At 66.4% G+C, this 57,671-nt stretch carries 53 protein-coding genes; 25 read left to right on the forward strand and 28 right to left on the reverse strand.

The genetic code is table 11. The features are described from left to right. Position 1 precedes the first annotated feature (1 nt). The 3 genes from R8G01_09030 to R8G01_09040 are packed head-to-tail and all read right to left on the reverse strand — an operon-like array spanning position 2 to position 2,246. Positions 2-589, reverse strand: coding sequence for an SAM-dependent methyltransferase (locus R8G01_09030; protein MDW3214125.1), 588 nt, complete (start codon positions 587-589; stop codon positions 2-4). Beyond that, a complete protein-coding gene (locus tag R8G01_09035) occupies positions 586-1,518 on the reverse strand; it encodes a hypothetical protein (protein MDW3214126.1) in 933 nt (310 codons plus the stop codon). The genes R8G01_09030 and R8G01_09035 overlap by 4 nt, the downstream gene beginning before the upstream one ends. After that, complete coding sequence (locus tag R8G01_09040; protein MDW3214127.1) at positions 1,515-2,246, reverse strand: PIG-L family deacetylase; 732 nt, start codon at positions 2,244-2,246, stop codon at positions 1,515-1,517. The genes R8G01_09035 and R8G01_09040 overlap by 4 nt, the downstream gene beginning before the upstream one ends. A 73-nt stretch (positions 2,247-2,319) precedes the next feature. Here R8G01_09040 and R8G01_09045 point away from each other — a divergent pair, with 73 nt between their 5' ends. Together R8G01_09045 and R8G01_09050 are read left to right on the forward strand one after the other, a co-directional pair. Further along, positions 2,320-3,105, forward strand: a complete 786-nt coding sequence (locus R8G01_09045) for a glycosyltransferase (GenBank protein ID MDW3214128.1) — start codon at positions 2,320-2,322, stop codon at positions 3,103-3,105. A gap of 79 nt (positions 3,106-3,184) precedes the next feature. Next, positions 3,185-3,841 carry a sigma-70 family RNA polymerase sigma factor gene (locus R8G01_09050; GenBank protein ID MDW3214129.1) on the forward strand — a complete coding sequence of 219 codons (657 nt, stop codon included), beginning with the start codon at positions 3,185-3,187 and terminating at the stop codon, positions 3,839-3,841. 1 nt (position 3,842) lies between these two features. Here the strand turns inward: R8G01_09050 and R8G01_09055 are convergent, their stop codons facing one another. Beyond that, positions 3,843-4,133 carry a hypothetical protein gene (locus tag R8G01_09055; protein MDW3214130.1) on the reverse strand — a complete coding sequence of 97 codons (291 nt, stop codon included), beginning with the start codon at positions 4,131-4,133 and terminating at the stop codon, positions 3,843-3,845. A gap of 228 nt (positions 4,134-4,361) precedes the next feature. Here R8G01_09055 and R8G01_09060 point away from each other — a divergent pair, with 228 nt between their 5' ends. From R8G01_09060 to R8G01_09070, 3 genes are all read left to right on the forward strand, one after another. Then, positions 4,362-5,261 carry a glucose 1-dehydrogenase gene (locus R8G01_09060; protein ID MDW3214131.1) on the forward strand — a complete coding sequence of 300 codons (900 nt, stop codon included), beginning with the start codon at positions 4,362-4,364 and terminating at the stop codon, positions 5,259-5,261. A 421-nt stretch (positions 5,262-5,682) separates the two neighbouring features. After that, on the forward strand, positions 5,683-6,318 hold the full coding sequence (locus R8G01_09065) for a GDSL-type esterase/lipase family protein (GenBank protein MDW3214132.1): 636 nt from the start codon (positions 5,683-5,685) through the stop codon (positions 6,316-6,318). A 62-nt stretch (positions 6,319-6,380) separates the two neighbouring features. Continuing rightward, the gene (locus tag R8G01_09070) at positions 6,381-8,606 is read left to right on the forward strand and encodes a hypothetical protein (protein ID MDW3214133.1); all 2,226 of its coding nucleotides are present in this window, start codon (positions 6,381-6,383) and stop codon (positions 8,604-8,606) included. A gap of 550 nt (positions 8,607-9,156) precedes the next feature. Here R8G01_09070 and R8G01_09075 read toward each other — a convergent pair. The 4 genes from R8G01_09075 to R8G01_09090 all read right to left on the reverse strand — a co-directional run bounded on the left by R8G01_09075 (position 9,157) and on the right by R8G01_09090 (position 14,940). After that, positions 9,157-10,140, reverse strand: coding sequence for a UDP-glucuronic acid decarboxylase family protein (locus tag R8G01_09075; GenBank protein MDW3214134.1), 984 nt, complete (start codon positions 10,138-10,140; stop codon positions 9,157-9,159). Then, entirely contained in the window at positions 10,137-11,480 is a 1,344-nt protein-coding gene (locus R8G01_09080) for a UDP-glucose/GDP-mannose dehydrogenase family protein (GenBank protein MDW3214135.1), read from the reverse strand. Before R8G01_09080 ends, R8G01_09075 begins: the two co-directional genes overlap by 4 nt. Then, entirely contained in the window at positions 11,480-12,856 is a 1,377-nt protein-coding gene (locus R8G01_09085) for a sugar transferase (GenBank protein MDW3214136.1), read from the reverse strand. The genes R8G01_09080 and R8G01_09085 overlap by 1 nt, the downstream gene beginning before the upstream one ends. A 329-nt stretch (positions 12,857-13,185) precedes the next feature. Then, complete coding sequence (locus R8G01_09090) at positions 13,186-14,940, reverse strand: hypothetical protein (protein ID MDW3214137.1); 1,755 nt, start codon at positions 14,938-14,940, stop codon at positions 13,186-13,188. A gap of 299 nt (positions 14,941-15,239) precedes the next feature. Between R8G01_09090 and R8G01_09095 the strand changes: the two genes are divergently transcribed. Continuing rightward, on the forward strand, positions 15,240-16,373 hold the full coding sequence (locus R8G01_09095) for a glycosyltransferase family 4 protein (GenBank protein MDW3214138.1): 1,134 nt from the start codon (positions 15,240-15,242) through the stop codon (positions 16,371-16,373). A gap of 151 nt (positions 16,374-16,524) precedes the next feature. Beyond that, a complete protein-coding gene (locus R8G01_09100) occupies positions 16,525-16,941 on the forward strand; it encodes a DapH/DapD/GlmU-related protein (GenBank protein MDW3214139.1) in 417 nt (138 codons plus the stop codon). A gap of 31 nt (positions 16,942-16,972) precedes the next feature. Here the strand turns inward: R8G01_09100 and R8G01_09105 are convergent, their stop codons facing one another. Beyond that, positions 16,973-18,475, reverse strand: coding sequence for an oligosaccharide flippase family protein (locus R8G01_09105; protein ID MDW3214140.1), 1,503 nt, complete (start codon positions 18,473-18,475; stop codon positions 16,973-16,975). Between the two features lie 129 nt (positions 18,476-18,604). After that, on the reverse strand, positions 18,605-19,516 hold the full coding sequence (locus tag R8G01_09110; GenBank protein MDW3214141.1) for a glycosyltransferase family A protein: 912 nt from the start codon (positions 19,514-19,516) through the stop codon (positions 18,605-18,607). On the opposite strand from R8G01_09110, the gene R8G01_09115 reads away from it, so the two are divergent. The 4 genes from R8G01_09115 (at position 19,515) to R8G01_09130 (ending at position 23,512) form a co-directional block, all read left to right on the forward strand. Then, a complete protein-coding gene (locus tag R8G01_09115; protein ID MDW3214142.1) occupies positions 19,515-20,609 on the forward strand; it encodes a glycosyltransferase family 2 protein in 1,095 nt (364 codons plus the stop codon). The two genes, R8G01_09110 and R8G01_09115, sit on opposite strands and share 2 nt — an antisense overlap. A 99-nt stretch (positions 20,610-20,708) precedes the next feature. After that, positions 20,709-21,713 carry a GNAT family N-acetyltransferase gene (locus R8G01_09120; GenBank protein MDW3214143.1) on the forward strand — a complete coding sequence of 335 codons (1,005 nt, stop codon included), beginning with the start codon at positions 20,709-20,711 and terminating at the stop codon, positions 21,711-21,713. 70 nt (positions 21,714-21,783) lie between these two features. Further along, on the forward strand, positions 21,784-22,434 hold the full coding sequence (locus tag R8G01_09125) for a GNAT family protein (GenBank protein ID MDW3214144.1): 651 nt from the start codon (positions 21,784-21,786) through the stop codon (positions 22,432-22,434). A 76-nt stretch (positions 22,435-22,510) separates the two neighbouring features. Then, positions 22,511-23,512: a glycosyltransferase family 2 protein gene (locus R8G01_09130; protein ID MDW3214145.1), complete on the forward strand. Its 1,002-nt coding sequence runs from the start codon at positions 22,511-22,513 to the stop codon at positions 23,510-23,512. A 3-nt stretch (positions 23,513-23,515) separates the two neighbouring features. Here the strand turns inward: R8G01_09130 and R8G01_09135 are convergent, their stop codons facing one another. Beyond that, the gene (locus R8G01_09135) at positions 23,516-24,598 is read right to left on the reverse strand and encodes a glycosyltransferase family 4 protein (GenBank protein MDW3214146.1); all 1,083 of its coding nucleotides are present in this window, start codon (positions 24,596-24,598) and stop codon (positions 23,516-23,518) included. A gap of 157 nt (positions 24,599-24,755) precedes the next feature. Between R8G01_09135 and R8G01_09140 the strand changes: the two genes are divergently transcribed. Next, the gene (locus R8G01_09140; GenBank protein ID MDW3214147.1) at positions 24,756-25,655 is read left to right on the forward strand and encodes a glycosyltransferase family A protein; all 900 of its coding nucleotides are present in this window, start codon (positions 24,756-24,758) and stop codon (positions 25,653-25,655) included. 10 nt (positions 25,656-25,665) lie between these two features. Here R8G01_09140 and R8G01_09145 read toward each other — a convergent pair whose 3' ends face one another. From R8G01_09145 to R8G01_09155, 3 genes are all read right to left on the reverse strand, one after another. Beyond that, positions 25,666-26,367: a PIG-L family deacetylase gene (locus R8G01_09145; protein MDW3214148.1), complete on the reverse strand. Its 702-nt coding sequence runs from the start codon at positions 26,365-26,367 to the stop codon at positions 25,666-25,668. A 49-nt stretch (positions 26,368-26,416) separates the two neighbouring features. Beyond that, positions 26,417-27,520 (reverse strand): acyltransferase, encoded by a 1,104-nt coding sequence (locus R8G01_09150; GenBank protein MDW3214149.1) that lies wholly within the window; start codon positions 27,518-27,520, stop codon positions 26,417-26,419. An 86-nt stretch (positions 27,521-27,606) separates the two neighbouring features. Further along, positions 27,607-28,317, reverse strand: a complete 711-nt coding sequence (locus R8G01_09155) for a hypothetical protein (GenBank protein MDW3214150.1) — start codon at positions 28,315-28,317, stop codon at positions 27,607-27,609. 170 nt (positions 28,318-28,487) lie between these two features. Between R8G01_09155 and R8G01_09160 the strand changes: the two genes are divergently transcribed. Continuing rightward, positions 28,488-29,291: a phytanoyl-CoA dioxygenase family protein gene (locus R8G01_09160; GenBank protein ID MDW3214151.1), complete on the forward strand. Its 804-nt coding sequence runs from the start codon at positions 28,488-28,490 to the stop codon at positions 29,289-29,291. A 53-nt stretch (positions 29,292-29,344) separates the two neighbouring features. Here R8G01_09160 and R8G01_09165 read toward each other — a convergent pair whose 3' ends face one another. From R8G01_09165 to R8G01_09180, 4 genes are read right to left on the reverse strand one after another with little or no spacing between them, the layout of a single operon-like run. Next, positions 29,345-30,652: a type III PLP-dependent enzyme gene (locus R8G01_09165; GenBank protein ID MDW3214152.1), complete on the reverse strand. Its 1,308-nt coding sequence runs from the start codon at positions 30,650-30,652 to the stop codon at positions 29,345-29,347. Beyond that, positions 30,649-32,226, reverse strand: coding sequence for an acyl-CoA ligase (AMP-forming), exosortase A system-associated (locus R8G01_09170; GenBank protein MDW3214153.1), 1,578 nt, complete (start codon positions 32,224-32,226; stop codon positions 30,649-30,651). Before R8G01_09170 ends, R8G01_09165 begins: the two co-directional genes overlap by 4 nt. Positions 32,227-32,243: 17 nt before the next feature. Next, complete coding sequence (locus tag R8G01_09175; protein MDW3214154.1) at positions 32,244-32,537, reverse strand: acyl carrier protein; 294 nt, start codon at positions 32,535-32,537, stop codon at positions 32,244-32,246. Further along, positions 32,534-33,505, reverse strand: coding sequence for a hypothetical protein (locus tag R8G01_09180; protein ID MDW3214155.1), 972 nt, complete (start codon positions 33,503-33,505; stop codon positions 32,534-32,536). The genes R8G01_09175 and R8G01_09180 overlap by 4 nt, the downstream gene beginning before the upstream one ends. Before the next feature lie 212 nt (positions 33,506-33,717). On the opposite strand from R8G01_09180, the gene R8G01_09185 reads away from it, so the two are divergent. Next, positions 33,718-34,698: a glycosyltransferase family 2 protein gene (locus R8G01_09185; protein MDW3214156.1), complete on the forward strand. Its 981-nt coding sequence runs from the start codon at positions 33,718-33,720 to the stop codon at positions 34,696-34,698. Between the two features lie 9 nt (positions 34,699-34,707). Here the strand turns inward: R8G01_09185 and R8G01_09190 are convergent, their stop codons facing one another. The 8 genes from R8G01_09190 to R8G01_09225 form a co-directional block, all read right to left on the reverse strand. Further along, positions 34,708-35,496 (reverse strand): polysaccharide deacetylase family protein, encoded by a 789-nt coding sequence (locus R8G01_09190; GenBank protein ID MDW3214157.1) that lies wholly within the window; start codon positions 35,494-35,496, stop codon positions 34,708-34,710. Between the two features lie 43 nt (positions 35,497-35,539). Continuing rightward, positions 35,540-36,535, reverse strand: coding sequence for a polysaccharide pyruvyl transferase family protein (locus R8G01_09195; protein ID MDW3214158.1), 996 nt, complete (start codon positions 36,533-36,535; stop codon positions 35,540-35,542). 38 nt (positions 36,536-36,573) lie between these two features. Next, positions 36,574-37,725 (reverse strand): DegT/DnrJ/EryC1/StrS family aminotransferase, encoded by a 1,152-nt coding sequence (locus tag R8G01_09200; protein MDW3214159.1) that lies wholly within the window; start codon positions 37,723-37,725, stop codon positions 36,574-36,576. After that, positions 37,722-38,696 carry an NAD-dependent epimerase/dehydratase family protein gene (locus R8G01_09205; protein ID MDW3214160.1) on the reverse strand — a complete coding sequence of 325 codons (975 nt, stop codon included), beginning with the start codon at positions 38,694-38,696 and terminating at the stop codon, positions 37,722-37,724. The genes R8G01_09200 and R8G01_09205 overlap by 4 nt, the downstream gene beginning before the upstream one ends. Before the next feature lie 28 nt (positions 38,697-38,724). Beyond that, positions 38,725-39,837: a DegT/DnrJ/EryC1/StrS family aminotransferase gene (locus tag R8G01_09210; protein ID MDW3214161.1), complete on the reverse strand. Its 1,113-nt coding sequence runs from the start codon at positions 39,835-39,837 to the stop codon at positions 38,725-38,727. Next, a complete protein-coding gene (locus tag R8G01_09215) occupies positions 39,837-40,865 on the reverse strand; it encodes a Gfo/Idh/MocA family oxidoreductase (protein ID MDW3214162.1) in 1,029 nt (342 codons plus the stop codon). The genes R8G01_09210 and R8G01_09215 overlap by 1 nt, the downstream gene beginning before the upstream one ends. Next, entirely contained in the window at positions 40,862-41,422 is a 561-nt protein-coding gene (locus R8G01_09220; protein ID MDW3214163.1) for an acyltransferase, read from the reverse strand. Before R8G01_09220 ends, R8G01_09215 begins: the two co-directional genes overlap by 4 nt. A 170-nt stretch (positions 41,423-41,592) precedes the next feature. Beyond that, entirely contained in the window at positions 41,593-42,018 is a 426-nt protein-coding gene (locus R8G01_09225; protein ID MDW3214164.1) for a DapH/DapD/GlmU-related protein, read from the reverse strand. A gap of 253 nt (positions 42,019-42,271) precedes the next feature. Here R8G01_09225 and R8G01_09230 point away from each other — a divergent pair, with 253 nt between their 5' ends. The 7 genes from R8G01_09230 to R8G01_09260 all read left to right on the forward strand — a co-directional run bounded on the left by R8G01_09230 (position 42,272) and on the right by R8G01_09260 (position 48,762). Then, complete coding sequence (locus R8G01_09230; protein MDW3214165.1) at positions 42,272-42,838, forward strand: serine acetyltransferase; 567 nt, start codon at positions 42,272-42,274, stop codon at positions 42,836-42,838. After that, positions 42,835-44,085, forward strand: a complete 1,251-nt coding sequence (locus R8G01_09235; GenBank protein MDW3214166.1) for a glycosyltransferase family 2 protein — start codon at positions 42,835-42,837, stop codon at positions 44,083-44,085. Before R8G01_09230 ends, R8G01_09235 begins: the two co-directional genes overlap by 4 nt. Before the next feature lie 5 nt (positions 44,086-44,090). After that, positions 44,091-45,146 carry a WecB/TagA/CpsF family glycosyltransferase gene (locus R8G01_09240; protein ID MDW3214167.1) on the forward strand — a complete coding sequence of 352 codons (1,056 nt, stop codon included), beginning with the start codon at positions 44,091-44,093 and terminating at the stop codon, positions 45,144-45,146. Between the two features lie 93 nt (positions 45,147-45,239). Then, positions 45,240-46,307, forward strand: a complete 1,068-nt coding sequence (locus R8G01_09245; GenBank protein ID MDW3214168.1) for a hypothetical protein — start codon at positions 45,240-45,242, stop codon at positions 46,305-46,307. Continuing rightward, a complete protein-coding gene (locus tag R8G01_09250; protein ID MDW3214169.1) occupies positions 46,304-47,077 on the forward strand; it encodes a CpsD/CapB family tyrosine-protein kinase in 774 nt (257 codons plus the stop codon). Before R8G01_09245 ends, R8G01_09250 begins: the two co-directional genes overlap by 4 nt. 15 nt (positions 47,078-47,092) lie before the next feature. Then, complete coding sequence (locus R8G01_09255) at positions 47,093-47,239, forward strand: hypothetical protein (GenBank protein MDW3214170.1); 147 nt, start codon at positions 47,093-47,095, stop codon at positions 47,237-47,239. After that, on the forward strand, positions 47,236-48,762 hold the full coding sequence (locus R8G01_09260; GenBank protein ID MDW3214171.1) for an O-antigen ligase family protein: 1,527 nt from the start codon (positions 47,236-47,238) through the stop codon (positions 48,760-48,762). Before R8G01_09255 ends, R8G01_09260 begins: the two co-directional genes overlap by 4 nt. Here R8G01_09260 and R8G01_09265 read toward each other — a convergent pair. Continuing rightward, complete coding sequence (locus tag R8G01_09265; GenBank protein ID MDW3214172.1) at positions 48,717-49,784, reverse strand: glycosyltransferase family 4 protein; 1,068 nt, start codon at positions 49,782-49,784, stop codon at positions 48,717-48,719. The genes R8G01_09260 and R8G01_09265 overlap by 46 nt on opposite strands. Continuing rightward, entirely contained in the window at positions 49,777-51,384 is a 1,608-nt protein-coding gene (locus tag R8G01_09270; protein MDW3214173.1) for a hypothetical protein, read from the reverse strand. The genes R8G01_09265 and R8G01_09270 overlap by 8 nt, the downstream gene beginning before the upstream one ends. Positions 51,385-51,414: 30 nt before the next feature. Here R8G01_09270 and R8G01_09275 point away from each other — a divergent pair, with 30 nt between their 5' ends. From R8G01_09275 to R8G01_09290, 4 genes are all read left to right on the forward strand, one after another. Beyond that, a complete protein-coding gene (locus tag R8G01_09275) occupies positions 51,415-52,083 on the forward strand; it encodes a hypothetical protein (protein MDW3214174.1) in 669 nt (222 codons plus the stop codon). A 309-nt stretch (positions 52,084-52,392) separates the two neighbouring features. After that, entirely contained in the window at positions 52,393-54,375 is a 1,983-nt protein-coding gene (locus tag R8G01_09280) for a hypothetical protein (GenBank protein ID MDW3214175.1), read from the forward strand. Positions 54,376-54,583: 208 nt separating this feature from the next. Next, complete coding sequence (locus R8G01_09285) at positions 54,584-56,593, forward strand: hypothetical protein (GenBank protein ID MDW3214176.1); 2,010 nt, start codon at positions 54,584-54,586, stop codon at positions 56,591-56,593. A 58-nt stretch (positions 56,594-56,651) separates the two neighbouring features. Continuing rightward, positions 56,652-57,641 (forward strand): hypothetical protein, encoded by a 990-nt coding sequence (locus tag R8G01_09290; GenBank protein ID MDW3214177.1) that lies wholly within the window; start codon positions 56,652-56,654, stop codon positions 57,639-57,641. The last annotated feature ends 30 nt before the right edge of the window (positions 57,642-57,671 follow it).

A 57,671-nucleotide genomic window follows, 5' to 3' on the forward strand; every position in this document is an offset into this window, starting at 1 on the left:
CTCAGGTCCGGCGCCACACCCCGAGCTCGAACGAGTCGTCGAGGTACGTGACCACGCGGGCGAGCCCGGGGACGCGGTCCAGCCAGGACGCGACCTCACACCCCCGCATCGGGTAGTCGGTCTCGCCGGTGTAGTGAACCGCGAGCACGTCGCCACCGGGAGCGACACGGCGCCGCAGCTCCGCACCCGCGACCTCGCGCCCTGGCTCACTGAGGTAGTAGGCGATCTCCGACAGGACGAGGAGGTCGATCGGCTCGTCCGGCCACCAGGCAGGAAATGCCGCACAGTCGACCGTCACGTGCGGCTGACCGACGAGACGACGACGCGCCCGTTCGGCGACCTCGGGGACGAGGTCGGTCGCGACGAGGCGGCCGCAACGGGGTGCCAGCAGTTCCGTGAGGGCACCGTTGGCGCAGCCGGGCTCGAACGCGCACGCGTACCTCGGCTCGGGCAGCGCTGCGAGTGACAGGGCGTACTTCCGGCGCTCGTACCACCGACGGTCGAAGCCCCACGGATCGTCGTCGCCGTCGTACATGTCGCGGAAGTACTCGGTGTCGTGGTGCAACCGTGTGCCGTCCGGCGTGCTCACGTGCCGGCCGCCAGGGCTTCGAGATCGGCGCGACCGTGATGCTGCCGGAGGTACAGCTGGACGTCGGCGATGCGCCGGCCGGCACCGCCGTGCTCGACCATGGGTCGGGGCCCGTATGCCCGCATGAACGTGTCGACGACACCGGTGGCGAGTTCGTGGATCGCGTGTCGCAGGGCACGCGCGCGCCACCGCGCGGCGTCGAGATCGTCGGGCGTTCGGTCGGCCTCGTCGCCGGCTTGCCGGAGCAGTGCCCGCATCGACCAGACGTCGGCTTCGATCGCTCCGGCAGCCGCGAGCCGGTGGGGATCGCCGCCACTCGTCCGCTCGGACATGAGGCCGGCCGCTCCCCCGCCCCAGCAGGCCGCTGGGCCGCACGCACCGTGCCAGAACCCCGGGCGTTCGAGATACCAGTCCGGCGGACCGACCGTCTCGACGTCGTCGGCGGCGTCGAAACACACCGTGCCCGTGTTGGTCGCGACGAGGCCCTGGTTGTGCCAGTCGATCGTCGCCGTGCGACGCCCGTCGTCGGAGTGCCACCGATCTCCCACGGGGTCGACGGCGACGGCGGCATCGACGAGTTGCCGTCGCCCGTCGCACATCACCTCGATCAGTGCGCGGTCGACGAGCCCGACACCCGAGGCGAACGACTTGACCCCGCGCAGGGAGCCGTCGACGAGTTCGACGTCGCGGCCGTCGGGCCGGACCGACGCCCACACGCCGTACAGCGCACCCGGGCGCGGCGCGTGCCCGGCCTCGGCGAGGATCGCGGTCGCGTCGAGGTGCGCTTCGCAGAGCCGGGCTCCACTCACGTCGCCCGCCGCGGCGAGGTCGAACAGCGCGAGCCACCGAACACCGGTCGCGCCGTCGCCGGGTACCCGGCTGGTCGGCAGCGAGCGCACGGCGGCCACGAGGTCACCACGTGCGGTCACACCGCCACCCCGTCCGACTCCCCGACGATCACGTACTCGCTCGGCCAGTTGGCGATTGCGAGTTCGACCTCACCCAGCACGGGATCGTCGGCGACCTCTGCCGTGACCTGGCTGCGGTGCGATGCGATGGCGGCTCGTTTGCGGGCGCGCTCGTCGGCGGTCAGGGCGAGCGATCGCAACTCGACGTGTGCACCTGCCCGGTCGCGCAGCATCGACCAGAACAGGCCCGACACGACGGTCACCGGCCGGGGCACCGCGCCGGCGGCGCGTGCGGCCGCTCGGCCGCACGCCTCGTGGTCGGTGTGGTGGTCGTGGCTCCACGGGGCCAGCACCACGTCGATCGCGTGGCGTGCGATCGCGGTGGCGATGGCCGCCCCCAGGTCGGGTTCGCGATTCGCGACTTCGCCGTCGGGCAGACCGAGGCGCGTCAGCGGAGCACCGAGCAGTCCCAGCGCACCGAGCGCGTCGGCCTGCTCGGTGCGCCGGAGCGCGCCCAGCCTTTCGCCGTCGGCGACGTCGGGGTAGGCGGCGCCGCCGTCGGTGACCGCGATCACGTGCACCGGGTCGGTTCGGCCTGCGAGGCGCGCGAGGTGACCGCCGAACATGAGCGCTTCGTCGTCGGGGTGTGGTGCCACCACGAGGTAGCGACCGCCCGGTGGGGTCCACGGTCGGGCCCGTGCGATCGCGTCGGACCACCCCGGGGCGAGCGGGTCGGCGCACTCCGTCATGCACAGGCTCTACCCCGTCCCGGTCGGGTTGAAGCGCCTGCGTCAAGTCGACCGGAAGTGGGTAGTCGAAGGCGTGCCCATTCCCCAGCGTCGAACCCACCCCCCGACGATCCGGCGCGTCGGGATCGTGCTGCCCGCTCGCGACGAAGCCGGTCGCGTCGCCGACGCGATCGTCGCGATCGGCGAAGCGGCCGCGGCGGTCGTCCACCGCGTCGACGTGTCGGTCATGGTCGTCGACCACGGCAGCACCGACGCGACCCGAGTCGAAGCGGAGCGCGCCCTCGACGTCATCCGGCAGCGTGTAACCCGCGCCGGGTTGGTCTCCGCGACGCGAGGCGGGGTGGGAACCGCACGCCACATCGGAATCCGGGCGCTCACCGACGGCTGGGAGGACCCTGCGGCTACGTGGTTGCTGTCGACCGACGCCGACTCACGTGTCCGCCCCGACTGGATCCGCCGGTATCTCCGTCATGCCGAAGCGGGCACCATGGCGGTCGCCGGGATCGTCGATCTGTTCGATGACGGCGAGGCCGACGATTTCCGTGACCGTTGGCGTTGCGACTACGGCTCGACGCTCATGGCCGACGGTCGCCACCCGCACGCCCACGCGGCCAACCTCGGTGTCCGACTCGACGCCTACCGGAGCGTCGGTGGATTCCGTGATGTCGGGCCGGCCGACGACCGCGACCTCTGGAGCCGTCTCCGACAGCGCGGTGTCGAACCGGTCGCCGACGCATCGATCGTGGTCGACACCAGCGGACGCCGGGCGGGACGGGTGCCGACCGGGTTCGCCCACGCGCTGGCGACGCTGTACCCGGCCGGCCGGGACCGTCTGGGCGACCGACCGCTGGCGGGCTGACCGTCGGGTCCGCTCACCCCATCGGGTGAAACGCGACCGGGCGGCGTAGTTCCGTCGACGGTTGGGTAACCGACCCGGCGTGACACTCACCTCCGACTCCGATCGACGGACTCCGAGGCGCTGCGCCGAAGAGCTGTTCGAGCAACACCGCGACCTGGCGAGCTCGATCGCACGGCGGTACGCGACGACGCCACACGCGGCCGACATCGGTCAGGTCGCCGACATCGCGCTGTGGAGCGCAGCGACGCGATTCGACCCGGCTCGTGGCGCGTTCGAAGGCTTCGCGGCCGTCACGATCTCCGGCGAGATCAAGAAGTTCCTGCGTTGCGCCGGGTGGGCGGTCCGTGTCGGACGTCGGCGCCAGGAGGACGCTCTCCGGCTTCGACAGGTGGCGGACGACCTGACGGTGCGACTCGCCCGCACGCCCGACCGATCGGACCTGGCCGATGCGACGGGATGGACCATCGGACGCGTCGACGACGCGATCCGGTGCAGCGCGGCCCGGTTCAGCGAACCCGCGAGCCATCACCTCGGCATGGATGTCGTCGACGTGGCGGAGTCGTTCGAGTCGATGATCGAACTCCTGCCCGATCTCGAACGCTCGATCGTGCGGATGACGTACGTCGGGGGTCTGACCCAGCGAGAGATCGGTGAGCACCTCGCGATCTCCCAGACCATGGTGCACCGGCGGCTCCGGCGGGCGCACCGGTTGCTGGCGGTGTCGCTCGCGACCTGAGTCAGTCGGTCTCGAACAACCCGTTCAGTTCGACGACCTCGCGCACCCAGGCCACCGAACCCGGCGCCTGACCCTTCATCTTCGGCGTGATGGCGAGTTCGCCCACGAACAGCGCCGTGTCGGCCGGCAGCCGCCACTTGATCTCGTGGTAGAGCCGCGACTGGGTCAACGACGAGGTCACGAGGAGGTGACGAGCAGCGAGCGCGGTGCCCTCCCCCAGATCGGTGAGGTCGAGATCGTGCGCGTCGGCCTCGTCGTCGAGCACGACGGTGTACAACCGGACGACTTCCATGGCACGAATGTCTCCGGCGGCCATCGTGCCGAAACCCCTCCGACGATGGCCCGGAGCCCCGCCCCCGCTCGGCGGCGACAGGTACGACCGGGTGAAAGACGACGTCCCCACTCATCACCGACGCCGCATCGGCCGCGTGCCGGCCGGCACCGCACCAGCGCTGGACCGCTCGATCGTGACCCCGTCGACCTCGGATTCGGTGCCGGCGCAGTGGGGTACTCCATCGGCATGAACGACGAGACAACCGTTCCGGACGACACGACCGATCCGCGCGAAGGACAGGGCGGGCCACCTGCCCAGTCGATCGACCACCCCGGCACGAGCGCCCAGCTGGAACCTGCACCCGACCACGGCGAGGACACGTACGAGGGTGCCGGTCGCCTGACCGATCGGGTGGCGATCATCACCGGTGGCGACTCGGGGATCGGGCGGGCCACCACGATCGCCTTCGCCCGGGAAGGCGCCGACGTCGTGGTCGTCCACCTGCCAGGCGAGGCCGAAGACGCCGCCGAGGTGGCACGGCTCGTCGACGCTGCGGGTCGCTCGGCGCTGACGATCGCCGCCGATCTACGTGAGCACGAGGCCTGTCGTATGGTCGTCGACCGGACGGTCGAGCGGTTCGGACGACTCGACATCCTGGTGAACAACGCCGCCTACCAGTGTGCGCTCACCGACGGGTTCGTCTCGCTCAGCGCCGAGCAACTCGAGCGCACGTTCCGCACCAACGTGTTCGCGACCGTGTGGCTCACGCAGGCCGCGCTCGACCACATGCCGCCCGGGTCGACGGTGATCAACACCGCGTCGATCCAGGCCTACGACCCGTCGCCCGACCTCGTCGACTACGCGTGCACGAAGGCGGCCATCGTCAACCTCACGCGCGCGTTGGGCGTCCAGCTGGCCGATCGCGGCATCCGCGTCAACGCGGTCGCCCCGGGCCCGGTGTGGACACCGCTGATTCCCGCCACGATGCCGCCCGACCGGGTCAAGGGGTTCGGTGAGGACACACCGCTCGGCCGCCCCGGTCAGCCGGCCGAGCTGGCGCCGACCTTCGTGTTCCTGGCCTCGGACGCATCGACCTACATCACCGGCGAGACGATCGCAGTCACCGGCGGCCGTCCGACGCCATGATCCACCGCCGGCGCTCGTCGTCATGTGGGTCAACCAGATCGCCCGCCGGCCAGCCGCCACGGCCCAGGTTCAGGTCAACTGTGTCTCGTCGCCGGGCGTGTCGACCACCGCGGTGCACAGTGGCGCTCGGCTCCAGCCGGCCCTCGCCATCACGGGACGATTGAATCAGGACGGCCGATCTCGGAGGCACCAAGGGCTCGGGTCGGCGACGGGCTGGCCCGATGGCGATGTGTACCAACCGTCAGGTGGTGCGGGACCGTCTGACGGACCCGGCTGTTCAGCAACTCGAACAGTGACAACGACACGTCGTCCTTGGCGGACCGGCCGACATACAGTGCAGCATGGCGGATTATCGGACCCGCTTCGGCGACTCCCGCGACATCGGCCGCGCCCGCGGGAGCGGCCCCTGGGTGGGTTCACCATGACTCGCCGGACCGTCGTCTCCATCGTTGCGATCGCCGTCGCGATCATGACGGTAGGAGGACTTGTGCTGCGTGAACGCCAGTCGCGCCCTGATCATGACGACCCGTTCGACTCGAACAGCGTCGTGATGCTGGGCGACAGCATCACCGAACAGGTCGACTGGTCGTCGCTGCTGGGGCCGTCGGTCGTCAACCGTGGCTTCTCCGGCTACACCACCGCCCAGCTGGTCCCCGTCGCCCGGAATCTGGCTACGGCCCAGCCGCGGATGGTGTTCGTGCTGACCGGAACCAACGACATTCGCGACGATCACCCGCCGTCGTGGACCGTACGTCACCTCGACGCGATCCTGACAGCGTTGGCGACACGATCACCGACGACACGTGTCGTCGTGCAGTCGGTGCTTCCGCGCGCCGACGTCCCGGCCGCAGTCGATGCGGTGAACGCCGCGATCATGCACCTCGCCGACGAACGGGACGTGGAGTTTCTCGATCTGCACGCGTCGTTCGACGACGGCGCCGGCGGGCTTCGTCGGGCTGACACGACCGACGGCATCCACTTGACATCGGCCGCATACGCGCGCTGGGCGGAACTGGTCCGTCGTACGGCCGAGCAATCCGCGACGTTCGACGGGTGACGCCCCTTCGCCACGGCACGACGGGGATGACGCGACTCCCGACCGCCAGTACTGTCCTCCATATGGATCGGCCGGTGGGCAACGAGGCGACCCCTCAGTTGCCGCCGCGCGACCCGCACGCGGTCAGCGACGAACAGGCGCAACTCGACCTCGCGACGGGTGACTCCTCAGCGGCTGCGATGCGACGCGTCGAGTGGCAGCCCTACGATGAACCCGAGCTGCTCCCGCTGGTCGGCGCGAAACGGGCGCTGATCGCTGCCCGGACGATTGTCGGGGCGTGGGCGGTCGCGCTGCTGGTCGTCGCCGTCGTCGTCCGACGAAACGCTCCCACCGATATGGCCGGCAACGGAGTGCGGGCCGTCGGTGCGGTCGGGATCGTGGCGGCGGTCGGTGCCGCAGTCACCGGTTGGTACTGGTCCGACCGGCTGACGCAGAACGTGCACCGGCTGGGTAGCCGCCTGCCACCTCGACGGCGGTGTGTCAGCGCCTGGGCGTCGCCGATGGTGTGGGCGGGCGTGCTCGGTGCGACCGTGCTGCAGCTCGCCCCGACCGAGCTCATCGACGTGCGCCCCGTGATCGCCATCACGATCTTCACAGCGGCGGTGGCGCGACCGTACGCCCTGTGTCGACGGTTGGTGAAGTCGCTCTCCCGCGTCGATTCCGACGTGCTGATCGGCACCGCATTCGTCTTGGACCTGGCCGGGTTCGGGCTCGTGTGGTGGCAACTCTGGACCTGGCCCGGGCAGCTCACCCAGGCGGATCTCGGCGCGGCCGACACACTGATCGGACTCGGTGGAGCAGCGATGGTCGCGCTCGCCACCAATGTCATCGTGTGGCACCTGCTGCTGCGAGATGTCGACGCCAAGGTGGTGCACCGCACCATCGCGCTCCGCACGCGCGACGAACACCGTCAACTTCGGCTTCGTGGCATCGACCCGATGGACCCGGAAGTGAGATGGGCCCTGCTGAGGACCCGTCAGGAGGAGTACGCGGCCGAGCGACGGGTTGCCGAGCAAGAGTCGTCCGTTGCCGAGCGAACCACCGCCCACGCTGGCCCCGCCAACCTGTCGACCGACGAGCGTCGAGCCGACGACACCGCCGCCCCCTCGACAGGCGACGCCGAGGCTGCCGCCGACGCGGTCGCCGACCGCATCCGCGACCGACTACGCCTCGCGGCCGAGGCGCCACCGAAGTCGGCGCCCGATGCCGACCTCGAAGACCCTGAGGTCGACGTGGTAGCACCGTCGCCTCCGCCGGACCGACGCCTCGACGTCGTCGCGCGACTCGCCAGCCGGGCCGCAGCGTCACGTCGACCCACCGATGACTCCACACGTCGACAGGCGAAGCCCGTCGGGAGCCACGACCGACGAGCCGTCGAGCCACCGGCCCGCGACCGTCTGGAGCGGATCGCCCGGCGGCTCGGAGAGAGCGAGCACCGCGACTCCGACGAAACCGTCCTCGACCGACTGGCGCGATACGGCATCAGCCCCCCGGCCGAGGCGGAACCGATCCCCGACCGCTCGCTCGACGGCCCCGTCGACCCGGGCGAGTTGGTTGGCCCGGGCCTGACCGTGCAGCGGTTGTACCTGCTCGAGCTCGTGCGATACCTCGTCCTGCTCTCGCTGGCGGCGATCGCCGCCGCGGCCGCTTGGCTGATCACGCGCACCGTCACGATCGAGCTCGTCGACGGAACGATCCCTGCGCCGGATGTCAAGCGACTCGAACTCGCGCGCCGGCTCACCGTGGGCGCGTTGGCCATCTCGCTCGCGCTCGCATCGCTGTGGGCAGCTGCAGTCGGCCGTTGGTCCCGCCGGAGCGGGGCGGAGGACACCTCGGCGGGTCGGGATCTCGCGCTGTTCGGCGTCGCGGCGACCGCGAACGTGGTGATGATCGTGGCCACTTCGGACCGGCCCGGCACCAGCTCGCTCGCCATGCTCGTCTGTCTCACGACGGCCACCTGGTCGATCTCCGGCATCGTCCGGGTCCAGGACTGGTTCCGCCGCCGGTCGACGCTGACCACGGCCTGGCTCTGGATGCTGGCGATTCTGAGTCTCACGTCGTGGGTCGGCCGGTTCCTCCAGCCGATCGAGGCGCGGGACGAGGTCGAGCTGATCACCTTCACCGGCGCCGCGGTCAGCATCACTGCTGCGGTCGCCGTCGTGCTTGCCGGACTCGCCACGGCGGACATCGAAGAAGCGATCCGGTTCTCCCACCCACCCGAGGACGAGTCCGAGCCCGATGTCCGCACCATGTTGCCGTTCGGCTCCCACATCTCCGGCCCATCCTGAAGGCCGCTCGAACACGCCGAGCAGCCACGGTGGCGCGGTGCGCGAGGTGGCGGAAGCGGACGGCTGGAGCGTGTTCGCACACCTCGTGGTGGTGGGTTCGACGCTGCTCGCTTTCCATCGCGACCGACGTCGCCATCTCGGCGATGCCGGATGACCGACCTTCTGGCTCTGGTCCACGGGCTCCGGTTCGCCATAGCGGCCGGCCACCTCCGTGCGTCGATGGTCGGCCTCGTGCGCCATTCGGCTTCGACACCGGTTGGGACGACGGTCGCAGGTCGCTGCAGACGGTGGTCGTGTCGTTCACCAGGGTGCGCTCCGTCTGTATTCCGCGATGCACATCGGCACATCGGCACATCGATGGAGTTCTGCCTTCTCGCGTTCGTGACGTTCTGGTCACCAGCGCGTCGCCCGATCGACCCCGCGTCTCGGTGTCAGGCCGGGTCGTCGATGACCGACCATGAGGATCTGCGTCGGAGTTGCACGCGCCGCTCCGTTCGCTCACGGAGCGGAAGGTCGTCGCGTCGGTTGCGCGTCGAGGGCGTGCCAGGGGTCAACCGATGCCGGTTGCTGCCGGCTGACGCTCGCGAAACCAGGCGATGGTCCGTTCGAGCCCGTCACCCAGTTGAATGGTCGGTTCCCATCCCAGACGATCGCGTGCGATCGCGATGTCGGGCTGCCTCAACTTGGGATCGTCGGACGGCAGCGCACGTTGCTCGATCGTCGAGCTCGATCCGGTGAGTTCGAGCACGAGCTCCGCGAACTCGACCATCGTGAACTCGGCGGGGTTTCCGACGTTGACCGGGCCCGTCAGCGGCCCCTCGAGCACGGCCAGCAACCCCCGCACCTCATCGTCGACGTAGCAGAAACTCCGTGTCTGGCTGCCGTCGCCGAACACCGTCAGCGGATCGCCGCGCAGCGCCTGGTTCACGAAGTTGGTGACGACCCGACCGTCGTCGGCCTGCATGCGCGGACCGTAGGTGTTGAAGATCCGAGCGATCCGGATGTCGAGGCCGTGGGAGCGGTGGTAAGCCATCGTGAGCGCCTCAGCGAACCGCTTCGCCTCGTCGTACACCGATCGCTCACCGATCGGGTTCACGTTGCCCCAATACGTCTCGGGTTGCGGGTGCACCAGTGGATCGCCGTACACCTCGCTGGTCGACGCGAGGAAGAAACGTGCGCCGTGGGTGCGCGCGAGTTCGAGGAGCTGGCGGGTGCCGATGCTGCCGACGTCGAGGGTGTCGATCGGGCGCCGCAGGTACTCGGGCGGCGATGCCGGGCTGGCGAGATGGAGCACCCGGGTGACCGGCTCTGACCCCCAGGCCGAGCGCACGATCTCGTCGAGGCCGGGCCGGACGACGTCGTGCTCGACGAACTGGAATCGGTCGTGACCGACGAGGTGGGCGACGTTGTCGGTCGTGCCGGTGCTGCAGTCGTCGACGCACAGCACGTGGTCGCCACGCTCGATGAGCAGGTCGCACAGGTGCGACCCGAGAAAGCCGGCCCCACCGGCGACGACGGAGCGGTGGGCGCTCATGACCGACCCACGCCGTCGTAGTAGAGCCCGGCGGCGCGACAGGCGGCGCCGTCGAGCAGGTTCCGGCAGTCGACCACCGCGTCGCCACGCATCACGGCGGCGACCTTGTCGAGGTCGAGCTCGGTGAATTCAGGCCATTCGGTGAGCACCACCGTCACGTCCGCACCATCGATCGCGTCGAGCGCCGACGCCTGGAGTTCGAAGCCGGCGAGGCGATCGTGCTGCACGGCATTGAGATCACCGGTCGTGGTCGGGTCGTACGCCCGGATGGTGGCGCCGCGTGCCCGCAAGGTCTCGAGCACGCGCAGGCTGGGCGACTCGCGCAGATCGTCGGTACCCGCCTTGAACGTCAGCCCGAGTGCACCGACCACGACGCCGTCGAGTGCAACCCCGCGACGGGCGGCACGCATCACCTTGTCGACCATCCGCTGGTACTGCTGTTCGTTGATGTCGATCACGCCGCGCATCAGCGAGAAGTCGTAGCCGTGCTCGGCGGCAGTCGACACGAGCGCACGTGAATCCTTGGGGAAGCAGCTGCCACCCCAACCCGGACCCGGCTGCAGGAATGACGTACCGATCCGGTGGTCGGACCCGATGCCGTCGACCACGCTCGCCACGTCCGCGCCGACGTGTTCGCACAGGGCTGCGACGCTGTTGACGAACGAGATCTTCATGGCGAGAAAGCCGTTGGCGGCGTACTTGATCAGTTCGGCCGAGGTGGGGTCGGTGAACACGAACTCGGTGTCGAGTGCTGCGTACAGCGAGGCGACGACCTGGGCGGCGCGCTCGTCGTCGGATCCGATCACCACGCGGTCGGGATGGAGGAAGTCGTGGACCGCTGTGCCTTCGCGGAGGAACTCGGGGTTCGACACCACCGTCACGTCGGTTCGGTCGAGCGTCTCGCCGACGATGTGGAACGAACCGACCGGCACGGTCGACTTGTTCACCACCACCGCCCCAGGTCGGAGCATCGGCCCGATCTCGGCGGCCGCCGCACGGACGTAGCTGAGGTCGGCCGACCCGTCATCGTCCTGTGGTGTCGGAACACAGAGGAACACGACATCGGCATCGGATGCCGATTCGTTGCCGACCTCGAACGTGAGGCGGCGGGATTCGAGTGAGGGCCTGAGCAGGTCGGCGAGTCCGTGCTCGACGATCGGCACCTCACCGCTTCGCAGCAGTTCGACCTTGGCCGCATCGATGTCACAGCAAGAGACCCGCGCCCCGAGGTGGGCCAGGCACGCACCCGTGGTCAGCCCGACGTATCCGGTGCCGATGATGGCGACGCGCAACCCGCTGGATTCGGTCATGTCGTGTGCGATCCGCTCGTGATCGGTCATCAGACGGCACCCCGGCCCAGCGCGACCACACCGACGGTGCGTAGACAGATGCGGAGATCGTGCAACAGCGACCAGTTGTCGACGTAGTAGAGGTCGAGGCGTCGGTACTGCTCGAACGACGAATCGGAACGTCCCGACACCTGCCACATCCCGGTCAGACCGGGCAGCACGCGGAGGCGGTCGCGGAGGGACTCGTCCCACTCGTCCACCTCGTCGGGAAGGGCGGGACGCGGCCCTACCATGCTCATCGAGCCTCGGATCACGCACAACAGTTGCGGGAGTTCGTCGATCGACAGTTTGCGCAGCAGCCGGCCGATCCTGGTGATCCGCGGATCGTGAGCCATCTTGAAGAGCGGTCCGTCCGCTTCGTTCTGATCGAGCAACTCGAGCCGACGAGCCTCGGCATCGACGACCATCGTGCGGAGCTTGAGGATCGTGAACAGCTCGCCGTCGCGGCCGACACGGGTCTGGCGGAACAGCACCGGTCCGGACGAGTCGAGTTTGATGGCGATGATGGCCGCCAGCCAGAGCGGCGCCGTCATCAACAGGACGAGGGCGGCGGTCGTGACGTCGAACACACGCTTGGCATCGGCCCGCCAGCCGTTGCGGATGACCGGTTCGACGTAGATCATCGTGCGACCATCGATCGCCTGGGGGCGCAGCCGCGTCACGTCGATGTCGGCCAGGCTCGACGAGATCGCGACGTGGTAGCCGTGGTCGGTCAGGCGGCGGGTCAGTTGGTTCACGTCACGATCCTCGATCGACGACAGCGACACCACGACGCCGACGGCCTGGTGCGCCTCGAGGATCTCGCCGAGCGCATCGATCGGGCCGAGCACCTCGACACCGCCACGGTTGCCGATGTCGTCGTCTCCGACGAACCCGACGACCTGATAGCCGAGGTCCGGGTTGCGCTGATAAGTGTGCAAGAGACCGATCGCGTGGGCGTCGGTGCCGACGATGACGATACGACGACAGAGGCGGCCTTCGTGGCGGAGCCGGGCGAACACCTTGCGAGCGATCGCGCGCTCGACGAGCAGGAACCCGGTGACTGCGACCATGACGGCCACCACCCACAGACGGGACAACGTCTGGAACTTCAGCGCGAACCCGAAGGTGACCATGACGGCCACACCGATGCCGACGGTGAGGACGATGTTCACCGCTTCCTGTGAACGCCGCTCGTTGGCGCGGGCCCGGTGCAGGAGCGTCGTGGCAGCGCCGAAGGCGAAGCCCGGCAGGCTGAGCACCATGAGCAGCATGTGGAAGGCGACGATGCGATCGGTGGTCGGCCTGACAGTCTGGAGCACGACGAACGCCGTGGCGAAGCCGGCGAGCACGGCCACGAAGTCGGCGAGCACGAGGCGACGTCGCACGGACGCACCGGCATCGCCCGCTGTCACATCTGTGAACTCGAGATTGTCAACTCGATGTGAAGTATTGTGGTCCCCCGCTTCCGGGTTTCGTACCGCCAACTGCCCGCTCATTTTGATCATCTGCCCCTTCCGCCGGGTTCAATGACCATTCCTACCACCAAGAAAGGCCGGGGATCCAGGTTATTCTCTCAGTTTCCGGGCCGTTCGGCGCCCATCGCGTTCGCCCGAACGCATGGAGTGAATTGTTCGGCGTGGGCGCGGCTCTCAGCTCACAAAGTCTTGACACAGAGCAACCAGGCTCATCGAAATGAGACGGCGGGCCGAACGATTCACCCGTTGACGAACGGGGCCGTCTCCCACGTCCGGTCGTTCAGATGGCCCTGGACGACACCGATGTACTCCAAGCCTGCGGGGTCTCGGAACTGCCCGCTGAACCACGACCCGGCGCATCCCCACAGGTCGCCACGGGTGTCGCCCAGCCAGTTGTACTGCTGCTCGAAGCAGCCGCGCCACACCGCGTACGTGTAGTCGACGTTGTACGCGGACGACCGGATCGCGTTGTCGTTCTGGAACGCACCGTTGTCGCCGGAACCCGGCCGATTGCCGTGATACGGCACCCGAACCTGCCCCAGACCGTACGAGTCGCCACCGTCACCGTTCGCCGACATCTTCCACCACGACTCGGTCACGATCTGGGCCCGCACCACATCTTCGTCGATCCCCCACTTGCACGCCGCCCACTGCAGGATCTCATCGGTCGTCCCGACGAAGTCGCCGTCGACCCGATCGAACGGCGACCAGCTCTCCTGGAAATCGAGCCACTCCGTGCCGCCGGCCGGGATCACACCCCGCGTTTGATTCTGCGCGGCGTTCTCCGGCCGCACCTCCGCGGCAGGGCGCACCCTGGCAGCGCACTCGGCGCCGGACGGCAACGCCGAACCCGCGGGCAGCGTCTCGAACCGACCCGACGAGGGCGGGTCGTCGGGCGGCGGGATCGGCGGTGGCGGGTCGTCGGGCGGCGGCTCCTCGGGCGGAACCGGGTCTCCGACCCCGCCGGTGTAACCGACCACGTCCACCACGACGTGCACCCGACTCGCGTCGACGAGCATCGCGCTCAGACAGACCTCGCCCGAGTCGGACAGGGCGACGACGATCTGGTTCGCCCGCACCGCACCGGGCCACAGGTTCAGCACCGACGAGTTTGGTTCGGGCTCGTCGCACGGCCATGCGTTGACGAACCCGAGTGCAGCCGCATCCACCCCGACGATGTTGAGGACCGCGTTCGTGGCCCCCCGCTTGGTCCCGGCTCGACCTGCGACCTGGACTGCGGCCACCTCACCATCACGAAGTGCGCCCCTGGTGCCACCGAAGCCGGTGCGCGTGTCGAGCGCCCGGTTGGGTGAGATCAGTTCGATTTCGCTGTCTGCCCCCATCCAGCCGAACACGTCGATGACCAGATCGGTGTCGACGAGCGACGTCACGCACACGTCGCCATCGGCGAACGCGCTGAACGTGAAGTGCGGGACGATCTCCCCGCGGCGGAAGTTCATCGTCGACGCCGACGAGTCGCCATCACACGGCTCGACGAGCACGAAGCCGTCGGCAGCTGGATCGACGACCGTCACGTTGAACGCAGCCGCGGCTGCGTCGGCGGGTATCGCTCCCCAACCGCCGATTCGGAACCGGCGTTCCTCGCCAGCGGAGAACCGGCGGCCGTCGCGGCTGTCGAATCGTCGAGCGGGCGCGGTCGCCATGAAGTCGCCCGAGGTCGTGACGCTCGTCAGGTCCGCGATCAGGTGCACCGGCGTCGTCGACGAGAAGCACAAGCCGGCGGATCCGTACGCGAGCGCCACGGCGTTCGGGATGGCTCGACCTGGGAACACGTTGAGGATCGACGTGTCGGTCGGGTCCTCGTCGCACGGCCACGCCGACACGAATCCGGGCGCCTCCGCCTGATCGCTGGTCAAGTTCAGCATCACCGCCGTACCGGCCCGCTCGGGGACCTCGTCGATCTGCAATCTGAGCGCTGCACCCGGTCGCACCTTTCCCACCGACGAGCCCAGACCCACCCGGGTGTCGAGCACCCGATGCGGAGGGTCGGCCGCCACAGCGGCTTCGACCTCGCCGGGCTGAGCGCTCCAAGCAGAGGTCGCTATCAAGAGTGCGGCCAGAGCCACAGACGTACGAGATCGCATCTCAGTTCCTTTCGTCGGTGGCGTACCGACGTCCTCGACATCGCCCTGGCGAATCGTAACGCAATCGTCATGTTCTTCGTCGTCACCACACCGAACTCATCGGCTCTGGCCGCGGTCGTCGGCCCCGGGGTGCCGTCGGGTGGGTCGATACTCGTCTGTCCAGCGGTACGCCCGGCTACCGTCGTGACGTGACCCCATCAGACCGCCCGGCGCCGCGTGGTCGTCCGCTCCGTTGTCAGGTCGTGGTCGAGCAGACGCTCGGCCACGTCACGCACAGTCAGAATCTTCGTCGTCTGCTACCCGAGACCGGTCTGGACGTGAACTTCGTCCCGATCGAATTCGATGTCGATGGTTGGAAGCGGCGAGTACCAGGATTCGGCAACTGGACGATACGAGCCGGGATCCGGGCGAAGGCGGCGCTCCGAGCCGAATCCACGGCCGGGCGCGGGCATCCGGATGTGCGGCTCGTCCACACCCAGGTGCCGGCCGTGTTGTTGCGCAGCGAGATGCAGGCCGTACCGACGGTCGTCTCGCTGGATGCCACTCCGCGGCAGTACGACGCTCTCGGCGAGCACTACGACCACGCGGTCGGCCGCCCGACAACCGAACGTCTCAAGACGGAACTGAACCGTCGATGCTTCGAGCGTGCTGCCCACCTCATTACGTGGGCAGCGTGGACAAAGGAGAGCCTCGTCGATGACTACGGCATCGATCCGCACCGGATCACGGTGATCCCACCGGGCGTCGACGTCGAACGCTGGACGGCTCCGGACGCGACCCCCGACGACGGAACCACACGGATCCTGTTCGTCGGCGGCGACCTGGCACGCAAGGGTGGTCACGATCTGCTGGCAGCATTCGCTCAGCTCCGAGCGATCCACGGAGCCAACGTCGAGCTCCATCTCGTGACGCCGCGACCGGTCGCTCCACCCCCGGGCGTCAACGTGCACAGCACCATGACTCCCAACAGCGCCGACCTGATCGAGCTCTACCATCGATGTCAGATCTTCTGTCTTCCGACACGTGGCGACTGTCTGCCGATGGTCCTGCCCGAGGCCGCGGCCGCCGGGCTCGCCCTCGTCTCGTCGAGAGTTGGAGCAATCCCTGAGATCGTGCGTGACAGCCAGACCGGCCTGCTCGTCGACCCCGGAGATGTGGGGCAACTCGTGATGTCGCTCGATCGGCTCGTCAGCGACCGAGAACTGAGGACCCGGATCGCGGCCGCCGCCTCAGCGTTGGTACGCGCCGAACACAGTGCCAGTCGGAACGCTGGTCACATCGCGGGGATACTCAGGGCGGCCGCCGAGACAGGATCGGCGTGATGACGTGATCGATCTCGACCCGAACCTGAAGCGCAATGTGAGCGATGGGATCGCAGCACTTCGTGCCGGCTGGCATCTGCGTTCGGCAACGAGTGTCGGGCGCAGGACTCGTTTGCGGGGTCGGCCCGTCGTCGTGACCAGAGGTGAACTGGTGATCGGCGAACGAGTACAGCTCGTGTCCACCGTTGCTCGGCTCGAACTCGTCGCTGAGCGTGGTGGCCGTCTCGAGATCGGGGCACGAAGCCTCGTGAACTTCGGCTGCTCGATCGTAGCGCTCGAACGCGTCACCATCGGCGAACGGTGCCTGATCGGGCCGCACTGCATGATCATGGACACCGCGTTCCATCACATCGAGCCGGACCGTCGACTGGCCCCTCCCATCGCGGCTCCGATCACGATCGGCGACAATGTCTGGCTCGGTGCACGCGTCGTCGTGTTCCCGGGTGTGACGATCGGGGAGAACTCGGTCATCGGCATCGGGAGCATCGTGACGAACGACATCCCCGCGAACTCCGTTGCCGTCGGGTCACCGGCCCGGGTCGTCCGCACGTTCTCGGCACCTGCCTGATCGGGACACACGATCGCCCACCGCCTCACGGTCAGAATCGTGATCGCACACGTCCGATCCCGGCAGACACCATCGATCGTTCGGTGTCGTCGAGCACCCGCAGCAGGAAAATCGCAGCCACGTAGACCGCGGCACAGACAGCAACTTGGGCGATCATCAGCGTGTCCTCGAGCGCCCATCCGGTAGCGAACATCGCACCACCTGCGGCACCGACTTTGACGACACGCGTGCCAACTCGACGATTGAGGAGATGGGGGGCGATGAGGAGCAACCCGATCACGAACTGCACCGTCTCGGTCACGAGATACGCGACCGACCCGCCGATCGCTCCGTTCCCGTACCGGTCTCGGAACAGCGGCACCAACAACAGGTCCAGCGGGATCGTCGTCGCCGCCGCGCCAACCAACACCATCGCCCACAAGGAACCGCGTTGTGTCGCCAGCGCAACCGTGCCGAACAGGATCGTGCCGAAGGTCAGGATGATGACCGGCCCGAGGACCGCCAACACGTCGCTCGCTCGGCGGTAATCATCGCCGTTCAGCAGCGGCATCACGGTCGACGCCGTCAGCGTGGTGCCGAGACCGATCGGAACGGATGCGATCAGCAGTCGGGAGAAGGCGTTCTCGACCAGCTCGTCGAGCATCTGCGGGTCCTCGGCGAAGCGACGCCCGAGAGTGGGGAACAGCACCCCCATCGTGACCGTGGCGGGAAACAGCAGCGAACCGAACAAGATGTCCGATGCGCTGTACCACCCGAGCTCCGTGTCCGACGCAGCGAAAGAGATGACGATCACGTCGACCTGCTGATACAGCACCAACGCACCGAACACCGACACGAACGGCAGTCCGGCCCGAACGATCTGACGGGCTGTCCACGGCCAATCTCTCAGATGGACCGAGGAGATCTGCCGAAAGCGGAGCGCCAGCTGGCAGAGCCCCCACAGACTGGCCACGCCGGACACGGCCACCACCGCGTAGATCCCGAGGTCCAACACGACGACAGCGATCACACCGAGGGTCCCGATGACCCGCACCGACGCTGCGGTGAGCGCGGTGGCTGCCATTCGTTCGAGCCCGACGAACACCGACCCGAGTGCATCCGACCAGGTCCCCAGCAGCGCTCCCACCGACACGATGGCGGCGAGTCCGACAACCGTTTGATCGGCACCGGTCAGCCACAGGTAGAGGGCGATCACCCCTCCGACGAGCACGAACGCGACCGTTCTCACGACGAGTATCGGTCCCACGAGCCGCAGCCCGGTTGCCCGATTCGTCGCAAGTTCGAGCTGGAGTACGGATGACAGTCCCAGACCGATTGCGATACCACCGATGGTCCACACCGCGGTCGCGACCGAGACCTGACCTCGGCCGGCAGCGCCGATGTAGCGGGAGATGATGAATGACGTCACCGTGGCCAGCGTCCAGGTGAACACCTGTGACGACATCATGTGTGCGACGTTTCGGCCGAATGATGCCCGCTCCAGCGAGTCCCCGTGCTCCGCAGCGGGTGGCGCGTCGTCAGTCACCTCGTGCACCGAGCAGCCGATCTCGTAGCAGAGATCGCGACGATTCGCTGCTGATGGTCATGCGCACTGTGCATCGCTCGCCAAGGTATCCCTCGCGAGGATGCGTCGAGCGACAACCCGAGCGGGATGCCGTGTAGCTCACCCGTCGCTTACGCTCGCAATGACCCGCGTCATGCGCACGCCGATCCAGATTCCACGACATGTCGAGGTGATTCGGCCGAGGATCGGAGGGACACGAAATGCTCGCAGCGCCGATACGGCCGGTGGGATCGACGACCCACAGATCGCCCGGGCGAGTGGCAGGAGCACGCTGGGGTGGCCGAGGCGGAGCAACTGGCCATGCGCCGCCCCGGTGCCGAGCATGTAGCCCCGTACCAGCGACTTCGTCTCCTCGAACGTTCGGAAGCCGTGATGTACGACGACCGGTGTCGTGCTGTGTCGCACGTGGTGACCCGCAATCAGCAATCGCAGGACCACGTCGATCTCTTCGGCGCTCTTGAGCGGTGCGCCGGCGCCGAGCATCGGGTCGAAGCCGCCGACCTGTAACACCGCTGACCGCCGAAACCCGACGCAGGCGCCGATCCCATGGCAGGGGTCGTAGCGACGCACCCGGCAAAACGTTCGGTCCTGTGGTATCGGGCCATCCGGCACGTAGCCCTGCGTCTGGTCATAATCAGCGGCTTCGACGACGCCGAACACGGCGGCGATTCGATCGTCGCTGCGCAGTTGTGTGGTCATGTCGGCGACCCAGGTGGTCGACACGACGCAGTCATCGTCGGTCATCAGGATCAGATCGCTGTCGGACGCGGCGAGACCGATGTTCCGGGCACGGCTCAGACCGACGGTCGATGTCGGCACCACGCGGAGTCGTTCGTCGTCGAGCGTTGCCAGGTAGTCGGCGCTCTGACCGTCACTGCTCTGGTCGACCACGATCAGCCTGAAGTCACCGTCGTTGGCGAGGATCGATTCGATCGTCGTCGGCAGGCTGCCTGGCCGGTCGCGGGTGCACACGACGACTGTCGCCGGATGCGCACCAGCGCTCAGGGTCATGGGTGGTCTCCCGCGAACACGGCGCCAAGGTAACAGCGGGCAGTACGGTTTCACGGTGGCCCTACCCACGATCAGCGTTGTCATTCCCTGTTACAACTACGCCCGGTTCCTGACGGCCGCAGTGGTATCCGTCGTTCATCAGCCCGGCGTCGAAGTCGAGGTAATCATCGTGGACGACTGCTCCACCGACGAGACGCCGGAGGTCGCCGCGGCCCTGGCTGCGGACTTTCCGTCGGTGCGAGTCGCCTCTCATTCGAGCAATCAGGGACTGATTCGAACGATCAATGACGGGATCACAGAGGCACAAGGAGATCTGCTCCTGGTGCTCTCGGCGGACGACTGTGTCGCCCCAGGAACGTTGTCTCGAGCGGCGCAGGCGTTCGAGTCGTACCCGCAGGTCGGCATGGTCTTCGGCCAGCGCGAAGAGTTCACCGATCCGTCGACCCTGCCGAACGAGGACCGGTACCTTGCACTGGCCGGGCCAGGACCAGCAGGCGATATCCACGTTCACCGCGGCGTCGACTGGGTGACGGAACGCTGCCGGCAAGGCATCAATCTGATCGCCTCACCCGAAGTACTCGTCCGGATGTCGGTACAACGGGCGATCGGTGGTTACGACCCCGAGTGTCGGCACACGAGCGACCTGAACATGTGGTTACGAGCGGCGATGGCATCGGACGTGGCATACGTGGCCGGCCCTCCGTTCGCCTATTACCGCAAGCACGATCAGAACATGTCGGTCGTCGAGTTCGGCGATGCGTCCGTCAACCTGTCGGAGCGGTGGAAGGCCTTCGACCGAGCGATCGAAGGGAGCCAGGCGGCCGATGCGACCCGGGAGCGCTGGAGGCGCCTCTCTCGGCGGTCCCTGATGACGGAAGCGCGCCATGAGATCCGCCGGGCACAGGAACGCGATGCCGACGCGTCGGTGGTTGTCGGGCTGCGGTCCGCCGCTCGCGAGATCGGCGGAGCCGCGAGCAGAATCGGGGCGAGAACGACGGAAGCCGGACGAGCGCGCGCCGACCATCTCGGTCGGATCCGTCACCGATTGCGGTGGCGGCGATGGCTGGCGCGCTGGAAGTCCGTCGGGTTGTGACCTCGTACCGATCGGGACGGCCAGGCACAGCGACGCGCCCGTACTCAGGCCGTCTGGCTCGTGGTCGATCGGGTAGGTTCGACCGGAAGTGAGGGAAACGTGGACCACAAGCACTGGTACGAGGTGGCGCGGGCCGACCCGGCGGCGACGTTCTTCCAGACGCCCCTGTGGTCCGAGATCTCCTGCGATGTACTCGGAGCGACATCCGATTTCACCCGGTCCTTCGAGCTCGAATCTGGAGTGCGGGTGGTCGTCCCCCTCGTCGGGGTCGGACGACCGGGACCGATGCGGCATGTCATCTCGACAGCGACGGGCTGCTACGGGGGCTTGATCGCCGACGGGCCGGTCTCACCGGACGAGGCGACCCAGGTGTACCTGCGAGTAATGAGCCGATCGACGTTGTCGTTCCAGTTCCTGGAGTCGCCATTGCGTCAATACCGACTCGGGCCCGAGTTCACCGCTCACGCGACGGCACGGCCGGAGAGCGCCTGGCTGATCGATCTGGAGGACGGGTTCGACGCCGCCTACCAACGGATGCCGCGCCGGATCCGTGAGTACCACCGCAGCGGGATTCGCAAGGGTGTTTCGGTCTCCGAGAGCGACAGTCTGGCCGACTACCGGTCGGCCTTCGATGCGTATCAAGACGCGATCCTCCGTTGGGGTGAAAGTTTGGATTACGGGTACGGGTGGGAGGTCTTCGAGCGGATCCATGCCGCCGCCCGACTGCACCCCGATCTGATCAAGATGTGGATCGCTCGAGTCGACGGTGAGGTGGCCGGCGGTCGGCTGGTGTTCTACTGGAACCGTCACGCGGTGCTGTGGCACGGCACAGCCCGTCGGGAGTTCCTGAAATACCGGGTCATCCCGATTGCCGACATCGAGGTGATGCGAGACGCCGCTGCACGCGGCTACTCGGTGTACGACCTCAACACCAGCGGCGATCAGCCTCAGGTCGTCGAGTACAAGCGACGCATGGGTGCGAGCGACACCCCACTCCAGATCTGGCGCCGTGAATCACCGGTGGTGCGTCTCGGTCGCGGTGGCAAGCGAGCGGGACGCGTCGTCGCCCGGAGCCTACGTTCGGTCGCTCGGAAGGCTCACTGAGCAGCGCGGGAGACCTGATCGACGAGACCGGTGCGGTCTGGGTGGTACTTGGCTCGCATAGGCTGGGAGTGTGCGGCAAGTGATTTCGCGGAACGGTACCTGGCTCGTCAGGTGTTACCCGAGGTACCACTCGATCGAGGGCGGCGGCGTCGAGCTGTTCACACCTCAGGTCCGTCAGACCCGGACGGTGCAGCGATGTATCACCGACCCCGGCGCCCAGCGTTATCTCGGTTGGCAGCCGGAGTGGATCGCCGACCTGATGGGTCCTGACCCCCGGCGGGTGCGATACGACCCGCGCCCGCAGCCGTGGCTCGGCGAGTTCCTCATGTTCGGTGTGCGCCGCATGGGATCAAGCGAGATCGTCGGTCATGCGTGGATGACGTTCGACGAAGACGGTGTGGCCGAGGGCAGTCTGGGACTGCGACCTGATCAGCGTCGGGCAGGATTGGCGATGTCGATTGGTGTGGCCGGGGCCGCCTTCCTTCATCGGCACCTCGGCTACGAAGTGGCCCAGTTCCACACAGAAGTGACGAACGTCGGCGTCCACAAAGTGTCGGAGCGTGCGGGCAGAGAACCGGATGATTCGACGTCGGTGCGTCATCTCCCCGACGGTCGTACGGTCGAATCGAACCTGTACCGCAGCGTCGAACCGGATGTGACCTGCGTGTGTCGGCGGTGGCAACCTCGTCACACGTCTGGCGACGCCGCCGGGTCACAGTGATCGATGTTCCCGAGCGGTCGTCGGCGGACGGCGGAGCCAGCAAAATAACGTCGGCCATCCCGCCCCGAGACACCTGATGAGCAGCATCGAGCCGGCGATCAGCGTCGTCGTTCCGACCTTCAATCGGTGTGAGCGGCTCCACCGAGTGCTGACGTCATTGGCGAATCAGGAGGTCGCAGCCGACTACGAGGTGATCGTGGTGTCCGACGGATCGACGGATGGCACCGACGAATACCTCCGCAGTGAGCAGCTGCCACTACCCGTCGTTGCGGTGACGCAGGAGAACCAGGGGCCGGCAGCGACACGAAACCACGGCGTCCAACGTGCCCGAGGGCGCCTCATCCTCTTTCTCGACGACGACGTGGTGGCCGACCCCGGCCTGCTACAGGCCCACCTGGATGCCCACGCGCGCTTTGACGGTGGTGTGGTCGTCATCGGGCCGATGCTCGACCCTCCCGACCACGCAATGACCTCATGGGTGGTCTGGGAACAGCGGATGTTGGCGAAGCAGTACCAGGCGATGGAGAAGGGCAAGTACGCGGCGACGGCACGGCAGTTCTACACCGGGAACGCATCGCTGCTGCGGGCTGACTTCGATGCAGCGGGCGGTTTCGACAGCCGATTCCGGCGGGCCGAGGACGTCGAGCTCGCGTTTCGGCTCGACGACAACGGACTGGCATTCCGGTACGAGCCGCGCGCCGTCGGTCTGCACTATGCCGAACGTTCCCACGAGGCGTGGATCGACACCGCTCGCGTGTACGGACACAACGATGTCGTCTTCGCCCGCGATCTCGGGCACCGATTCATCTACGGGGTGATCAGGGAGAGCTACAGCGCCCACCACTTCACCTTGCGTGTGCTCACTCAGCTGGCCTTGGCGAGTGGACCGATCGATTGCTTCGTGACCCGCCGACTGGCGGCGCTCGTGGAGGCATACCCAGAAGGCCGCCGCCGGAAGATCATGGGTTATGTGTTGAGTGCGCAGTATTGCCTGGAGTACCACCGGGGCGTCACCGAGGAACTGGGCTCGGTTCGGGACTTTCGTCGCCTCGTGATCTTCCGCAGATCCCCGTCCTGAACCTCAGCCCGTCCGGGCGGTCACACTCTCGCGAACGATCGCGATCAGTTCGTCGGCGTTCCGACGTGCATCGTAGCGCTCGGTGGCCCGCTGCCGCGCGGCGACGCTCATCCGGCGTTGGAGCGATTCGTCGTCGACCAAGCGTGTGAGCGCTGCTGCGAGGGCGTCGACGTCGCCCACCGGGATCGTGAATCCGGTCTCGTCGTCGCTCACGATGTCTTCCAGGCCGCCGATTCGGGAAGCCACCACGGGGAGGCCGGTGCTGGCTGCCTCCAGAGCCGCTATGCCGAATGTCTCGGCACGACTCGGCAAGGCGAACACGCAGGCACTCCGGAACAACTCGATCAGTCGTACATCGTTGGGGCCGAGGTCGTCCACCACGTGGACCCCGTCCATCGACGGCACCGCCGACTTGGTGACCACCCACAGATCACAGCGGTCGGCGATGGTGCGGTAGGCCTCCAGCAACAGATCACCGCCCTTGCGTTCGAACTCGCCGCCGACGAACAGGATTCTCGGTCGACCGTGCGGCCGGCGATCCGGAGACGGACTCCATGTCTCCGTGTCGACCCCAGGCGGGACGATCGAGACGAGGTCGGGGTCGACGCCATAGTCGTCGATGATCGAACTGGCAGCCCACGAACTCCAGCCGACACATCGTGCAGCTCCGGCGAAGACCTGGGTGTTGACCCGGTGCTTCCACCAGCGCATCGGACCGGGCCGGTCGGGCTCGTGGCCGTAGCCGACGGCCATCTGGTCGTACTGCACCGGCGTCACGTCCGTGATCACGATGTAGGGGCGCGACCTCGCCTCTCGCCCCCCGAGCGCGGCCGGGACTTGGGTGTTGAACACGTTGATGTCTGCATCGGCCGAACGCAGTCCGCTGCGGATCTCGCGTCGAGCATCGACCGACGGTTGGAATCGACCGAACGGCCGGCTTCCGGCGCGGTCCGCCCCGTAAGTCACCGGGATCCAGGTCGCATCGAGGCCGGTTCGGCCGTCAACGGCCTGCCGGAGATTCTCGGCGTAGGTGCGGTGGCCGACGTGTTGCTCGAGCGCGAAGGCAACGCTGAGAACGTCACGCATCGGGGGCTCGGCCCCTCGTACCGTCGTCTGAGCCCACCGCCGTCCGCATGCTGCCACGTTAACGGTCGAGATCGACTCACCGACGCCAGACCCGTGCCGGTCGCCGCGTCGTCCTGCTACCGTTCCGACTATCGAAGCACAGCCGGAGATCGACCTCTTGGTCTGTACGAAGGATCGTCCCACCGACTTGGCGATGATGATCCCCACCGTCGCCGCCCAGCAGGGTCCGAGATTTCGGTGCATCGTGGTCGATCAGAGTGGCGATCGAACCGCCAACCGAGTGCTGTTCGCGACGCTGGACGACGACCGGTTCGTCGTGATCGACGACGACCGCGTCGGCAAGAGCCGAGCGCTCAACACCGGCCTCCGGGCCACGACCGCTCCGATCGTGGCCTTCACCGACGACGACTGTGAACTTCCCGCGGGTTGGCTCGCCAGGGCGGTCGCGGCGCTCGACGGTGACGTCGGCTTGGCGTTCGGGAACGTCGAGGCGGCAGGTCACGACCCGAGCGAGTACTTCATCCCGACGCTCGAGTTCGACACGGACGAAACCATTGAACCTGGCCAGATCCTGGTTCCTACCCTGCTCGGCATGGGTGCGAGCATGGTGGTCGAGCGATCGGTGGTCGAGCGAATCGGCGGGTTCGACGAGATGCTCGGACCGGGCGGGGTGTTTTATACGGGCGAGGATTGCGAGTTCGCGTATCGAGCACTCCGATCAGGGGTCGCGGTCCGACGTGTTCCCTCGTGGAAGCTGATCCACCATGGCAGGCGCACGCTCGACGACGACGTCGCTCGACGGCTGGTCGTCAACAGCTTCTTCGCCATCGGTGTCGGGTACGGGAAGCATGTTCGCCACGGTGATTGGCGTGCGGCCGCGATCAGCGTGGTGATGATTGCCCGCAACGTGGCGGAGATGACAACTCGGCTGATCCGTGGTCGCAGGCCGCTCCACATCCGGCGGTTCCTCGCCTTCGTCCGCGGCGTGGGGACCGGGCTACGCGCGGGCCTCGAGGTGCCCGAGATCGCGGCGCATCAGCGCGAATCGGAGACGTGAGAAGCGCCGTTCACGCCCAGACTCGTTCGACCGGCTCGTGCCCACCCAGCGCAAGCGCGTGCGACCTCACCGAGTCCAGCCATGCGTCGGACACCTGGCTGGCGAAGGTCTGGGAGAGTTCCAGTTTGGCATCGAGGTCGATCACCTCATCGACAGGTGCCAACTGCGACAGGACGTCGTCGGGAACGGTGTGCTCAGGCGTGCCCGCTGCTGCGTACGGCAGGTCTTCGTAGAACGCCACAGGTAGCCCCGCCCGGCGGTGCTCGAGTCCGATGTCTCGCAGTATGACGTGGTCCGGATGCGGGTTCTCGCCGCACGCGATCGGGAAATAGATGTTCGTGGCCGCCTTCATGTGGTGCGAGAGCCGTCGCCTGATCGCCGGGAGCATTCGGTGCCCCATGTACACGGGTTTGCCCGTCATGAGGAACTTGCGTATCTGATCGCGGCGGCCGCCTCGATCGGCGCAATCCCAGAAGTCGAGGAACCTCGCTTCGAAGCCCAGCAGTTCGCTGGCCGTCATCGCCTCTCGCCGACGGATCTTGGGCACATGACGTGACCCGGCCTCGGCCGCGGGTGCATCGGGGTTCGTCCACGTCGACAGCGGAAAGACGTAGACGACTCGGGCGTCGAGGTTCCGCGCCTGCCACGCCAACAGCCGACCGCCCATCGACAGGACGCAGTCGTCGATGTGTGGTGCGACGACGACATGCATGGCAGCGCACCGTATCAGGAGCGAAGATCGTGGCGTCTGGACGGCGGGGTCAGTTGGTGGGTCGAGTCGTAACCGGTTCACCGTCGGCCCGATGAGCCGCGGGAACATAGGGATGGTGCACCTTGCGGCGGTTGATCGGCGCCTCGAAGAGTCGCCACGAGGCGGTCGATGCGAGGACCGTCACCATGGTCACCGCGACGAAGAGGACCACCCCGTACTCGGGCACCGAGACCCCCACCTTGTCGCCCGCCGTTCGAGCCGACTGTTCGATGAACGGATGGAGGAGATACATCCCGTAGCTGACGACCCCGATGTGTGTCATCGGGGTCGATTCCAGGAACCTCCCGATCGGACCTGGGACACCTCGACACGCGGCGTGGACTACGACGATGCAGATCAAGGGGATGGACATCCTGGTGACGCCGGCGATGGTGTCGGCATCGTTGAAGGCTGCGATCCGATTGACGGCGAGCAACGCGACGCCGGCGATGCCGCACCAGCGGACGAACAGCGACGCGCCGTGCTCCGAGCGCCACGCCCAGGCCAACGCCGCCCCGAGGCCGAGAGCATCGAACGTCGACGGGGTGATGATGTCGATACCGGGCCGCCACATGTCCGTCGCCGTGACGAGCACGCCACGTGTGACCGGGCCCACGGCGACCATCGCGCCGATCACCCAGGGGAGTGCCCTGCGGGGCACGAGCAGGATCACGAGCGGCCAGAACAGGTAGAACTGTTCCTCGACCGCGAGCGACCAGGCGTGGGTGGCGACGTTCCACTGCTCGTCGAAAGCGATGTACCAGTTCGACGTGTAGGTGAGGTACCACCAGAAGCCGGCCCGCACCCCGTCGAAGTTCAAGAGCGCAGCGACGAAGATCGTTGCGTAGTAGATCGGGAAGATCCTGAGGAATCTCCGGATGTAGAACGCTCGCAACACGGTGCCGGTCGACGTGTCCGTCGATGCGGCCGACCCTCGGGCGTCGAGCAGGATGCCGGTGATCAGGAACCCGCTGATCGCGAAGAACAAGGTGACGCCTTCCTCGCCCCACACGACCCAAGGCCGGTGGTAGACGTCGACGGTGTGCGTGGCGATGACGGCCAACACAGCGATTGCCCGCAACCCGTTGAGTTGGCCGAAGTATCGCTGGTCCAAGTAGCCTCCCGCTGCTGTGTCGGCCACCCTATCGAAGCCGGACGGACGTACCGGGCGAGGTGGTTCGGTGGCCGGTGGTCGCGCGGTCACCGCCCGAGGCGGCGACGTATCCGGTGCAGAAGACCTGAAGACATCGACGGGAGCGGATTCAGCGGGTCGTCGAGGTGCCGTTCGTCACCGAGGTGGTAGTACACACCGGGAACGAGGAACCATCGCTTGAGACCGTGCTCGAGGTACGCGGCGTTCACCGCGCCTTCGGTCGACAGGTGCTCGTACGGCCCGATGTCTCGCCAATTGCTCACGCGCAGCAGGTGAGGGCTGAACGAGTACCCGCTCCAGGGGTCGCTCTCCTCGTACTGCACGAAGGCGGCACCTCCGTGGTGGACGGGAGGCTGGAACACCCGCGCTCGATCCAGGTGGGTCTGGATCGAACCTGTCTGGCGTGCCCAGATGCCACTCGCGTCCGGAGTTGCCTCCAGCGCTGCGTGCAGGTGTGGGATGAACTCGACGGGATCGAAGGCCCAGTCGTCCTCGCAGTGGAAGACGTACGGGGTCTCGACCAGCGAGTAGAGCTTGTCGATCGAGCGGTGCTGACCGATCGGGGATTCGGAGGTGAGCAGGACGACGTCGTCGATCTCCTGACGCACGACCTCGTCGGTCGCGGCGTCGCCTCGGTCGTTCGTCACGAGTACCTGGTCGAAGAACTTGCCGTTGTACGGCAGGAGCGATCGGAGCGTCTCGCGCAGCAGATCGGGGCGCCCACCGGAGGTGATGCACAGGGAGACACCGAGGCTCATACCGACCCCAGTTCTGCATGGCGTCGGTCACCGGCGCGGAGCACGCGAGTCCTCAACGGACGGCATTCGCACTCGCTGACCATGTTGCCGACACTACAGCGAGGCGTGCTGGTCGGGTGACTCGTCCCACGCCGAATGCCCTCTGACCTGGTCTGCTACGGTCCCGCACGATGGTCGAGTCATTGCAGACGTGCGCGCTCCTCGAGAACGTTCTGGCGGACGATGACCTCGTCGCCTTGAAGCAGGCGTGTCAGCGAGCGATGCGACGTGACGATCCGATCCCCAGCTACGTGATGCTCGATGATCTCGCCTCCCCCGTCTACCAAAAGGTGCATCGGTGCATCGACGAAACGCTCGGGGAACAGGTCTTCTACCTGAACGACTTCTACCTGTACTCGGACGAGTCGTTCGGCGCTCCCTGGCACATGGACACCGAGTTGTTCACGTTCGCCCGTTGTGTGAACGCTTGGATCCTGCTCTCGCCAGGCGAGATCGAGAGCCCGTTGTCGTTCATCGACGACATGAACGCTGGCGCCGATGTCGACTTCCATTCGGTCTCGGCGAACGACGAGGATTTCGTGTTCACCAACTATCGGACGCGAAAGCGTCTGACCCGGTCTCGAGACGAGGTCGACGAGCAGCGCGTCGATGCCCCCACGGTCAAGGCAGGTGACATCTTGCTGATCGATCCGAAGCGGTTCCATCGCACGAAGACCACCGTGCCGAAGCATGCGCTCGTCTTCAAGTTCCTCCTGAAGGGCGAGAACGGGTTCATGTCGGACTACCAGGTGCCGCCCATGTTCTGGGCCGAGATAGCGATCTTCAAAGACCTGGTGGAGAACAGCGCCGAGTGGTCGGACGTCTTGGATGGCATCCGCGGGCAGCTCCGGACCGAACACGGTCGGACGGCGCTCAGCGCAGGGTTCTTTCCGGACAGGATCGAGTTGTACCGGAAGATGGCTGCAACGCTCTGACGCCGGCGACCCTCAGTGGTGATCGTTCCGAGTCGATCGATTGCTCGTTCGGTTCACGGGGCGATCACGCCGGCCAAACCGTCGTGACCGGTACCTGCCGAACGGATCAGGCGGGCCGTACCACCTTCGACCCAGACTTCGGCCGGCCCCGGGTGGCTGAGGAACCCCATCGGGCTCGCACTGCGACCGTAGGCACCCGATTGGAGTACCGCGATCACGTCGCCGGGTTGCACCTCCGGAATGGTGAGATCGCGGGCGAGTGTGTCGAGCGGGGTGCACAGCGGCCCGACGAGTTGGGCCGGCGGTGCGTCCGCTGCGAGGAGGTGATCGGCAGCGACGATCGGGTAGTTCCGCTTGATCACCTGCCCGAGATTGCCGGACGCGGCCAGATGATGGTGCATGCCGCCGTCGATGATCACGAATGTGGAGCCGCGCGACTGCTTCACGTCGCGGACCGTCGCCAGGTAGACACCTGCTTCCCCGGCGAGGAAGCGGCCGGGCTCGACGAGGAACTGGGTCTCGGCGAGCGCCGCCGGCCGGTCGGCCATCAACGCCGTCACACCGACCCGTAGCGCCTCGAGATCCAGCTGCCGGTCACGGTCGAAGTACGGGATGCCGAGGCCACCGCCGAAGTCGACGGTGCTGAGCGGCCGGCCGATCAGATCACCGACCCGTACCGCGACCTCGATCGCTTTGCGGTATTGGGCGATGAGGACGTCCGCCGAGAGTATCTGGGTGCCGGCGAACAGGTGGACGCCGACGAGTTCGATGCCCGGCAATTTTTCGAGTGCGGCGACGACGTGGTCGAGTTCTTCTTCGTCCACGCCGAACGGTGCGGGCTGCCCACCCATCCGCATCGCTCCGCCCTGGGCTTCGCTGTCGGGATTGACGCGGACTGCAACTCTGGTCGTCACGCCGCGCTCGGTGGCGAGCGCTGAGAGCCGTTCCGCTTCGAGGAGGGATTCGACATGGATCTCGGCGATCCCATGGTCGATCGCAGCGGCGAGTTCCTCGGGGGCCTTGCCCGGTCCGGCGAACAACGTCTTCGCCGGATCCCCGCCCGCGGCGATCACGGTGTTCAGCTCGCCGGCCGAGGCGATCTCCAAGCGGGCACCGAAGGAGACGAGGCGCTCGACGACAGCGGGGTGTGGGTTCGCCTTGATCGAATAGCAGATGTCGATCTCGTTCGGCAGTGCGTTGCGCAACGCCAGCCAACTGCGCTCCAGACCCGCTGCGGAGTAGGCATAGATGGGGCTCCCGAATTCACGGACCAGATCCGAGGCGCTGACACCGTCGAGTACGAGTTGGTCCGACGAGCCGGGGAAGCATCGTGCGACGAGGGCTGCGGTTCGTTCGTTCATGACGTCTCCTCGGCTCTGGCCTTGAGCTCCGGATAGTTGACCTTGCCGGTGGAGGTCTGCGGCAGGCTCGAGACGACTCGAACACTACGGGGCACCATGTGCGGCGGGCGATGAGCGGCCACGTGCGCGATGATCTCGGCTTCGACCACGTCGGCTGACGGAGCGGCGACGACGAACAGCACGATCGTCTGCCCGAGCGCATCGTCGGAGGCACCGACGGCCGCGGCAGCCGAGACGGCGTCGTGGGACAGGGCGACCGACTCGACCTCGGTCGGGCTGACCCGGTAACCCGACGTCTTGATCATCGCGTCGCCTCGTCCGACGAAGTAGAGAAAGCCTTCGTCGTCGGTTCGCACCAGATCGCCCGAGAAGCACACGAGCTCCTGGGCCGTCGGCGAGTTCTCGCCGTCGTCGAGCGTGCGGAGCCGTTGTGCCGTGAGATCGGGACGACCCCAGTAGCCCAGCGAGACCGTCGGGCCGCGATGGACCAACTCGCCGACCTCCCCGGGGTCACAACGTGTACCGTCGGGGCGGAGCACGAGGATCTCGGTGTTCGGGATCGCCTTGCCCATCGAATCGGGGCGTCGGTCGAGTTCCGCCGGGTCCAGGTAGGTCGAGCGGAATGCCTCGGTCAGTCCGTACATCAGGAAGATCTGGGTGTGAGGCAGGGCTTGTCGGAGCTGTTCGAGGATCGACGCCGGCATGTGTCCACCCGTGTTGGTGATGTACCGCAAGCTCGACATGTCGCTCTGGACGAGTCCTGATCGCGGATGCACGAGGAGGTGCCACAGCGTGGGGACGCCGGCGAGCGCAGTGACCCGCTCGCTTTCGATCGCGTTGACGATCTCGCGCCCGAACGTGAACGACATCGGGAGAATGGTCGCACCTTGATCGAACGCGGTGATCAATTGGTTCAATCCGGCATCGAAGCTGAAGGGGAGCACGCCGAGGATCCGGTCGTCGGACCGAATGCCGAGATAGTCGGACACGATCGCCGATCCGGCGAGGACCTGTTCGTGGCTGATCATGACGCCCTTTGGCCTGCCCGTCGACCCGGAGGTGTACATCAGCCCGGCAAGGTCGCGGCCGATCGCGACGTCTGTGAGTGAGCTCGCGGTGTGCGCCGCGACCTCGTCGAGGTCGACGGCCGGTAGCGCTGCGCTGAAGGCCGCGGCCGAACCATCACACATGACGATGGAGGACAGTGGCGTCAGGTCGACGTCTGCTTCGATGAGGGAGGTGAGCCGCTCGCGCACGGTGATGAGGACCGACATGCCGCAGTCGGCGATGATGTGGCCGACCTGATCCGGGAAGAGCCCGACATGGATCGGGACGAATACTCCGCCCGCTTCACTCGCAGCAAAGATCGAGATCGCCTGGTCGATCCCTGCTTCCAGCAGCACACCGACGCGACCGCCGCGTCGGAGGCCTGCGGAGCGCAGGCCACTCGCCAACGCGGTACAGGCGGTGGCCGCTTCGCCGTACGTTCGGCGCTCCGACCCCGCAACGATGGCTTCCTGAGAGTGATCGCGTGCAGCGCTGGCCTGCAGCAGATGATGCAGCAGGTAGTTCATGCGGCGGGGCACGTCACCTACGAACGCTTGCTGTCGACGAGTTGCGAGATGGAGTCCACCGTCTCGAAGTGCTCGGCGGTCAACTCGTCGTCGTCGATCATGATGTCGAACTTCTCCTCGACGAACATCACGATGTCGAGCATGCCGAGGGAGTCGACAGCGCCGGACTCGAGGAGCGAGTCGCCGGTGGCGAGATCGTCGGGCAGTGCTGGGAAGCGTTGCGTCACGAACGAGGTGACAACGGCAGTCGTCGACGCGTCATCTGGCGTCGTCGAGTCCGGGTCGGTCATGTCGGGCGATGGGTGATTCATTCTGTCCTCCGTGTGACCAATCGGCCGGCGGCTCTCTTCACTTGACGCATTCTCCACAGCGCGATCTGAACGGCCTGCCGAGCCTGGTAGGCGCGGGTGGGGGGCAGGCTCTTCGGAACGGTCGTGATGTCGAGCAACATCACCTCGGAGTAGAGGTTGTCGATCTGCTCGGGGTTGAGGTTGCCGGGATTGGCGACGAGTGCGACGGTCCGATCCGGGAGTAGCCGTGCGCAGGTGGCTCCACGTGACCAGGTGAAACGATTGCCGGCGAAGACGGTGCTCACACCCTCGGTCGTCTGCATCGTCGCCACGATCCCGTCGGCATGCTCGACGAAGAGTTCTGGATTGCTGACGTGGTCGATACGGAGGTACGGGCGTCGGTGGATGGTGCTCTTGCTCGCGACGATCAGGCAGGCGGCGTCGCCGTCTCTTGCGACGTACCACCGGCACGTCGGGATCCACTGGTGATCGCTGACGATCTGCCGTTCGGTGGGGCCGAGCGCCCCGAGGACTCCGAGATGGCCCGGCGTGACGGTGAGTGTCGACGACTGTTTGGTCTCCGGTTCGAACAGGCGTGTCGATGTTTCCAGTTCCTGGAAGCCGAGCCGTAGCGAGATGCGTTCGGCCTCGACGGACGGGCTGAAGTCGGTCACGACGTGACCGTCGAGCCGGAGCGGAGGTCGCATCATCGCCAGGCTCGATCCACGGTGCTCGGGCTCGACATACCACGTGGTCAAGTTGCAGAAGCGAAAAGGTTCCCCATCGATGTGACGGTCGACGGTGACTGCACCGAGAAACCCGACGGCTCGATCATCTTCGTGCAGGATCCAACCGGGTGACGTCTCCGGATCGGACCAGGGCGGCGCGAGGAGGCCGACCACCTCGCTCGCGCTGAATCCGAACAGGTCCCCGATGAGATCGTGGACGAGATCGAACGTGGATGCGTCAATAGAAACAAGGTCAGGCATGGTGGGTCCCCTCGCTCGGCGGTCGTGATTGTTGAAACCAGACCGAGGGCCGTGGCGACGGGAACCATCGAGCGAGCACTGGATGAAACCTGCTCGCTGTCAGTACATCGCTTCGGTCGAACCGTACTCGCACAACATGTCTGACGCAATCAGAATCGGCCTCCTGTACCGGTGTTCTCAGGGGTCGGGGTCGGCTTAGTTACGCTGACGGGATGGCCCCCCGCCTCTCGGTCACGATCCTCAACTACAACTACGGTCACTATCTCGCAGAATGCATCGACTCGATCCTCGCCCAGACCTTCGAGGACTTCGAATTGTTCGTCATCGACGACTGCTCATCGGACGGATCGGTCGAGCTGATCACGAGCTACTCGGACCCGCGGGTCCGCCCGATCATCCACGAGCAGAATCTCGGATTCCTCGGATCGTTGGTCCAGGGCACCGAGGAGTTGTCGACCGGTGAGTATGTGGCCGTGGTCTCCGCCGACGACTTCGTCGTCCGTCCCGATGCGTTCGAGCGTCAGGTCGCGATGCTCGACGAGCACCCAGATGTCGGCTATTGCTTCACCGGGTTCGAGATCATCCGGCCCGGGGAGAGCACACAGCACGCCTCGTTCGAACACGACACCGTGCTCGGACCAGAGGCCGCGTTCGACGAGATACTGATGGCACGCGGGGTGTGGCCGGCGCACTCCGGAACGGTGATTCGTCGCTCGTCCTACGATGCGGTCGGTGGGTATCGCCGAGACATCTCGATGCCGGTTGATCTCGCCCTGTGGTTCGACCTGAGCCGGACGGGTGGGCTGGCCTACGCCGCAGTTTGTGGGCATTCGTGGCGGCTCCACGGTGACCAGATGACGACGTCCAAGACGCAGCTGAACCTGCGCGAGATCGCCCAGGTCGTCACCGAGGCCTGCGAGCAAGGTGAGCGGGCTGGGTTCGGGACCGGAGGACTCACACGGCGCGCGATCGGAGCACACTTCGGAGCGTTCGCCGTGACCGAGGCCTACGGGGGGTCCCGACGCGAAGCTCTTCGCCGGTGTTGGGCGGCGGTTCGGGAATGCCCGGTGCCTGCGCTCACGTCGAAGCGGATCTGGGTCGCATGCGTTCGCGCGCTCCTCGGTGAGCGCTTGACGGGGGCGATCGCAGGAGTGCTGCGCGTTCCTCGCAGCATCGCCCGGAGTTCGAGCTGACCGGTCGAGTCAGCTCCACTCCTCCCAGCGGTCATAGGCGCCGTGCAGCGCAGCCGTGAAGCGGCGATCGCTGTCGACCGACGTGATAAACGTTCGAGGAATCGTCCCGGCCGGACGTTTGTCTTCCGACTGGGCGTACACGTGGTGGTAGCCGGCGGAGTGGGCCATCGCCGTCAGTTCGTCGCTCCAGGTCGCAGCGACACCGAACGGGATCGCGAACGAGTCGACCACCGTGCCCAGTTCCTCGCTGATGCGTCGGCCGGACTCCACCATCTCGCGGCGAGCATCGTCGTCGGTGATGCTGCTGAAGTCGGGGTGGCTCAGCGAGTGGCTGCCGATCTCCACCCCGGCGTCCGCGAGTTCGCGGACGCCCGACCAGCTGAGGGTCTTGTCGCGTTGCCACTGGTGGTCGTGGTCGAGCCACGACGTCACCACGAAACATGTGGCGGGTACGTCGAATTCGTGCAGGATCGGAACCGCTGTCTCGAGGACGCTGCGAAGACCGTCGTCGAAGGTGATCGCCAGATCCTTCGCTGAGCCGCCGCCAGTCGCCGCGTCGGCAGCGGGCACGAATCGATGACCCTGCGACAGCGCCAGGTCGAGCTGCCGGCGGAATCGATCGGCGGTGACGTCGTTGACGCCGTATTCGGGTTGGCCCACCGAGTGGTAGCAGAGGATCCTGGTCCGTGCTGATGGCTCGCCGGGGCGGAGCGCGAGCGCTGTCCGCTCAGCCAGGAGCCGTGCGTGTGCAACACGTTCCCGCGTGATGCCCAGGCGTCGCCGGAGTTGGGTGATCATGGCGCCATCCTCGCGCGTGTCCGATCGGTGATCGGGCTGACGGTCATGTTGCGTCGGTTCCCATCAGGGTGTCGGCGATCTCTCGCGCGGTGTCGGCGTCGTCGGCCCAGTGAACATTCGGGAACCGCTGGGTCGAGTAGTCGAACACAGCACGATTCTTGCCGAACTTGTCCGGGAGGAGCACCACCTGCTGGCCGATCATCACAGCGAGCACGTGGGGATGCATCCGGTCGGTCACGAGCACGTGCCGAGTGCTCAGAACGTCGACGCCGTAGTCGACGAGACGACTTGATGCCCAGCCGTATCCACGACTGATCGAGGCATTGACGAGGCGTCCCAACCGCCCGCCGACCGAGCGACTCCCACGGAGACGCGACAGCAGCCCCGTGGTGCGGAGCGCGAGATACGTGGTTCGATGGATCGGCTCGTAGATCTCCGGCCAGTCGAAGGTCTCGATGCTCGGGCCGTCCGCGGCGAGACGCTCGGCATCGTTGCGGGCGAGCCACCCGATACCGGATTCGCCGATCTTCGACTCGCGTGCGCCGAGCCGGAACGCCGAATCGTGTGAGAGACGGACCTGCACCTCTCCGTCGTAGAGCGACTCGAGTTGTTCAGCACTGCTCGGATCTCGAGCGAGGATCGAGACGTCGGGGTGGCCGTCGAAGACGTGACGAGCGGCTTCCCGATCATCGTCGTCGATGAACAACGTCGTCGACGTGAGTTGCACGATCCGGTTCTGCGGGCACTCTGCCGCGACCCGCCGCTTGGCCTCTCGATGATCCGGCCACAGGCTCGACATCGTCACCCCACCGAGGAACAGCACCGGATCGTCTCCGATCGCGCGGCGCATCGCGGGGATGTCGAGGTTCCCGGCATGGGCCGAGTAGCCGACCCGGACATCTCGCTCGGCGAGGTAGCGGGTGATCGCCAGCCACATCATGTGGTTCCCGACGTTCCCGTCGAACGGGAACATCAGCAACGCCACCGACTTCGGCCGACCGATGACCTCATCCAGATCGGCGTCGATGCTGCGGCGCATCTCCTCGAGTTGGGGCCGTGTCGAGACCACCGGTCGCCTCAGCGAGCGACCACGGAACGGACCGAGGCGATCACGTGATCGATGTCGGCGTCGTCCATCGTGGGGTAGAGGGGCAGGACGATGTGACGATCTTGTGCCCACTCCGAGAGTGGTAGGTCGTACTCGCCGGCATACGGAACTTCCCGGTGGGCGTTCATGATCCCGCGACGTGACGCCACGCCGAGATCCATTAACGCCTGCATGAAGGCTCGCTGTTCGACACCGTCCGGGAGCCGCACGAGATAACTCTGGTAGTTCGTGCGCGCCCACTCGGGTTCGTGTGGCGGCTCGACGCCGTCGATCTCCGAGAACGCCTCGTTGTAGCGGGCAGCGATCTCACGTCGGCGGGCGATGATCTCGGGCATCCGCTTGAGCTGCTCCCGTCCGACCGCAGCCTGGATGTCGGTCATCCGGTAGTTGAAGCCGATCACCGAATGCTCTTCGAAGATCACCTCGTTGGCGCTGTGACGGACGCGGTCGTTGACCGACATGCCGTGCTGACGCAGCAGCTTGAAGCGGGCATCGAGCTCCGGGTCGTTCGTGGTGAGCATGCCGCCGTCACCGGTACTCATCACCTTGCGGGGGTGGAAGGAGAAGCAGGCGACGTCGCCGTGTGGGCGCCCGACACGCTGCCATTCGCCGTTCCAGAGGATCTCACTGCCGATCGCGCATGCAGCATCCTCCACCAGCGGCAGTCCGTTGCGCTTCGCCACGTCGAGCAGCCCGGCGAGGTCGCAGGGGAGTCCGATCTGGTGCACGCACAGGATCGCCTTCGTGCGCGGCGTGATCGCTGCTTCGATCAGCGCCGGGTCGATGTTCTTCGTCGCTGCGTCGACATCGACGAAAACTGGCGTCGCACCGCAGTACGTGATCGAGTTCGCGGTGGCGATGTAGGAGTGGCTGACGGTGATGACCTCGTCGCCCGGCCCCACCCCCACCCCGAGCAGTGCGAGATGGAGTGCGGTCGTGCAGTTCGAGACGGCTGTGGCGTGCTCTGCCGAGGTGAAGGCGGCGAACTCCGACTCGAAGGCGGCGACCTCCGGGCCCTGCGTCACCCAGCCGGACAGGATGACGCGTTGAGCGGCATCCGCCTCTGGTTGTCCCATCACCGGCTTCGCGATCGGGACCTTCCGGATCGAGGTGTCGGTCACGTCGGGTCTCCGTTGATGCGCCACCACTCGACGAGTTCACGGAGGCCGGTGTGCAGATCGATCTGGGCCTCGAAGCCCAATCGGTCCTTGGCGGCCGAGACGTCGGCGAGACGCCGCGGCACCGGATTGACCGAGCGCTCCGGGCCGTACTCGGGGAGGAGGTCGCCACCCATCACCTCGGTGAGGGCGGCGGCGAGGTCGTTCAGGCTGGTTTCGGTGGCGCTGGCGATGTTGAAGATCTCATCGTTGGCATCGGATTGGGCGGCGAGGATGTTCGCCCGCGCGATGTCGGTCGCGTAGATGAAGTCCATCGTCTGCTTGCCGTCTCCGAAGATCAGCGGGGCTTCGCCGGCGGTGATGCGGTTCATCCAACGGATCAGCACCTCCGTGTACACGCCGACCGTGTCCATGCGGGGTCCGTAGACGTTGAAGTAGCGAAGACCGACGTACGGCAGTCCGAACATGTCGCGATACGAGCGCAGCAGACCCTCGTTGTAGACCTTGAGTGCGCCATACAACGTGCGGTTGTTGTACGGATGGTGGCGCTCGGTCGTCGGGAACGAGTCGGCGTGTCCGTAGACCGAGGCGCTCGAGGAGGCGACGACCTTGCGCGCCTCGGCCCGCATCGCCGCATCGACCACGTTGAACGTGCCGGTACCGAGCACCTCGTGGGCGAGGCGTGGGTCCTCCGCACAGTGAGTGATCCGGATCGCCGCCAGGTGGAAGACGAGATCGGCACCGTCCATCACCGCATCGACGGCATCGACATCGCGGATGTCACCTTCGACGACCTCGACCGGCCCGCGGGCCATCGCCTCGGCGAGATTCGACATGCGGCCCCGCGTGAGGTTGTCGAACACGACGATGTCGCCGTACGTCCCCTCCTCGCGACCGGCGACCAACAGGTCGACGATGTGGGATCCGATGAGACCGGCGCCACCGGTGACCACCACTTTTCCGTAGTCAGTCATACAGCTCTCCTGTGTCGGGCCGACGCGATCATCGGTTGTCACACCATGTGCGGATCGCGTCGACCACACGCTCTTGTTGCTCCGCCGTGATCTCGGGGAACATCGGGAGCGACAGCACCTCGTCGGCCGCGGACTCCGCCGCGGGGAAATCCCCGCGGCCGTGACCGAGCTCGGCGAAGGCCACCTGCAGGTGAACGGGGATCGGATAGTGGATGCCGTTGCCGATACCCACCTCGTTCAAGTGGGCTTGTAGGCCGGCTCGATCATCGGTCCGGATGGCGTAGACGTGGTAGGCGTGGCGGCGGCAGTCGAGCTGCTTCGGTGCCGCCACGTCGACGTCGGCGAGCCACTCGTCGTACCGTGTCGCGGCGGCACGACGGGCATCGGTCCAGTTCTCGATGTGGGCCATCTTCACCCTGAGTACAGCACCCTGGATGCCTTCGAGTCGGTAGTTGAAGCCTTTGAGGACGTGGTGGTACTTCTCCTCGGCACCCCAGTCGCGCAGCATGCGGACGGTTCGGGCGACCTCGTCGTCGCTGGTGGTGACCGCGCCACCTTCCCCGTAGGCACCGAGGTTCTTGCCGGGGTAGAAGCTGAAACATCCGGCGAGTCCGATCGAGCCGGCTCGTCGGCCTCGGTACTCGGCACCGTGGGCTTGCGCAGCATCCTCGATCACGGCCAGATCGTGCCTGGCAGCAACGTCCATGATCGGATCCATGTCGGCCATCTGGCCGTAGAGATGGATCGGGAGGATCGCTTTCGTGCGCTCGGTCACCGCCGCCTCGATCGCCGTCGGGTCGATCGTGAACGACACCGGGTCGATGTCGACGAACACCGGTGTGGCACGGCAGTAGTCGATCGCGGAGACCGACGCGATGAAGGTGTGCGGCGTCGTAATCACCTCGTCGCCGGCGCCGACACCTGCGGCCAGCAAGGCGAGATGGAGCGCACTCGTGCCCGAACTCGTTCCCATCGCGTGTGAGGATCCTGCATAGGGAGCGAAGAGGCCTTCGAACGCGAGCACATCGCGGCCCAGCACGAACTGGGTGCTGTCGAGCAGGGCGAGAACCGCCTCGTCGACCTCCGGCTTGATCGAGTGGTACTGGGCCTGCAGATCGACGAACGGAACGGATTGCTGCATCAGTGTGCCTCTCGCATCGGATGGACTTCGATCGGTAGGCCGCGTTGCGCCATCGATTCGTGGGCGGCTTCGAGGATGCGGACGACGCGCAGCCCGGCGCGCCCGTCGGAGAGCGGCGTCTCGCCGGTGTTGATGCAGTCGACGAAGTGCTGGGTCTCGACCGCGAGTGCCTCGATGTTGTCGAGACGCGGCGCCCACATGTCGCCGGTTCGATATCCGACGTGACGCTGGTACACGTGCTCGGCGGCTTCGTCGAGGATCACGCCCTTGTCGTAGACCTTCACCTTTTCACTCATGTCGACGTCGTCGAAGACCACCATCTTCTCGGATCCGCACAGCAGGGTCTGGCGAACCTTGACCGGGGCCAGCCAGTTGACGTGGAAGTGGGCGATCAGGTTGTCGGGGAACATGCAGGTGATGTACGCCATGTTCTCCGGCTGACCGCCGACGTGGGCGACGCCCGTCGCCGAGACGGTCACGGGGTCGGCGCCGAGCAGGTAGTCCATGATCGACAGGTCGTGGACGGCGAGATCCCACATGACGCTGACGTCGCTCTGGAACAGACCCAGATTGACCCGGACCGAGTCGTAGTAGTAGAGGCGCCCGAGATCGCCGGCCTGCACGAGATCGTGGATCTTGCGAACCGCGCTCGTGTAGATGAACGTGTGGTCGACCATGAGTGTCAACTCGCGCTCGTCGGCGATCGCGATGAGCTCCTCGCCCTCGGCGGAGGTCTTCGTGAACGGCTTCTCGACGAAGACGTGTCTGCCGGCTTCGAGACTCTGCTTGGCGAGCGGGAAGTGGGTGGTCACCGGTGTGGCGATCGCCACTGCGTTCACGGCCGGATTGGCCAGCATCTCGGTGACCGAGGTGTACGTGGAGACCGCCGGGTACAGCTTGTTGACGACGTCGAGCCGTGGCTGACTGGCGTCGCACACGGCGACGACAGCCGCTCCATCGACCTGGGCGAAGTTTCTGACGAGGTTCGGCCCCCAGTAGCCGTACCCGATGACTCCGATGCCGATCACCGCGGGGCCATTGCTTCCGCCTCGGTCGTGCTGATCGCCTCGTCCTGCGTGTCGAACCGCTCACCGCTCGCGCTGACCCATCCGACCAGTCGACCAGGGTTCCCGACGACGAGCGCGTGGTCGGGCACGTCGCGGGTGACCACGGTGCCGGAACCGATCATGGCCCATCGGCCGATCTCGACCCCTGTCACGATCACGGCATTGGCGCCGATCGCCGCGCCGTACCGCACGGTCGTCGCCCCGAGCACCCAGTCGTCGGTCGTCTTCAGCCGGCCGTCGGGGTTGATCGCCCTCGGCACCTTGTCGTTCGTGAACACCACGTGCGGTCCGATGAACACCCCATCCTCCAGGGTCACGCCCTCGTAGAGCGAGGCGTTGTTCTGGATCTTGACCCGGTCGCCGACACGCACGTCGAGATCGACGAAGCTGTTGCGCCCCAGCACGCACTCGGACCCGATGTGGGCCCCGCTGCGAATCTGTACGTGCGCCCATACCTTGCTGTGATCGCCCACGTCGACCTCATCGTCGATCTCGGCCGTCGGGTGCAGCATCGTCATCGAGTTTCCTTCCGAGTCGTTGCGACCACGCTTGTCTGACCGCTCCAAGCTAATCGGTTGCGGATCGCGCCGACTTGATCTCGTCCGCGGCGCGACCAGGCGGACAGGGACCGAGCGTCCGAGGACACGTTGCATCGGGCCGGCCACCGCCGTCTCGTACCGCCGTCTCGTCACGTCGGATCGATGTCGTCACGAAGGTCGCGGATCGTGCGGGCAGGGACACCGGCGACCAGCGTGTCAGGCGGAACGTCATGCCGAACCACAGCGCCGGCCGCCACGATCGACCCGCGCTCGATCGTCACCCCAGGCAGGATCACCGAGCGCGCGCCGAGCCAACACCCGTCACCGATCGTCACGGGCGCGTCGGTCAAGGCACCGGCTCGCCGCTCGGAGGGGCCGAGCTCGTGTGATTGTGTGAGGATCAACACGCCCTGTCCGATGGCAACGTCGTCACCGATCGTGATGGGAGCCGAAGCGTCGAAATAGCAGCCGGCATTGATCCAACCTCGATCGCCGATCCGCAATCGACGCTCTGCGGGGCCACGCCCGGCAATCCGCATCCCGCCGCCGATCACCGTTCCGACCCCGATGGACACGCCGGCAAGCCGAAAGACCGCGGCCCTCATCCGGTTCCCGAACAGATCCGGGAGCAAGTGGGAGAAGGCGCCGGCGACGATCATCCTCGGCCTCGCTCCGCCGAACTCTTCGGCCGCTACCCGCCTCCAGCGATCCAGGACCATCGGGACAATGCTACCGACCTGGCCGCGGCAGACCGAGTTTTACGTCCGGATGAGAAGATGTCCGTGGCAGACTCAACGAGGCGATGCAGCGGACGGGGGCGACGAGCGGATGAGATCCGGCAATTTCAGGGACGCGATCACGGATCTGCGCCTCGACGCTGCGCGCTGGGTGCGACCCGAAGCGATCTCCGATGTCGCCGAGGTCACACCGACGATGCTGCTCAAGTTGTTGCATCGTCATCTGCCGCTGCGCGCCATGGCGTGGTTCCGGCTGGCGGTCGCGGCGAGACGAGCCGGAATCCGAGGGGTCAGCGGTTGGGTCCAGCGTCGACTGCTCCGGGTCTATGGACTCGAACTCGCTCCCGGCACCCCAGTCGGCGGCGGCTGCTACATCGCACACCCCGTTGGCTGCGTGCTGCACGCCGAATCCATCGGCCACAACGTCACCATCGTCGGGCAGGTCACGTTCGGAACGCGATCCGACGCGCGATGGCCCCGGATCGGCGATCTGACGTACATCGGGGTGGGAGCGCGTGTGCTGGGAGGCATCGATGTCGGCGACGGAGCGGTCATCGGCGCCAACGCCGTCGTGATCGAGGACGTCGCACCGGGAGCCACGGTCGTGGGTGTGCCGGGGCGTGTGCTCACGACCGGCGCCGGGCAGGACGGCGAATGATCGCGACCGCTCGTCGCCTGGGCCGCCTCGCAGGTCTGGTTCCCATCGGCGCTGCGGCTGCGACGACAACCCTGTCCGCCTACCTGGCGGTGTCGACGGTCGTCGGGCTGCCGCGACCATCGAAACGAACGGTGGTCGGCCCCCGACGCCGGTTCCTGATCCTCGTTCCCGCGCACGACGAGGAGATCGGCATCGGCCGGATGCTCGCGTCGTGCGACTCCCTCGACTACCCGCGCGACCGCTTCGCTGTGCACGTCGTCGCCGACAACTGCACCGATCGAACCACGGAACGAGTGCGAACCGCAGGATGGGAAGCCCACGAACGTGACGATCCCGATCAGCCGGGCAAGGGACCAGCGCTCAACTGGCTGTTCGATCGGCTCGACTCCCGGGAGACGTTCGATGCGGTCGTCATCGTCGATGCCGACACATCGCTCGACCGGCAGTTCCTCACAGCGATGGACGAGGCACTCGACTCGGGCGCCGTCGTCGCACAGGGGCGTTACCTGGTCAGCGATCCCGATGCGTCGGCGGCCGCATCGTTCCGCTATGCCGCATTAGCGTGCCGCCACCACCTGCGCCCACTGGCACGCCGACGGCTCGGGGCATCGTGCGGCCTCTACGGAAACGGCATGGCATTCGAGCGAGACGTGCTCCGTCACCGCTCGTGGACCGGTCATCTCGTCGAGGACGCAGAGTTCCAGATGCAGTTGCTCCTCGACGGCCTCGTCGTGGAGTACGTCCCTGAGGCTGTGCTCCACGCCGAGATGCCGGACACGCTCGACGCCTCCGTCACGCAGAATGCACGCTGGGAACGTGGTCGTGTCGACCTGATCGGGCGATTTGTGCCAAGCTTGGCCCGTCAGTTCCCGCGAGCGAAGGGGCGACGATTGGCGGTACTCGATGGGATCATCGACCTGCTGCTGCCACCGATCTCGGTGCTGGTAGCGGCGCAGACGTTCGGCGCCGTCGCGTCGATGCCGCAGGCCGTGCTCGGCTCGCGTCGACATCGGCTGATCGTGAGGTGCCAGTTGGCCGGGCTGTCGGTCGTGGTGGCGCACACCATCGCGGGGTTGGTCGCGGTCCGGGCCCCGCTCATCCACTTCCGCAATCTCGCCGCCGCACCGCGCATCGTGGCTTGGAAGGTTGCTCTGTGGCTCCGCACCCTGTGCGGCGGATCTGAGATCTCCTGGATTCGCACCGTCCGAAACCACGAACGGACCGACAGTGGGGGCACGCAAACATGAGGGGCATGCGACCTCCTGCGGTGCTGTTCGGTATCCCCATCGCCGACCAGACGATGAGCGAGACGATCGGGACGGTCGCCGACTTCGTCCGAGACGGCCGCCGTCGAAGCACGACGCATCAGGTCGCGACGGTGAACGTCGACTTCCTGGTCAATGCGTTGGGCGACCCGCAACTCATCGAGATCCTCCAGAATGCCGATCTCTGCATCGCCGACGGGATGCCGGTGGTGTGGAGCTCTCGTCTGTTGGGCATGCCGTTGCGTGAACGCGTCGCCGGTTCCGATCTCCTGCCCCGGCTGATCAGCGAATCGGAGACGACCGGGTGGCGAATCCACGTCTTCGGTTCGACGCCCGAGGTCGCCAAGCGAGCCTCCGGCATCATCACAAGAGCACACCCCGCGGCGAGCGTCACCATCGACCCGGGTCCGATCATCCAGGACCCGACCGAGATCGATCCAGCGGTTCTGGACTCGATCGCGGCGACTGACGCCGACATCCTCTGTGTCGCCCTTGGGCACCCGAAGCAGGAACGGTTCATCGCGGCCCACCGTGATCGGCTGGGTGTACCGGTGATGATCGGTGTCGGCGGATCGCTCGACCTGTTCGTCGGGGAACGCCGACGAGCACCACGCTGGATGCAACGGACGGGCCTCGAGTGGTTGGCACGAGCGGCGCAGGAGCCGACGCGCCTGATTCCGCGATACGCCAAGGATCTCGGCGTCTTCACCCCGGCAATGCTCCGCGAGTGGTCGCGCAGTCGGAACGGCCACGCGACGCTCGGCCTGCGCGCGGCCGACGACGACCCGGTGCTCGTCATTGAACTCGGGGGTCTGCCGCCCACTCCGCAGGTGCGGCACGAGGCCTTCCATCGGGTGTCCGACGGTGCTTCGATCACCGTCACGGGCGAGGCGTGTGCGCTCGACTCGGCGTCGTTCGCCCTCCTCGTCGGACTCCTTCGCGCTGCGGCCCATCGCGGCGTGCCCGTGCTCTGGGCCGATGAGGACGTCCGCAATTCGCTCGCAGCCCTCCACGTGCCAAGTGCCCGGTTGCTCGACACGTGACGGGTCGAGTCCACCACTCTCCGGGTTGCCCCGTGCGGATTCTTGATCATTCGTCGACCGTTCCCGCTCGACAGGTACCGGTAGGCTGAAGGTGTGCTGAGCGAATCGTCCGCGGACACTCGACGACGCGCCGGTGGTCCCGCATTCTGGTTCCGTCTGACCGACAATCTGTTTCGTCGGTTGGTGTGGTTCCTGGTGCCGATCGTCATCCTCGGACTGATCGGTTTCTCGCAGGCTCGCAATACACCCGAGCTGTATCAGAGTTCGGCGACTCTCAGCACCACCGGCAACCCGCTCGTTCCGAGCCAGGATGCCGGCGGCGTATCGGCCAACTACTGGGAGTCGCAAGCCGACGCGGGTGCCCGGATGATCAACGAACGCTTGCGGACCGACAGCTTCATCACATCGATCGCCGAACAGGCGGGCCTCGGCCCGGCTGTCGACTCCGGGCTCGTCGGACTCGACGTGATCAGGACCAGCATCTGGGCCGGAGCGGGCGGGAGCTCGATCATCTCGGTCAGGGGGCAATGGAACGATCCACAGACTGCGTATCAACTCGTCGAGGGCACCGTGACGGCCTACCAGGCCTTCCTCTCCGACACGCTCGCCAACGACTCCGCCGAAGCAGAGGTCTTCTACATCGACCAGCTCGCCGCGCTGGAGATCGAGCAGCAGACGGCCTCGGACGAACTGGACGAATTCGTGGCGACACTCCCAGCCGAGGGCGGCATCACGATCCTCGACCAGATCGAGCTCGAACGACTCAGCGAAAACGTACGCTCCGTCGTCGACCGCATCGAGGAGACGCAGGAGAACATCGATCTGGCACGTCTCACGCAAGCTCAGCTCTCCACCGACGCAGGTCGTGGCTTTTCGATGATCGACCCGCCGGCCGTGCCCGACGCCCCAGTGTCGGCGCTCGTCGATCGGGCGGTCACCGCGCTCGGCTACCTGCTCCTGGGTATGGTCATCGCAGCCGCCGCCCTGGTTGTCACGACCGTCCTCGATCGGAGCGTCGCCTCACCCGCCGACCTTCTGGCGCTCGACGGCGTGTCCGTCGTCGCCACTGCTCCCCGTGCTGCGGCCCTCCTACCACGGCCCGTCCGAGGTTGGCGGGTTTGGATATGGCGGATGGGCATGATGAAAGAAGCCTCGACGTGACTTCGTCATCGACGTCGCGGAAGGGCAAGCGTCTCCAACCGGCTCGGGACGAAGCCGATCAGCACTCTCCAGCCAAGCGGAACACCACGCCGCCGCCTGCCGGCCGGCCGGTCGATGTCATCGCGTACGACGACATCCCCGCGGAGCTCGCCGAGGCCGTCCGAGCCATCATCAACCGCCACGAGCTCCGGACCGGCGAGCCGCTGCCCCGATCGATCGCAGTGACGTCCGCGACGCCGGGGGACGGCGTCACGACGGTATCTCAGACGCTTGCCAGCCTCATCGCGCAGGAGACCGGTGCCGTCGTCTGCTGGTTCGACTGCAGTTGGCTCGCTCCGCAGCCCGACGGCCTGGACATGAGCGAGCAACCCGATCTGATGGAGATCCTGGAGGATCGGTCGCGCATCGTCCCCGCGTTGCGATCGGTCCCTGACTTGCCGCAGCTCCTGTGCCTCGCCCCCCGCCCGGTGCCCGAACACCGTCGGAATTCGATCGTCCGCGCTCCCGAGTTCGAAGCGATGTTGGAGTTGCTGATCGACGAGTTCGATCACGTGATCTTCGATGTGCCTGCCATTCTCGACCAGGCCAACGGGCTCGCCCTGCTGCGACGGTGCGACGCAGCCCTGTTCGTCGTCCGCCACCGTTCGACGTCCGTGGGACAGGTCGAACGGGCGCTCACGGCCATCCAGCCAACGCCGATCCTCGGCGTGGTGCTCAATCGCTTCAAGCCGAGCGTGCCGGCGTTTCTCCGCCGCCAACTCGGCGGCTGAAGCAACGGACGATCCGTGCGGGTTCTCTTCGCCTTCCTGCTCTGCTCGTTCGTCCTCGGCGGCGCAGCACGCGGTCGACCGTTCCGTGAGCATCCGATGCTGCTCGCCGGTGTGGCGACAGTGGTCGCGGCGAGCATGTACAGCTTGCGGGTGATCCTGTGAACAACGAGGACGTAACGTTCCGGACGCGTCACAACACGCTCGTGTGGTGGACCGGGTACGTCTCAGTCGTCGTTACCGGACTCGTGATCGCGGCGTACGCCCGCCGCCAGTACGACGCACCGTTTCTCGGCCTGAGCTTGGCGATCGTCGTCGCACTCGTGCTCGGGTGGGTGATACGTCCGCTCGCGACGCTGTACACGGTGCTCTTCCTGACCGCGATCAGCGATCGGGTCACCGTCTGGTGGTTTCCGTTCGCGAAGAACCTTTCGAGCGCCGAGTCGATCTCGTACGTGGCCGACGCACTCACCGTCAGCCCGCTCGAACTCGCCCTCGGCACCGGTTTCGTCGTGTCGCTCGTACGTCGATACGCAGAAAGCGGCCGCGTGCTGCGACCGTCGCCACTGACCCGTCCGGTCGTGGTGTTCAGCGCGTTCGTAGGCTACGGATTTCTGCGCGGCATCATGCTCGGGGGCGACCTCCGGATCGCCGTGCTCGAGGGACGGGGACTCGTGTACATCGGGCTGATGTACGCGATCGTCGTGAACGAGTGCACCGAGAACGCTCACCTCCGACGCGCCGTCGCAGCCGTTCTTGCCGGCGTCCTCGTACAGGTGCTGCTGTCGCTCGAGTACCTGAACCGGATCGATCCCGCTGTCCGCTCCGATCTGGAGTCCCTGACCGAACACGGCTCCTCGCTCGGGCACAACCTCGTCATCCTGATGCTCCTCGTCTTCCTTGTACTCGGTGTCAGGGCGTGGCAGTGGCGGTGGGGGCTCACCATCGCCGTCATCCCGACGATGTACGTCTACCTTCTGTCGCAGCGACGGTCAGGTGTTGCTGCGCTGCTGGTCGCTCTCGGCCTTGTCGCCGTCGTGTTGTTCTGGCGGTCGCCTCGGCGCTTCTGGTTCGTCGTGCCCGCCGCCACTGTGCTGCTGGTCGGGTACACCTTGGCGTTCTGGAACTCTGCGTCGTCGATCGGCTTTCCGGCGCAGGCCATCAAGACCGTGGTCGCTCCAGACCAGGCGAGCGCGAAAGATCAGAGCTCCGATCTGTACCGCATGGTGGAGACGTTCAACGTCAACTTCACGATCCGGTCGAGCCCGTTGTTCGGCCTGGGATTCGGCTTGCCCTTCTACCAGCCGGTCCAGTTGCCGAACATCACGACGTTCGACCTCGCCGCGTACACGCCGCACAACTCGATCCTGTGGCTCTGGATCAAGACCGGGTTCGGCGGATTCGCGGCGATGATCTATCTGTTCGCCAAGTCATTGATGCTCGGCGCCGAACGCGTCCGACGCATGGCGCACGGGCCCGACCTGGTGGTCTCGATCGCAGCGGCGGCGTTCGTGCTGATGTTCGCCGTGTACACGTGGGTCGACATCTCGTGGGATGCCCGCAACACCGTGTTCCTCGGTCTCGCGCTCGCCATCTGCGCCCGGGCGCCCGAGCCGCGCGAGATGTCGGCCGTAGCCGAGGATCAGTCGGTCGCCGATCGGACGACGCCCTCGATGACGTCGGCGTAGCGTTCGATCGCGGCGTGCTCCTCCACCCAGTTCCGAGCCGCCTCGCCGAGTCCGTTCGATCGCGGCGGGTCGCCGAGCAGTCGCACGATCGCGGCTCGGAGTTCCTCGCTGTCGGCCGGCGACACGTACCACCCGGTCACGCCCTCGAGAATCGTGTCGTTCTGGCCCTGTGTGCGGGTACAGATCACGGCGCGCTCCATCGCCATGGCCTCGAGGATGGTGGTGATTCCTGCCTGGAAGTCGACGTCGACGAGTGGCATGACGACGAACTGTGACGCTGCATACAGCTCACGTAACGCATGTAGGTCGAACCGTTCGATCGTCACGTTGGTCGGCACGACCGTCGCTCGCGACGAGTCGGGCTGCTTGGACCAGGGGCTGGCCGCAGCGATGACGACCTCGACATCGAGCCCGTCGACGGCGGCCATCAAGGTCGGATAGTCGCGTCGTTCGAGCCCTGCGGAGCAGATCATCCGCCGCCGGGGCACGTCGACGGCCCCCAGACCGAAGAACGTGGTGTCGACCATGAACGGAGTCACGACAATCCGTGTCGGGGGTACGCCCAACTGGCGTTCGATCCACTCGGCCTGCGCCGTGCAGTAGACGACGTATCGGCCGATGAGCGGCGCGAGCCTGGCCCAGCGGAGGACGCGGGCCTTCTTCGGCACCGACAGGACATGGACGATCATCACGTGGCGGAGCCCCCCGGTTCCCAGCATCCGCATCAGCAGGGCGAGGGGGATCCCGACCTGCTCCCCGTCGGTGAGGACGACCTGGTACCGGCGTCGCCGACGGAAGACGTACCAGGCCAACAACGGGCCGGCACCGCCCAGTCGATGCAACACTCGGCCGATCCGCCCGGTGGCGGCGAGTGCGGCGGCAACGTCGACCACATCGGCGTCGACTCGGTCGGCGAGCACGCGGTAGTCGGCGCGGGGTCGACGCCCGGCCGCGACCTGTTCGTCGAGATCGTCCGGGATCGTGCCCGAGACGGTCAGCAGGACCGGACGCCGCTCACCCATCGAACCGCAACTCGATGAGGTTGATCGACCATGGCCCCAGCTCGACCTCGAGGGCACCCGACCCGAACGCGTCGTCAGTGATTACCGCCTGGGCGAACTGTTCGGCATCGGCGTTCTCGCCGACGTGTGCGGTCACCCGCATGGTGCCGTCGGCGGCAGGGGCCCCCTCCAAGACAATCGGCACCGAGGTCACGTCGTCACTGAAGTGGATCGCGATGAGCGCGAGCGTGCCGTCAGCGCGCTGCGTCGCGTAGACCTCGACCTCGTCGCCCTGGTCGCCGCGGTCGACCTCGAGGAGCGTGGGGCCGCGGCCGGCCCACGTGGCGAGTGCATGGAACTGCGGAAATCGCACCGATCCGTCCGCGCTCACCAATCCATAGTCGGTGCCGCTCTCGGTGGTGCCGTTGGCCAGGTTCCACTGGTTCGCGATCGGCACACCGGCCGACGCCAACCGGCCGAGGGTGTCGGCGATGAACAAGGCGTTGCCGACCTTGGTCATCGTCTGGGTCGTGTCGCCCGCCTCGAACGCGACCAGGTTGTACTCCGTGATCGCCAGGGGCACGTCGTCCGGCAGCCCTTCGCGTGCATCGGCGACGACGTCCGGCCACTGCGTCGCAGCACGGCTGGCGTCGGCGATGTCCGGCGGCTGGTCGTACGCGTAGTGGTGCACGATGTAGAAGTCGATCTCACCGTCAGCGGCTTCGAGCACCTCGTTGCCCCAGTCGCCCCAACTCGACGGTTCGCGCACACCGACGGCGCCCACCTCGATCGTCGGGTCGACTGCCAACATCTCGGCACGGATGTCGAGGTAGCCGTCATGGAGTTCGTTGCCGGTCACGTACTCGGCGCCGTCGCAGGTCCAGGCCTCCTCCCACCCGAACGGGGCGCAGTCACCGCCCCCGGTCGACTGGCGGGCACCGTACACCTCGTTGCCGACCTCCCACATCGCGACGCGCACCGGCTCGGTATGGCCACCCTCGGCTCGGAGGCCCGCCCAGTCGGCCACCGTGCCCCAATCGACGCCGTTGCGATCGACGCCGATCACGGTGTCGTCGTCCCGATCGCCGTTGAAGAAGGACACCACCGCTGCCGCGCTCTGGGCGGTCTCGTTGGGCGACACCGTCCAGATCCCGTGGAGCCCGGAGGCAGACAGCAACGCGGCGAAGTCGGATGGCCGGGCCGCGCCCTCCCAGATGCATCCGTCGTCCAGGCGTCGCTCGCATGCCGACCAGCCGTACACGGTGCTCCAACTGCCTCCGGGCATCCGGATCGTGGTGGCACCCGATTCCGCGAGCGCGGTACGGAACCAGTCGGACGCCAGGGTGTCGGGACCCAGCCACGCGGGCACGTTGGTGCCGAACACCCGGTCGTCGATCGGTCGTCCCGGCGCGGTGAGATCGATCGCGAATGCTGCGGAGGATGCCTCGTCGGGAGGGGTGGGCGGTGGGCCGGCAGCGTCCCCGGACAATCTGGGGGACGGCGAGTCGGTGTCGGTTGTCTGCGCCGTGTGCTCGGTGGTCGACGCAGGACCTTGTTCGGCTGCGGGCAGTCGATCCGCACTGCAACCGACGAGCGTCGCGATGCTCACGAGCAGGGCCATGCGCCGTCGTCCTCGATAAACCGCCACCACATGCAGACAGTAGCGGTCGGTGACCCTTTCCGCTCCGACTCTGAGCAGAACTCGGAAGGGCAGTATAACGACGGCGAGAAGGGTGTTCCGGCTGTGACGACCGCCGCACTGATGGCCGGAACTGCACTGTGGGCCGGCCGGTGGGCACGACACAGCAGAGAGCGCGTCGGAGTGATATTCGCCGGCCTCTTCCTCTTCCTCGCCGCGGACGACTGGCGCCAGATCCATGAGTGGCTCGAGTGGACGACGGGCGTCGACTGGCAGGTACCGTATCCCCCGCTTGCCGCGAGTGGGGCGGTGCTGTTCGTCCTCATCTTTCGGAAACTGCCCACCGGGCCGAACCCGGCGCGCCGGCTCTGGGTGGGCGGCGGCGCGTCGATCGCCATCGCACTGCTGCTCGAACCTCTGCAGTGGGGAACCGCCGATTGGCAGGTCGACGGCTACGCCGCCATGATGGTGGTAGAGGAATTCTTCGAGATGGTGACCCCGGCCGCCTTCAGTCTGGCCCTGATCCTCGCAATCGCCGAACACGGTCTACGTGGACGACACTACCGCGATGTCCCATCTCCACGATGCGGCAATGGTGGAATGCCGCGACCCCGACTGCGAACGGGAACACGTGCGCGCGTTCCGAACCTCCGCATTTGCGCTCCCGGGATGAGTGCCTGATTCGCGTCACCGAGGCGGCGTGCACGGATGAGACGCATCGAGCCGGTTCTCTGACCGTCGACGAGGTCGTCGCCATAGTCGACGGATCGAGCGAACAACGCTTTTCCGGCACCGGCGACGAGACAGGTTCTGAACAGGTGGGCATGGCGCGTCATCCGCTGACCGGAAGGAATGATTGAGTTCCACTTCGAGCAGCGGCCAGGCGACACGCGAGCCTCAAGTGTTGTCGATCCCCGGCCGATCAAAATGTGTGCAAACTGTCAAGCGCGCGGCTCGCAATATCCGGTCCGAAATCGTAACGTAACCGTCATGAAGTCTGTCTGTGTCCGAACGACCTCCCTTCGCCGGGTCGGTGTAGCGATCGCGTTGATCGCCAGCATGATCGGCGCGCATCAGGCATCGCCGCTGGACGCAGCGGTCTCGAACGGCACGGTCACGCAGTTGCAGGTGACGGGTCGCGCCGGCATCCCGCACAACGCCAGCGCTGTCGCCATCAACCTCGCCGCCGTCGACCCCACCGAACCAGGCTTCATCACCGCCTACCCCTGCGGCACCAAACGCCCCACCGCATCCACCGTCAACCACCTCACACAAGCCGCCACCTCCAACTCCTCCATCGTCAAGATCGGCGACGACGGCAACATCTGCCTCTACACCCTCACCACCACCGACATCATCGTCGACGTCACCGGCTGGTACCCCGCCAACGCCGACTACACCCCCATCACCCCCAACCGATTCCTCGACACCCGCACCACCACATCCAACGCCGCCGGAAACACCCGACAGCTACAGGTGACGGGTCGCGCCGGCATCCCGCACAACGCCAGCGCTGTCGCCATCAACCTCGCCGCCGTCGACCCCACCGAACCAGGCTTCATCACCGCCTACCCCTGCGGCACCAAACGCCCCACCGCATCCACCGTCAACCACCTCACACAAGCCGCCACCTCCAACTCCTCCATCGTCAAGATCGGCGACGACGGCAACATCTGCCTCTACACCCTCACCACCACCGACATCATCGTCGACGTCACCGGCTGGTACCCCGCCAACGCCGACTACACCCCCATCACCCCCAACCGATTCCTCGACACCCGCACCACCACATCCAACGCCGCCGGAAACACCCGACAGCTACAGGTGACGGGTCGCGCCGGCATCCCGCACAACGCCAGCGCTGTCGCCATCAACCTCGCCGCCGTCGACCCCACCGAACCAGGCTTCATCACCGCCTACCCCTGCGGCACCAAACGCCCCACCGCATCCACCGTCAACCACCTCACACAAGCCGCCACCTCCAACTCCTCCATCGTCAAGATCGGCGACGACGGCAACATCTGCCTCTACACCCTCACCACCACCGACATCATCGTCGACGTCACCGGTTGGTACCCCGCCAACGCCGACTACACCCCCATCACCCCCAACCGATTCCTCGACACCCGCACCACCACGTCGGATCCCGCTCCCACGCGGCCGCCGACACCGGGTCCCAGCCCAGCGCCGACTCCTGATCCCACGCCGTCTCCCCCCGTCACGGTTCCTGGCCATGCGTTCTTCGAGGACTTCACGGGCAACACCGGGATGGACAACTTCGACACCGGCATGTTCCATCGTGACGACGTCCTCGTGGCCAACACACAGTGGTACGGCGACCACGACAGCAACTGCGGTGACCCGTCGACACAACGCCTGATCCACCGCAACCGGCCCGACGAATCGTTCTACATGTGCCGCGACCACATGATGACCAGCGTCGGCGACACCTCCGGCTACTCGATCGCCTGGTTCGCACCCAAACAAACATTCGAAGCAGGCACCCACACCAGCGTCTCGTGGGACGTCAACGTGACCGACCTCGGCAACCGCCAATGGTGGGAAGTCTCGATCGTCCCCGTCGGAACCCCATTCCTCGCGTCGATCGACTGGATGGCCGACACCGCCGAGATCGACTACTACGACCGACGCTCGATCGTCGTCGGCAAGGGCCCGTTCGGCAACGACGGCAACATCTACACACAAGGTGTCGATCGTGATCCGCTCGGATATTCACACGTGTGCGGCGCTGACCCCGAAGGCTGCGACTCCAAAGCGATCCGACGCACGTTCACGATCACCGACAACCGCAACGGCACCGTGACCGTCGACTACCTCGGCGACAGGTACACCTATCCCGGCGAGTTCCCCGACGAGTTCAAGGTCTACTTCAAAGACCACAGCTACACCCCCGACAAAGACGGCACCCCAGCAGGCCACACCTGGCACTGGGACACCATCCTCGTGCGCTGACAACGGTCGCTCACTGCGGCTCGGTCCTTGCCCGACATGGAAACGAAGTACACGACTTTGCGCTCTGCGTAAGTCGGCACAAATTCGTGTCTTGATATCTCAAGTTTGTGCAGTGGATTCAAGCCGAGTGGAACGACGGCGATAACAGACGGAACCGCTCCAACGAGTGGAAATACCGCACCCGCTGCTCGAAAGGATCCGCGATCCCATGAAGCGCTCACTACTCGTCGGCCTCGTTGTCGGCCTCGTCGCTCCCGTCTCCATCGGCGCCGCCGTCACGCTCGGCGCTTCGTCCCAGTCGAGTTGCTGGGACGAGTACAACAACCGAGGCACGCGGATGTACCGCACGATCGCGCCGAAGGGTGTGGACCTCGAGGACTGCACGCCTGGTCCGGGCTGCTACGTCGGCTACAACTCGAAAGGGCGGCAGAACCGGTTGTACGTGCCGCACAAGGTTGCGCCGCGTGCGGCGAACTGCGATGCCGTCACCACGACGACGGTCAGGCCGCCGACGACGGCAGCGCCCTCAACGACGGAGCCAGGAACGCCCGCTCCCGCTCGCTTCGAGACCCGACCGGTCGGAGCTGCTCTCCCCTCCGATTCCGAGTGCGCGAGCTGGGTCCGTCCGACCACCGAGATCCGCCCTGAGAACGCCGTGTACAACTCCACCCGAGGTCTCAGCGCCAACGCCACGTACCCGCGGGTGACCGGCGACTTCGTCGGCACGACCGACGAGATCATCCAGTGGACCGCCTGCAAGTGGGGGATCGACGAAGACTGGGTACGGGCCCAGCTCGTCAACGAGTCGTACTGGCACCAGACGGCGCTCGGCGACTTCAGCACCAACGCATCGGATTGCTCGCCGCGCTTCGCGATCGGCAACTATCCGCCCCAGTACGGCGGTGATCGTGAACACCGGGGCGAGTGCCCCGAGTCGGTTGGGCTCGGACAGATCCGCTGGCTCTACCACACGTCGGCGTTCGCCAAGGACAACGCCGTCAACTCGAGCGCCTACAACCTCGACTACACCTACGCCGTCTGGCGCGAGTGCTACGAGGGACGATTCGGATGGCTGAACGACGTCCAACGTGGTGCCACATACCAGGCGGGAGACGCGAAGGGCTGTCTCGGCGCATGGTTCTCGGGTCGCTGGTACACCGACGCCGCCACCGATTACATGAAGCGCTTCGATGAAACCCTCGCCCGGCGGACATGGGAGCAACCGTCGTTCAGCAGTCTCGGAACTTCGACACCGGCTCCGACGACGACGGTCAGCACGACGCCGCCCACCACGACGCCGCCCACCACCTCACCCGTCACCACGATGGCACCTGCGACGACCGCTCCGGCGACGACCGCACCGTCGACCACATCGGCCCCCACGCCCACGCCGACCACCACTACCCCACCGGCCACGACAGCACCGACGACGACCGCATCCCCGTCGGCGCCTCCATCGTCGAACGGCGGGGCCTTCGTCGAGGCGTTCAGCGGGAACACCGGCCTCGAGCGATTCGACACCGGCATGTTCCATCGCGACGACCACCTCGTCGCCCAGACGAGCTGGACCGGCGACCACGACACCAACTGCGGCGACCCATCGACCCAGCGGACCATCCGGCGCGACCGCCCCGACGAGTCGTTCTACATGTGCCGCGACCACATGATGACCAGCGTCGGCGACACCTCCGGCTACTCGATCGCCTGGTTCGCACCCAAACAAACATTCGAAGCAGGCACCCACACCAGCGTCTCGTGGGACGTCAACGTGACCGACCTCGGCAACCGCCAATGGTGGGAAGTCTCGATCGTCCCCGTCGGAACCCCATTCCTCGCGTCGATCGACTGGATGGCCGACACCGCCGAGATCGACTACTACGACCGACGCTCGATCGTCGTCGGCAAGGGCCCGTTCGGCAACGACGGCAACATCGTCACCGACGGCCAGCAGCGTGACCCGCTCGGCTGGCAACAGGTCTGCGGGGACTGGGCGGCCGATTCGGAAGGTTGCGGCTCCAAAGCCATTCGGCGTACGTTCACCGTCACCGACAACCAGAATGGCACGGTCAGCATCGACTTCCTCGGGAAGAAGTACACGTACCAGGGGACGTTCCCCGAGCAGTTCCAGGTCTATTTCAAGGATCACAACTACACGCCTGACAAGGACGGCAAGCCGGTCGGTCACACCTGGCACTGGGACAACATCGTCGTGAAGTGATGACGGCGGGGTCAGACCGCACCATGCCAGCCGGCCGCGAGGGGTAGCATCCCCATCGATGGCACAAACTCCGTCGCAGGCACGAATCAGGCGCGTCGGCTCCCTACGTCGTGTAGTCGCGCTCGGTTTGATCGCGACCCTCGGATTCGGAGCGTGCTCGTCCGGCGGCAACCCGCAGGTGGTCGACCAACGGGACATGGTCGACGAAGTCGACATCGCACAAGGAACCATCCCGTCCTCTGACGTCGCAGATCCTGCTTCGACGACACCGCCCGCGTCCTCGATCCCGAGTCCGTCGGTTCCCGACAATGCGTTCTTCGAGGACTTCACGGGCAACACCGGGATGGACAACTTCGACACCGGCATGTTCCATCGTGACGACGTCCTCGTCGCCAACACACAGTGGTACGGCGACCACGACACCAACTGCGGTGACCCGTCGACACAACGCCTGATCCACCGCGACCGGCCCGACGAATCGTTCTACATGTGCCGCGACCACATGATGACCAGCGTCGGCGACACCTCCGGCTACTCGATCGCCTGGTTCGCACCCAAACAAACATTCGAAGCAGGCACCCACACCAGCGTCTCGTGGGACGTCAACGTGACCGACCTCGGCAACCGCCAATGGTGGGAAGTCTCGATCGTCCCCGTCGGAACCCCATTCCTCGCGTCGATCGACTGGATGGCCGACACCGCCGAGATCGACTACTACGACCGACGCTCGATCGTCGTCGGCAAGGGCCCGTTCGGCAACGACGGCAACATCTACACACAAGGTGTCGATCGTGATCCGCTCGGATATTCACACGTGTGCGGCGCTGACCCCGAAGGCTGCGACTCCAAAGCGATCCGACGCACGTTCACGATCACCGACAACCGCAACGGCACCGTGACCGTCGACTACCTCGGCGACAGGTACACCTATCCCGGCGAGTTCCCCGACGAGTTCAAGGTCTACTTCAAAGACCACAGCTACACCCCCGACAAAGACGGCACCCCAGCAGGCCACACCTGGCACTGGGACACCATCTCCGTGAAGTGAACCGTCGTGCCGGTGCCCCGACGCCGGCGG

The sequence above is a fragment of the Ilumatobacteraceae bacterium genome, assembly GCA_033344875.1.
GTDB lineage: Bacteria > Actinomycetota > Acidimicrobiia > Acidimicrobiales > Ilumatobacteraceae > Ilumatobacter.

Excerpts from the sequence above, each read along its gene's own strand:
- R8G01_09135 (MDW3214146.1), bottom strand. The coding sequence starts at position 24,598 with ATGCGTGACGTTCTCAGCGTTGCCTTCGCGCTCGAGCAACACGTCGGC.
- R8G01_09235 (MDW3214166.1), top strand. The coding sequence starts at position 42,835 with ATGATCGCGACCGCTCGTCGCCTGGGCCGCCTCGCAGGTCTGGTTCCC.
- R8G01_09115 (MDW3214142.1), top strand. The coding sequence starts at position 19,515 with ATGGGTGGTCTCCCGCGAACACGGCGCCAAGGTAACAGCGGGCAGTAC.
- R8G01_09265 (MDW3214172.1), bottom strand. The coding sequence starts at position 49,784 with ATGGGTGAGCGGCGTCCGGTCCTGCTGACCGTCTCGGGCACGATCCCG.
- R8G01_09055 (MDW3214130.1), bottom strand. The coding sequence starts at position 4,133 with ATGGAAGTCGTCCGGTTGTACACCGTCGTGCTCGACGACGAGGCCGAC.
- R8G01_09240 (MDW3214167.1), top strand. The coding sequence starts at position 44,091 with ATGCGACCTCCTGCGGTGCTGTTCGGTATCCCCATCGCCGACCAGACG.
- R8G01_09080 (MDW3214135.1), bottom strand. The coding sequence starts at position 11,480 with ATGACCGATCACGAGCGGATCGCACACGACATGACCGAATCCAGCGGG.
- R8G01_09170 (MDW3214153.1), bottom strand. The coding sequence starts at position 32,226 with ATGAACTACCTGCTGCATCATCTGCTGCAGGCCAGCGCTGCACGCGAT.
- R8G01_09075 (MDW3214134.1), bottom strand. The coding sequence starts at position 10,140 with ATGAGCGCCCACCGCTCCGTCGTCGCCGGTGGGGCCGGCTTTCTCGGG.
- R8G01_09185 (MDW3214156.1), top strand. The coding sequence starts at position 33,718 with ATGGCCCCCCGCCTCTCGGTCACGATCCTCAACTACAACTACGGTCAC.
- R8G01_09065 (MDW3214132.1), top strand. The coding sequence starts at position 5,683 with ATGACTCGCCGGACCGTCGTCTCCATCGTTGCGATCGCCGTCGCGATC.
- R8G01_09040 (MDW3214127.1), bottom strand. The coding sequence starts at position 2,246 with ATGACGGAGTGCGCCGACCCGCTCGCCCCGGGGTGGTCCGACGCGATC.
- R8G01_09205 (MDW3214160.1), bottom strand. The coding sequence starts at position 38,696 with ATGACTGACTACGGAAAAGTGGTGGTCACCGGTGGCGCCGGTCTCATC.
- R8G01_09230 (MDW3214165.1), top strand. The coding sequence starts at position 42,272 with ATGAGATCCGGCAATTTCAGGGACGCGATCACGGATCTGCGCCTCGAC.
- R8G01_09060 (MDW3214131.1), top strand. The coding sequence starts at position 4,362 with ATGAACGACGAGACAACCGTTCCGGACGACACGACCGATCCGCGCGAA.
- R8G01_09285 (MDW3214176.1), top strand. The coding sequence starts at position 54,584 with ATGAAGCGCTCACTACTCGTCGGCCTCGTTGTCGGCCTCGTCGCTCCC.
- R8G01_09290 (MDW3214177.1), top strand. The coding sequence starts at position 56,652 with ATGGCACAAACTCCGTCGCAGGCACGAATCAGGCGCGTCGGCTCCCTA.
- R8G01_09130 (MDW3214145.1), top strand. The coding sequence starts at position 22,511 with ATGAGCAGCATCGAGCCGGCGATCAGCGTCGTCGTTCCGACCTTCAAT.
- R8G01_09280 (MDW3214175.1), top strand. The coding sequence starts at position 52,393 with ATGAAGTCTGTCTGTGTCCGAACGACCTCCCTTCGCCGGGTCGGTGTA.
- R8G01_09145 (MDW3214148.1), bottom strand. The coding sequence starts at position 26,367 with ATGCATGTCGTCGTCGCACCACACATCGACGACTGCGTCCTGTCGATG.
- R8G01_09175 (MDW3214154.1), bottom strand. The coding sequence starts at position 32,537 with ATGAATCACCCATCGCCCGACATGACCGACCCGGACTCGACGACGCCA.
- R8G01_09220 (MDW3214163.1), bottom strand. The coding sequence starts at position 41,422 with ATGACGATGCTGCACCCGACGGCCGAGATCGACGATGAGGTCGACGTG.
- R8G01_09160 (MDW3214151.1), top strand. The coding sequence starts at position 28,488 with ATGGTCGAGTCATTGCAGACGTGCGCGCTCCTCGAGAACGTTCTGGCG.
- R8G01_09110 (MDW3214141.1), bottom strand. The coding sequence starts at position 19,516 with ATGACCCTGAGCGCTGGTGCGCATCCGGCGACAGTCGTCGTGTGCACC.
- R8G01_09155 (MDW3214150.1), bottom strand. The coding sequence starts at position 28,317 with ATGAGCCTCGGTGTCTCCCTGTGCATCACCTCCGGTGGGCGCCCCGAT.
- R8G01_09180 (MDW3214155.1), bottom strand. The coding sequence starts at position 33,505 with ATGCCTGACCTTGTTTCTATTGACGCATCCACGTTCGATCTCGTCCAC.
- R8G01_09070 (MDW3214133.1), top strand. The coding sequence starts at position 6,381 with ATGGATCGGCCGGTGGGCAACGAGGCGACCCCTCAGTTGCCGCCGCGC.
- R8G01_09195 (MDW3214158.1), bottom strand. The coding sequence starts at position 36,535 with ATGCGCCGCAGCATCGACGCCGATCTGGATGAGGTCATCGGTCGGCCG.
- R8G01_09210 (MDW3214161.1), bottom strand. The coding sequence starts at position 39,837 with ATGCAGCAATCCGTTCCGTTCGTCGATCTGCAGGCCCAGTACCACTCG.
- R8G01_09270 (MDW3214173.1), bottom strand. The coding sequence starts at position 51,384 with ATGGCCCTGCTCGTGAGCATCGCGACGCTCGTCGGTTGCAGTGCGGAT.
- R8G01_09275 (MDW3214174.1), top strand. The coding sequence starts at position 51,415 with ATGCAGACAGTAGCGGTCGGTGACCCTTTCCGCTCCGACTCTGAGCAG.
- R8G01_09165 (MDW3214152.1), bottom strand. The coding sequence starts at position 30,652 with ATGAACGAACGAACCGCAGCCCTCGTCGCACGATGCTTCCCCGGCTCG.
- R8G01_09190 (MDW3214157.1), bottom strand. The coding sequence starts at position 35,496 with ATGATCACCCAACTCCGGCGACGCCTGGGCATCACGCGGGAACGTGTT.